General features: G+C 61.4%; 61 protein-coding genes, 1 tRNA gene and 1 riboswitch (2 of these 63 cut by a window edge). Of the genes, 46 read left to right on the top strand and 16 right to left on the bottom strand.

Annotation, left to right across the window (positions count from 1 at the left end):
- Positions 1-773 carry the 5' portion of an ABC transporter ATP-binding protein gene (locus ACTIGF_RS04035; RefSeq protein ID WP_439635646.1) on the bottom strand. Its footprint begins 1,024 nt before the window's first position, so only the first 773 of its 1,797 coding nucleotides appear in the window; the start codon lies at positions 771-773; the stop codon falls past the left edge of the window.
- Positions 774-1,160: 387 nt separating this feature from the next.
- Here ACTIGF_RS04035 and thiD point away from each other — a divergent pair, with 387 nt between their 5' ends.
- Entirely contained in the window at positions 1,161-2,039 is an 879-nt protein-coding gene (thiD, locus tag ACTIGF_RS04030; protein WP_439635645.1) for a bifunctional hydroxymethylpyrimidine kinase/phosphomethylpyrimidine kinase, read from the top strand.
- On the opposite strand, the gene ACTIGF_RS04025 is transcribed toward thiD, so the two are convergent.
- Both ACTIGF_RS04025 and ACTIGF_RS04020 read right to left on the bottom strand, forming a co-directional pair.
- On the bottom strand, positions 2,036-2,935 hold the full coding sequence (locus tag ACTIGF_RS04025; RefSeq protein ID WP_439635644.1) for a DMT family transporter: 900 nt from the start codon (positions 2,933-2,935) through the stop codon (positions 2,036-2,038). The genes thiD and ACTIGF_RS04025 overlap by 4 nt on opposite strands.
- Complete coding sequence (locus tag ACTIGF_RS04020; RefSeq protein WP_439635643.1) at positions 2,932-4,065, bottom strand: aminotransferase class V-fold PLP-dependent enzyme; 1,134 nt, start codon at positions 4,063-4,065, stop codon at positions 2,932-2,934. The genes ACTIGF_RS04025 and ACTIGF_RS04020 overlap by 4 nt, the downstream gene beginning before the upstream one ends.
- Before the next feature lie 130 nt (positions 4,066-4,195).
- On the opposite strand from ACTIGF_RS04020, the gene ACTIGF_RS04015 reads away from it, so the two are divergent.
- From ACTIGF_RS04015 to ACTIGF_RS03985, 7 genes are all read left to right on the top strand, one after another.
- Positions 4,196-5,362 (top strand): phosphoserine transaminase, encoded by a 1,167-nt coding sequence (locus ACTIGF_RS04015; protein WP_439635642.1) that lies wholly within the window; start codon positions 4,196-4,198, stop codon positions 5,360-5,362.
- A 94-nt stretch (positions 5,363-5,456) separates the two neighbouring features.
- Positions 5,457-6,746, top strand: coding sequence for an adenylosuccinate synthase (locus ACTIGF_RS04010; protein ID WP_439635641.1), 1,290 nt, complete (start codon positions 5,457-5,459; stop codon positions 6,744-6,746).
- 198 nt (positions 6,747-6,944) lie between these two features.
- Positions 6,945-7,436 (top strand): DUF892 family protein, encoded by a 492-nt coding sequence (locus tag ACTIGF_RS04005; RefSeq protein ID WP_439635640.1) that lies wholly within the window; start codon positions 6,945-6,947, stop codon positions 7,434-7,436.
- Positions 7,437-7,485: 49 nt separating this feature from the next.
- A complete protein-coding gene (locus ACTIGF_RS04000) occupies positions 7,486-7,917 on the top strand; it encodes a PA2169 family four-helix-bundle protein (RefSeq protein WP_439635639.1) in 432 nt (143 codons plus the stop codon).
- Between the two features lie 144 nt (positions 7,918-8,061).
- Positions 8,062-8,817 carry an AraC family transcriptional regulator gene (locus ACTIGF_RS03995; RefSeq protein ID WP_439635638.1) on the top strand — a complete coding sequence of 252 codons (756 nt, stop codon included), beginning with the start codon at positions 8,062-8,064 and terminating at the stop codon, positions 8,815-8,817.
- 94 nt (positions 8,818-8,911) lie between these two features.
- Positions 8,912-10,432, top strand: coding sequence for a serine hydrolase domain-containing protein (locus tag ACTIGF_RS03990; RefSeq protein WP_439635637.1), 1,521 nt, complete (start codon positions 8,912-8,914; stop codon positions 10,430-10,432).
- Between the two features lie 93 nt (positions 10,433-10,525).
- Positions 10,526-11,800, top strand: a complete 1,275-nt coding sequence (locus ACTIGF_RS03985; protein ID WP_439635636.1) for a dipeptidase — start codon at positions 10,526-10,528, stop codon at positions 11,798-11,800.
- Here the strand turns inward: ACTIGF_RS03985 and ACTIGF_RS03980 are convergent.
- Positions 11,797-12,504: an ArsR/SmtB family transcription factor gene (locus ACTIGF_RS03980; protein ID WP_439635635.1), complete on the bottom strand. Its 708-nt coding sequence runs from the start codon at positions 12,502-12,504 to the stop codon at positions 11,797-11,799. The genes ACTIGF_RS03985 and ACTIGF_RS03980 overlap by 4 nt on opposite strands.
- 106 nt (positions 12,505-12,610) lie before the next feature.
- Here ACTIGF_RS03980 and ACTIGF_RS03975 point away from each other — a divergent pair, with 106 nt between their 5' ends.
- The 3 genes from ACTIGF_RS03975 to ACTIGF_RS03965 all read left to right on the top strand — a co-directional run bounded on the left by ACTIGF_RS03975 (position 12,611) and on the right by ACTIGF_RS03965 (position 14,284).
- Entirely contained in the window at positions 12,611-12,919 is a 309-nt protein-coding gene (locus ACTIGF_RS03975) for an NIPSNAP family protein (protein WP_439635634.1), read from the top strand.
- Entirely contained in the window at positions 12,916-13,260 is a 345-nt protein-coding gene (locus ACTIGF_RS03970) for an antibiotic biosynthesis monooxygenase family protein (RefSeq protein WP_439635633.1), read from the top strand. The genes ACTIGF_RS03975 and ACTIGF_RS03970 overlap by 4 nt, the downstream gene beginning before the upstream one ends.
- 67 nt (positions 13,261-13,327) lie before the next feature.
- Positions 13,328-14,284: an endonuclease/exonuclease/phosphatase family protein gene (locus tag ACTIGF_RS03965; RefSeq protein ID WP_439635632.1), complete on the top strand. Its 957-nt coding sequence runs from the start codon at positions 13,328-13,330 to the stop codon at positions 14,282-14,284.
- Here ACTIGF_RS03965 and ACTIGF_RS03960 read toward each other — a convergent pair.
- Positions 14,281-14,676: a hypothetical protein gene (locus ACTIGF_RS03960; RefSeq protein WP_439635631.1), complete on the bottom strand. Its 396-nt coding sequence runs from the start codon at positions 14,674-14,676 to the stop codon at positions 14,281-14,283. The genes ACTIGF_RS03965 and ACTIGF_RS03960 overlap by 4 nt on opposite strands.
- A 277-nt stretch (positions 14,677-14,953) precedes the next feature.
- On the opposite strand from ACTIGF_RS03960, the gene ACTIGF_RS03955 reads away from it, so the two are divergent.
- The 9 genes from ACTIGF_RS03955 to thiC all read left to right on the top strand — a co-directional run bounded on the left by ACTIGF_RS03955 (position 14,954) and on the right by thiC (position 20,803).
- Positions 14,954-15,178: a RebB family R body protein gene (locus ACTIGF_RS03955; RefSeq protein WP_022700372.1), complete on the top strand. Its 225-nt coding sequence runs from the start codon at positions 14,954-14,956 to the stop codon at positions 15,176-15,178.
- Positions 15,179-15,195: 17 nt separating this feature from the next.
- Positions 15,196-15,711, top strand: coding sequence for a hypothetical protein (locus tag ACTIGF_RS03950; protein ID WP_439635630.1), 516 nt, complete (start codon positions 15,196-15,198; stop codon positions 15,709-15,711).
- Positions 15,708-16,652: a hypothetical protein gene (locus tag ACTIGF_RS03945; protein WP_439635629.1), complete on the top strand. Its 945-nt coding sequence runs from the start codon at positions 15,708-15,710 to the stop codon at positions 16,650-16,652. The genes ACTIGF_RS03950 and ACTIGF_RS03945 overlap by 4 nt, the downstream gene beginning before the upstream one ends.
- A 25-nt stretch (positions 16,653-16,677) precedes the next feature.
- Entirely contained in the window at positions 16,678-17,094 is a 417-nt protein-coding gene (locus tag ACTIGF_RS03940; RefSeq protein ID WP_439635628.1) for a hypothetical protein, read from the top strand.
- Positions 17,091-17,345 (top strand): hypothetical protein, encoded by a 255-nt coding sequence (locus ACTIGF_RS03935; RefSeq protein WP_430430655.1) that lies wholly within the window; start codon positions 17,091-17,093, stop codon positions 17,343-17,345. Before ACTIGF_RS03940 ends, ACTIGF_RS03935 begins: the two co-directional genes overlap by 4 nt.
- 101 nt (positions 17,346-17,446) lie before the next feature.
- Complete coding sequence (locus ACTIGF_RS03930; RefSeq protein WP_375548272.1) at positions 17,447-17,737, top strand: RebB family R body protein; 291 nt, start codon at positions 17,447-17,449, stop codon at positions 17,735-17,737.
- 179 nt (positions 17,738-17,916) lie between these two features.
- A riboswitch (TPP riboswitch) is annotated at positions 17,917-18,021 on the top strand.
- Positions 18,017-18,397, top strand: a complete 381-nt coding sequence (locus tag ACTIGF_RS03925) for an MmcQ/YjbR family DNA-binding protein (RefSeq protein WP_439635627.1) — start codon at positions 18,017-18,019, stop codon at positions 18,395-18,397. (Overlaps the previous riboswitch by 5 nt.)
- Positions 18,387-18,914 (top strand): hypothetical protein, encoded by a 528-nt coding sequence (locus tag ACTIGF_RS03920; RefSeq protein ID WP_439635626.1) that lies wholly within the window; start codon positions 18,387-18,389, stop codon positions 18,912-18,914. The genes ACTIGF_RS03925 and ACTIGF_RS03920 overlap by 11 nt, the downstream gene beginning before the upstream one ends.
- A complete protein-coding gene (gene thiC / locus ACTIGF_RS03915; protein ID WP_439635625.1) occupies positions 18,911-20,803 on the top strand; it encodes a phosphomethylpyrimidine synthase ThiC in 1,893 nt (630 codons plus the stop codon). The genes ACTIGF_RS03920 and thiC overlap by 4 nt, the downstream gene beginning before the upstream one ends.
- 102 nt (positions 20,804-20,905) lie before the next feature.
- Here the strand turns inward: thiC and ACTIGF_RS03910 are convergent, their stop codons facing one another.
- Together ACTIGF_RS03910 and ACTIGF_RS03905 are read right to left on the bottom strand one after the other, a co-directional pair.
- Entirely contained in the window at positions 20,906-21,955 is a 1,050-nt protein-coding gene (locus tag ACTIGF_RS03910) for a YaaC family protein (protein ID WP_439635624.1), read from the bottom strand.
- Position 21,956: 1 nt separating this feature from the next.
- Positions 21,957-22,556: a hypothetical protein gene (locus ACTIGF_RS03905; RefSeq protein ID WP_439635623.1), complete on the bottom strand. Its 600-nt coding sequence runs from the start codon at positions 22,554-22,556 to the stop codon at positions 21,957-21,959.
- 320 nt (positions 22,557-22,876) lie between these two features.
- Here ACTIGF_RS03905 and ACTIGF_RS03900 point away from each other — a divergent pair, with 320 nt between their 5' ends.
- The 5 genes from ACTIGF_RS03900 to ACTIGF_RS03880 all read left to right on the top strand — a co-directional run bounded on the left by ACTIGF_RS03900 (position 22,877) and on the right by ACTIGF_RS03880 (position 25,730).
- A complete protein-coding gene (locus ACTIGF_RS03900) occupies positions 22,877-23,290 on the top strand; it encodes a hypothetical protein (protein ID WP_439635622.1) in 414 nt (137 codons plus the stop codon).
- A gap of 118 nt (positions 23,291-23,408) precedes the next feature.
- Positions 23,409-23,780: a hypothetical protein gene (locus ACTIGF_RS03895; RefSeq protein ID WP_439635621.1), complete on the top strand. Its 372-nt coding sequence runs from the start codon at positions 23,409-23,411 to the stop codon at positions 23,778-23,780.
- Positions 23,777-24,202: a hypothetical protein gene (locus tag ACTIGF_RS03890; protein ID WP_439635620.1), complete on the top strand. Its 426-nt coding sequence runs from the start codon at positions 23,777-23,779 to the stop codon at positions 24,200-24,202. The genes ACTIGF_RS03895 and ACTIGF_RS03890 overlap by 4 nt, the downstream gene beginning before the upstream one ends.
- A 193-nt stretch (positions 24,203-24,395) precedes the next feature.
- Complete coding sequence (locus ACTIGF_RS03885; protein WP_439635619.1) at positions 24,396-24,797, top strand: hypothetical protein; 402 nt, start codon at positions 24,396-24,398, stop codon at positions 24,795-24,797.
- 63 nt (positions 24,798-24,860) lie between these two features.
- A complete protein-coding gene (locus ACTIGF_RS03880) occupies positions 24,861-25,730 on the top strand; it encodes a thioredoxin family protein (protein WP_439635618.1) in 870 nt (289 codons plus the stop codon).
- A gap of 62 nt (positions 25,731-25,792) precedes the next feature.
- Here ACTIGF_RS03880 and ACTIGF_RS03875 read toward each other — a convergent pair whose 3' ends face one another.
- Positions 25,793-25,915: a hypothetical protein gene (locus ACTIGF_RS03875; protein ID WP_439635617.1), complete on the bottom strand. Its 123-nt coding sequence runs from the start codon at positions 25,913-25,915 to the stop codon at positions 25,793-25,795.
- Between the two features lie 223 nt (positions 25,916-26,138).
- On the opposite strand from ACTIGF_RS03875, the gene ACTIGF_RS03870 reads away from it, so the two are divergent.
- The 8 genes from ACTIGF_RS03870 to ACTIGF_RS03835 all read left to right on the top strand — a co-directional run bounded on the left by ACTIGF_RS03870 (position 26,139) and on the right by ACTIGF_RS03835 (position 34,100).
- On the top strand, positions 26,139-26,609 hold the full coding sequence (locus ACTIGF_RS03870; RefSeq protein ID WP_439635616.1) for a nuclear transport factor 2 family protein: 471 nt from the start codon (positions 26,139-26,141) through the stop codon (positions 26,607-26,609).
- 126 nt (positions 26,610-26,735) lie between these two features.
- The gene (locus ACTIGF_RS03865) at positions 26,736-27,179 is read left to right on the top strand and encodes a hypothetical protein (protein WP_439635615.1); all 444 of its coding nucleotides are present in this window, start codon (positions 26,736-26,738) and stop codon (positions 27,177-27,179) included.
- 61 nt (positions 27,180-27,240) lie between these two features.
- Positions 27,241-27,669 carry a hypothetical protein gene (locus tag ACTIGF_RS03860; protein ID WP_439635614.1) on the top strand — a complete coding sequence of 143 codons (429 nt, stop codon included), beginning with the start codon at positions 27,241-27,243 and terminating at the stop codon, positions 27,667-27,669.
- 129 nt (positions 27,670-27,798) lie between these two features.
- A complete protein-coding gene (locus ACTIGF_RS03855; RefSeq protein WP_439635613.1) occupies positions 27,799-28,170 on the top strand; it encodes a hypothetical protein in 372 nt (123 codons plus the stop codon).
- Positions 28,171-28,181: 11 nt separating this feature from the next.
- Positions 28,182-29,234 carry a DUF481 domain-containing protein gene (locus ACTIGF_RS03850; protein ID WP_439635612.1) on the top strand — a complete coding sequence of 351 codons (1,053 nt, stop codon included), beginning with the start codon at positions 28,182-28,184 and terminating at the stop codon, positions 29,232-29,234.
- A gap of 64 nt (positions 29,235-29,298) precedes the next feature.
- Positions 29,299-31,281 carry a S9 family peptidase gene (locus ACTIGF_RS03845; RefSeq protein ID WP_439635611.1) on the top strand — a complete coding sequence of 661 codons (1,983 nt, stop codon included), beginning with the start codon at positions 29,299-29,301 and terminating at the stop codon, positions 31,279-31,281.
- A gap of 24 nt (positions 31,282-31,305) precedes the next feature.
- Positions 31,306-32,805 (top strand): M61 family metallopeptidase, encoded by a 1,500-nt coding sequence (locus ACTIGF_RS03840; RefSeq protein ID WP_439635610.1) that lies wholly within the window; start codon positions 31,306-31,308, stop codon positions 32,803-32,805.
- 53 nt (positions 32,806-32,858) lie between these two features.
- Positions 32,859-34,100, top strand: coding sequence for a TCR/Tet family MFS transporter (locus ACTIGF_RS03835; protein WP_439635609.1), 1,242 nt, complete (start codon positions 32,859-32,861; stop codon positions 34,098-34,100).
- Here ACTIGF_RS03835 and gluQRS read toward each other — a convergent pair.
- The gene (gene gluQRS / locus ACTIGF_RS03830; RefSeq protein WP_439635608.1) at positions 34,097-34,969 is read right to left on the bottom strand and encodes a tRNA glutamyl-Q(34) synthetase GluQRS; all 873 of its coding nucleotides are present in this window, start codon (positions 34,967-34,969) and stop codon (positions 34,097-34,099) included. The two genes, ACTIGF_RS03835 and gluQRS, sit on opposite strands and share 4 nt — an antisense overlap.
- 102 nt (positions 34,970-35,071) lie before the next feature.
- On the opposite strand from gluQRS, the gene ACTIGF_RS03825 reads away from it, so the two are divergent.
- Complete coding sequence (locus tag ACTIGF_RS03825; protein ID WP_273145182.1) at positions 35,072-35,734, top strand: alpha/beta hydrolase; 663 nt, start codon at positions 35,072-35,074, stop codon at positions 35,732-35,734.
- Between the two features lie 210 nt (positions 35,735-35,944).
- Entirely contained in the window at positions 35,945-36,511 is a 567-nt protein-coding gene (locus ACTIGF_RS03820) for an HNH endonuclease (protein ID WP_439635607.1), read from the top strand.
- Between the two features lie 41 nt (positions 36,512-36,552).
- Here ACTIGF_RS03820 and ACTIGF_RS03815 read toward each other — a convergent pair whose 3' ends face one another.
- On the bottom strand, positions 36,553-37,683 hold the full coding sequence (locus ACTIGF_RS03815; protein ID WP_439635606.1) for a serine hydrolase domain-containing protein: 1,131 nt from the start codon (positions 37,681-37,683) through the stop codon (positions 36,553-36,555).
- A gap of 156 nt (positions 37,684-37,839) precedes the next feature.
- On the opposite strand from ACTIGF_RS03815, the gene ACTIGF_RS03810 reads away from it, so the two are divergent.
- Positions 37,840-38,676 (top strand): HAD family hydrolase, encoded by an 837-nt coding sequence (locus tag ACTIGF_RS03810; RefSeq protein WP_439635605.1) that lies wholly within the window; start codon positions 37,840-37,842, stop codon positions 38,674-38,676.
- Here ACTIGF_RS03810 and ACTIGF_RS03805 read toward each other — a convergent pair.
- From ACTIGF_RS03805 to ACTIGF_RS03795, 3 genes are all read right to left on the bottom strand, one after another.
- Positions 38,673-39,248 carry a demethoxyubiquinone hydroxylase family protein gene (locus tag ACTIGF_RS03805; RefSeq protein ID WP_439635604.1) on the bottom strand — a complete coding sequence of 192 codons (576 nt, stop codon included), beginning with the start codon at positions 39,246-39,248 and terminating at the stop codon, positions 38,673-38,675. The two genes, ACTIGF_RS03810 and ACTIGF_RS03805, sit on opposite strands and share 4 nt — an antisense overlap.
- A complete protein-coding gene (locus tag ACTIGF_RS03800; protein ID WP_439635603.1) occupies positions 39,248-39,781 on the bottom strand; it encodes a disulfide bond formation protein B in 534 nt (177 codons plus the stop codon). The genes ACTIGF_RS03805 and ACTIGF_RS03800 overlap by 1 nt, the downstream gene beginning before the upstream one ends.
- Positions 39,782-39,848: 67 nt before the next feature.
- Positions 39,849-40,526: an exopolysaccharide biosynthesis protein gene (locus tag ACTIGF_RS03795; protein ID WP_439635602.1), complete on the bottom strand. Its 678-nt coding sequence runs from the start codon at positions 40,524-40,526 to the stop codon at positions 39,849-39,851.
- Between the two features lie 172 nt (positions 40,527-40,698).
- On the opposite strand from ACTIGF_RS03795, the gene ACTIGF_RS03790 reads away from it, so the two are divergent.
- The 3 genes from ACTIGF_RS03790 to ACTIGF_RS03780 all read left to right on the top strand — a co-directional run bounded on the left by ACTIGF_RS03790 (position 40,699) and on the right by ACTIGF_RS03780 (position 43,615).
- Positions 40,699-40,785 (top strand) — tRNA-Leu (locus ACTIGF_RS03790).
- 354 nt (positions 40,786-41,139) lie between these two features.
- Positions 41,140-43,146 (top strand): hypothetical protein, encoded by a 2,007-nt coding sequence (locus ACTIGF_RS03785; protein WP_439635601.1) that lies wholly within the window; start codon positions 41,140-41,142, stop codon positions 43,144-43,146.
- A gap of 1 nt (position 43,147) precedes the next feature.
- Complete coding sequence (locus ACTIGF_RS03780; RefSeq protein WP_439635600.1) at positions 43,148-43,615, top strand: hypothetical protein; 468 nt, start codon at positions 43,148-43,150, stop codon at positions 43,613-43,615.
- Here the strand turns inward: ACTIGF_RS03780 and cydC are convergent.
- Together cydC and cydD are read right to left on the bottom strand one after the other, a co-directional pair.
- Positions 43,612-45,339 (bottom strand): thiol reductant ABC exporter subunit CydC, encoded by a 1,728-nt coding sequence (gene cydC, locus ACTIGF_RS03775; RefSeq protein WP_439635599.1) that lies wholly within the window; start codon positions 45,337-45,339, stop codon positions 43,612-43,614. The genes ACTIGF_RS03780 and cydC overlap by 4 nt on opposite strands.
- Entirely contained in the window at positions 45,336-47,069 is a 1,734-nt protein-coding gene (gene cydD, locus ACTIGF_RS03770) for a thiol reductant ABC exporter subunit CydD (RefSeq protein ID WP_439635598.1), read from the bottom strand. Before cydD ends, cydC begins: the two co-directional genes overlap by 4 nt.
- 161 nt (positions 47,070-47,230) lie before the next feature.
- Here cydD and ACTIGF_RS03765 point away from each other — a divergent pair, with 161 nt between their 5' ends.
- From ACTIGF_RS03765 to cydX, 3 genes are read left to right on the top strand one after another with little or no spacing between them, the layout of a single operon-like run.
- Positions 47,231-48,808, top strand: coding sequence for a cytochrome ubiquinol oxidase subunit I (locus ACTIGF_RS03765; RefSeq protein WP_439635597.1), 1,578 nt, complete (start codon positions 47,231-47,233; stop codon positions 48,806-48,808).
- Between the two features lie 12 nt (positions 48,809-48,820).
- Positions 48,821-49,966 (top strand): cytochrome d ubiquinol oxidase subunit II, encoded by a 1,146-nt coding sequence (cydB, locus tag ACTIGF_RS03760; RefSeq protein WP_439635596.1) that lies wholly within the window; start codon positions 48,821-48,823, stop codon positions 49,964-49,966.
- 19 nt (positions 49,967-49,985) lie between these two features.
- A complete protein-coding gene (cydX, locus tag ACTIGF_RS03755; RefSeq protein ID WP_375548302.1) occupies positions 49,986-50,111 on the top strand; it encodes a cytochrome bd-I oxidase subunit CydX in 126 nt (41 codons plus the stop codon).
- 75 nt (positions 50,112-50,186) lie between these two features.
- Here cydX and ACTIGF_RS03750 read toward each other — a convergent pair whose 3' ends face one another.
- Positions 50,187-50,840 carry a helix-turn-helix domain-containing protein gene (locus ACTIGF_RS03750; protein WP_439635595.1) on the bottom strand — a complete coding sequence of 218 codons (654 nt, stop codon included), beginning with the start codon at positions 50,838-50,840 and terminating at the stop codon, positions 50,187-50,189.
- Between the two features lie 220 nt (positions 50,841-51,060).
- Between ACTIGF_RS03750 and ACTIGF_RS03745 the strand changes: the two genes are divergently transcribed.
- The 4 genes from ACTIGF_RS03745 to ACTIGF_RS03730 form a co-directional block, all read left to right on the top strand.
- Positions 51,061-52,875: a long-chain-acyl-CoA synthetase gene (locus ACTIGF_RS03745; RefSeq protein WP_439635594.1), complete on the top strand. Its 1,815-nt coding sequence runs from the start codon at positions 51,061-51,063 to the stop codon at positions 52,873-52,875.
- 2 nt (positions 52,876-52,877) lie between these two features.
- Positions 52,878-53,459 carry a DUF924 family protein gene (locus tag ACTIGF_RS03740; protein ID WP_439635593.1) on the top strand — a complete coding sequence of 194 codons (582 nt, stop codon included), beginning with the start codon at positions 52,878-52,880 and terminating at the stop codon, positions 53,457-53,459.
- A 127-nt stretch (positions 53,460-53,586) separates the two neighbouring features.
- On the top strand, positions 53,587-53,817 hold the full coding sequence (locus ACTIGF_RS03735; protein WP_439635592.1) for a hypothetical protein: 231 nt from the start codon (positions 53,587-53,589) through the stop codon (positions 53,815-53,817).
- A gap of 60 nt (positions 53,818-53,877) precedes the next feature.
- Positions 53,878-53,974: the beginning of an alpha/beta hydrolase gene (locus ACTIGF_RS03730; protein WP_439635591.1), read on the top strand. Its footprint extends 830 nt past the window's final position; 97 of the gene's 927 nt are visible here — the first part of the coding sequence; the start codon lies at positions 53,878-53,880; its stop codon lies beyond the right edge, outside the window.

Genomic DNA, 53,974 nt, shown 5'->3' with positions numbered 1-53,974 from the left:
TTTTTCGCGGCGGCTCGCCAGCCCCAGGCCAGGGTATGAAACCGGCTGTCTTCACGCGCTTCCGCGCCGAAGCTCTTGACCGTGGCGACGCCGGAGATGACGTCCGCGATCGCGCCGCCGAGCTCTGAATCCTTGGCGTTCGAGATGACGTTCTGCGGACGGATGTAATAGGTGGAGACGAGCACCGTCAGCACGATGAAGGTGAAGGTCACCGCCAGCGCGTAGAGCCCCACGATGGGCCAGTGCAGCAACATGTAAACGCCCAGCGCCACCATCACGCCGATCGACGGGATCATGGAAAACCACAGCGTGGCGGTGATGGTGTCATACGCCCACATGCCGCGGGTGATCTTGCGCACCACCGCGCCGGCGAAGGCGTTGGCGTGCCAGTCCGCGCTGAAGCGCTGGACCTTGGCGAAGGCTTCAGAGGTCATGTCGGCCATGTTGGCGCTGGAGAACGGGATCTCACACCGCACCATGATTTGCCGGGCGGCGTTCACCAGCACGGCGAGCCCCACAAACACGATCAGCGCGGTCCAGTGGCTGTCGCCTGACGGGTCAGCGTTGGCGCTGCTGATGGAATCAATGAGCTGGCCGGCGGCCACGGGAATAAAGACGTCCGCCAAAGTGGCGAGCGCAGAGAAGCCCACCACCAGGCTGAACAGCCAGGGGCGGCGCGCCCATTGCCGGGCGACAAAGCGGAGCACGTCAAAATTGGAGAGCACGCCCGCGCTGGACGTGTCCTCGTCTTCAAAATCGTTGAAATCGGTCATCTCGGTCCTGCATGCGTACGAGTCGTCATCAGCCGGAATCCAGCGATGGGCGATACGCACGATCTGTAAAGCTGCGGAAGAGGCGAGGGATTTAGCGCTCGGGCCAGACGCGATACGCGCCGAGGTCCACATTTGCTGCGACGCTCACCGCCCGGATTTCACCAGGCCGCCGCTTTGATCATGATCGTGGCACGGGTCCGAATACTCCTTCTGGACAGAGAAGCCTGTCAGGAAAGCGGGTCATAGATCAGCCTCTGGCCTGAGACCAGAGTGAAGTTGGGCGTCCGTTGCGAATAGACGTCAGTGTGTCTGTCTGGACACAGCCTCCCGACTTGCGTGGGCTGGCTGCACAGACTAGCTCACACCTGACATTGAGGGAGCACAGCCATGACCGACGAAACCGAGATCGCTGAGGGCGAATTTGAAGACCCCAAGGGCCGGGTCCTGATTATCGCCGGGTCTGACAGCTCGGGCGGCGCTGGCGTTCAGGCCGACATCAAGACGGTGACGGCGCTGGGCGGCTACGCCTCGACCGCGATCACGGCGGTGACGGTGCAGAACACCAAGGGCGTGTCCGGCGTGCACCCCATTCCTGATGACGTGATCGCGGCCCAGATTGACGCGGTGCTGTCTGATATCGGCGCGGACGCGATCAAGACCGGCATGCTGGCCTCGGTCAGCACGATTGAAGCGGTGGTCAAGGCGCTCGACGATAACGGGACGGTCGGCCTGCCGCTGATCGTCGACCCGGTCATGGTGGCGGGGTCGGGCGACTCCCTGGTCAGTGAAGACACCGCCGAAGCGATCCGCACGATTTTGCTGCCGCGCGCCAGCCTGATCACCCCCAATGCGCCTGAAGCCGCCGTTCTGGCGGGCGGAACCATCGAGGACATGGATGATCAGCGCGCCGCCGCCGATGAATTGCTGGAGATGGGCGCCAAGGCGGTGCTGATCAAAGGCGGTCATCTGGAAGGCTCTCAGATCATTGATCTGCTGGCGACGCGTAATGGCGTGCGCCTGTTCACGCGCCCGCGCATTCACACCCGTCACACCCATGGCACGGGCTGCACGCTGGCGAGCGCGATCGCCGCGCTGATGGCCCAGGGGCAGGGCCTGGACCGCGCTGTCGAGATGGCGGGTGATTATCTGCACGAGGCTATCCGACGCGCGCCCAAGTTTGGTGAGGGACACGGACCGATCCAGCATGGCTGGACGGTCAACGCTTCGGAGTTTGCTCACGCGCCGGTGCGCGGGGGTCTCGACTAGGGCGCGGCTTTGGGTTTGCGGCGGGCGACATAAACGCCGAGCAGGATGACGCCGAGCGCGATCATCGTGGTCAGGGTCATGGGTTCGCCGCGTAGGAGCCCGATCACCGCGGCGACCACCGGGACCATGTAATTGATCAGCGCCACGAACGACGCGCCCACCTTTCGCGCCACGCCCATATAGACGATGGTCGCGAGCGCGGTTGGCAACAGCCCGAGCGCCAGCACCGCCATCATGGATGGCAGGCTCGGCGTGATGGGGGCCCCGGCGAAGATGTCGTAAAGCGCCATCGGCAGGCTCAACACAGCCGCGCAGATCATCGACCCCGCCGCGATGACGCTGGGCGGGGTTTCGGGTGAGGCCTGATAGGTCACCGCATTGGCGGCATAGCTCAAGGTCGCGATGAAGATCAGAAGCTGGGCGAGAAAGTCCGCCTCCAGCATGCCCTTCAGCGCCGCAGGCCCCATCAGGATCACGATACCGGAAAACCCGATCAGGAATCCCGAGGCTTTCCGAAGACTCAGGCGTTCATTGGGCAGGATGAAATGCGCCGCCGCGATCACGGTCAGAGGCATCATGCCCATCAGAATGCCCGCGATCCCGGACGGCACCGTCTTCTGACCAATGGCGATCAGGGTGAAGGGCAGGGCGTTGCCGAGGAATCCAAGCGCCAGGAACCAGAACCAGCGCACGTCGCGCAGCGGCGGAAGGCGGCGACGGCGATAAAACGCCCAGCCCGTCAGGATGACGGCGGCGAGGCTCAATCGTCCCAGCACGATAATCGAAGGCGGCAGGGTGTCGACAGCAACCGCGATGAACGCGAACGCGCTGCCCCAGACGAGCGCCAGAAGGCCGAGCGCGCCCCAGCCTTTCGCTCCCGGACTGTCCGGCGTCATCCCAGTATGGCTTTCAAGGCGGAGGCGAGGCGGTCCACGTCTTCGTCGGTGTTATAAATATGGGCGCTGATCCGCAAACGCGGGCCGCGCTGGGAGGCGTGGATATCGTGTTCGCGCAGTCGCGCGGCGATGTCGGCGGGCGCGTTCTGCGGCAGGCTCAGCGACAGATAGTGCGCGGCCTGATCCGGAATGTCCGCCAGCAGGCCCAGCGGTTTTACACCCTCCTTGATCCGTGCACTGGTCGCCGCGCATTGGCGTGCGATGTCAGCGACCCCGATCTCGTTGATCAGCTTCAGGCTTTCAAGCGCGGCGGGCAGCAATTGATGATTGGCGCGCTCGCCCATATCAAACCGCCGCGCGCCGGTATCATAGGTGTCGCGATAATCGGTCAGGCGGCTGAAATCCTGCGCATCGCTGCGGTTGATCCAGTTCTCTTCCAGGGGAAGTCCAGACTGGTGACGGGGCGCGACATACAGATACCCCGTCGCATAGGGGCTGAGCAGCCATTTATAAGCGGCGGCGACCGCGAAATCGGGATCAACGGTTTTAACGTCGAACTCCATCACGCCCAGCGACTGGGTCAGGTCGAGCACCAACGCCGCACCGTTCGCCTTGGCGGCTTGTGACACCGCTTCGAGATCAATCCGACCGCCATCAATCCAGTGCAACGCCCCGCAAGCCACGAGCCTCGTGCGCGGCGTAATCATGGCGAGCAGCGCCTGGGTCCAGGTCCCTGACTCGGTGCGTTTGGCGGTCTTGATCACCGCGCCGCACTGTTTCGCCAGCGCGCGCCAGGTGTAGACATTGGAGGGAAATTGCCCGTCCAGAATGACGATCTCATCGCCTGACTTGAGGTCGAGATTGCGCGCCGCGGTCGCAAGACCATAAGAGGCGGCGGGGACCAGGGCGATATCCTCGGCGGTTGCATTGAACAGCCGGGCGGCTTCACCCCGGACGCGCTCGGGCATGTCGAAGAACAGCTGGTTCGTGGTGTGTCGCCAGGGGCGCAGCTTGTCGCGGAACGCAGCCTGCCCGGCTTCCGCCGCGCGGATCGGCAAGGGCCCGACCTGAGCGGCGTTGAAGTAAACGGTGTCAGCGGGCAAATCGAACAGGGCGCGATAATCGGTCATGGCATTTGCGCTACGGCGTGTACGGAACGTGGTCAAGTCAGGATTTTTCCTCGCTTTGCGCAATTGACCGCATGTGCAGCACGGCCTACCGGTGGAGCCCTGTCGATAACAAAGCTGAGGTCATCGTGTCATGACGGTTCTCAAACCTACCAGCCGCCCCAATGATGCTCGCTTCTCTTGCGGGCCCACCAAGAAGCGTCCGGGTTGGGAATTGTCTGCACTCGCCGCGGCTCCGCTGGGCCGAACCCATCGCGGCGGCACGCCGAAGGCGCGCCTGGCTGAAGCGATTGAACGCACTGGCGCGATCCTGGAAATCCCTGACGACTACAAGGTGGTCATCACCCCGGCGTCTGACACGGGCGCGATGGAAGGCGCCATGTGGTCCATGCTGGGCGCGCGCGGCGTGGACGTGCTGGCGTGCGACGAGTTTGGCGGCCGCTGGTTGATCGACGCGCGTGACGAGCTCAAGCCTGAGGGCCTGACCATTCATCACGCGCCCTATGGCCAGGCGCCCGATTATTCCAAGGTCGATTTCAACAATGACGTGGTCTTCACCTGGAACGCCACGGCGGCGGGTGTGCGCGTCATCGATGGCGACTGGATCAAGGACGACCGCGAGGGCCTGACCATCTGTGACGCCACCTCGGCCGCCTTCGCCATGGACCTGCCCTGGGACAAGCTGGATGTGACCACGTTCAGCTGGCAAAAATGCATGGGCGGCGAAGCCCAGCACGGCATCGCCATTTTCAGCCCCCGCGCGCGTCAGCGCCTGCGCGAGTTCCGCCCGAGCTGGCCGGTGCCGCGCCTTCTGCAATTGTTTGAAGCGGGCGAGGAAACGGCGGCGATCTATGAAGGCTCCACCATCAACACGCCCTCGCTTCTGTGCACCGAGGATTATCTTGATGCGCTGAAATGGGCGGCGAAAGAGGGCGGGGTCTCGGCGCTGATCGCTCGGACCCAGGCCAATTTCGATGCGCTGGCGGCCTGGGTGGAAAAGACCGACTGGATCGAGTTTCTGGCTCAGGCCCCCGCCACCCGCTCGCAAACCTCGGTGACGCTGAAATTCTCCGGCAAGGAGCTCGAAGGCAAGTCTGAGGCTGAGCGTTGGGCGGTGTCGCGCCGCATGGGCGTGTTGCTGGATCGCGAAGAAGCGGCGTTTGACGTCATTCCCCACCCCAAGGCGCCGGCCGGCCTGCGCATCTGGTGCGGCCCGACGGTGGACGCCGATGATCTGGTGGCGCTTGGCCCCTGGCTGGATTGGGCGTATCACGAAGCGCTCGCGAACCCGGCCGATTAAACTTGCCCGCAAGGCTTTGCCAGCGCGCTGCTTGCCCCTGGGCTGAGAAGCGCGTAAGCCACCCCCGGTTTTTCCGCGATACGGAGTATGCGCGATGTCCAATGTTGTGGTTGTCGGCGCCCAGTGGGGCGATGAGGGCAAAGGCAAGATTGTCGACTGGTTGTCTCATCGCGCCGACGTGGTCGTGCGCTTTCAGGGCGGTCACAATGCGGGTCACACGCTGGTCGTGGACGGGGTGGTCTACAAGCTGTCTCTGATGCCGTCGGGCGTGGTTCAGAAAAAGCTCTCCCTCATCGGCAATGGCGTGGTGGTGGACCCCTGGGCCTTCATCTCCGAGATCGAGAAAGTGCGCGAGCAGGGCGTGGACATCAGCCCCAAACTCGTGCGCGTGGCGGAAACCGCCACCTTGATCCTGCCGGTCCATCGCGAACTCGACGCCCTGCGCGAGAACCGCGATGACGGCATGAAGATCGGCACCACCCGTCGCGGCATCGGCCCGGCGTATGAAGACAAGGTGGGACGTCGCTCGGTCCGGGTCATTGATCTGGCCGATGAAACCCAGCTGCGCCGCCGCGTGTCCGAACTCTTGCATCATCACAACGCTCTGCGCCGCGGCATGGGCGTGGAAGAGACGGATGAAGACGCGCTGGTCGCCGAGCTTCTGGATATCGCGCCGAAAATCCTGCCCTACGCAGACCCAGTTTGGCGTACGCTCGACCGGGCTATCGCAGACGACAAGAAAATCCTGTTTGAAGGCGCCCAGGGCGCTTTCCTGGACGTCGATCACGGCACCTATCCCTATGTGACCAGCTCCAACACGGTCGCCGGTCAGGCGTCCGCCGGCTCAGGCGTGGGGCCGGGCAAGGTCGGCTATGTGCTGGGTATTGTGAAAGCCTACACCACGCGGGTCGGCGAAGGCCCGTTCCCAACCGAGCTGACCGACGAGATCGGCCAGAAGATCGGCGAGCGCGGGCGTGAGTTCGGCACCGTCACCTCCCGCCAGCGTCGTTGCGGCTGGTTTGACGCCGTGCTGGTGCGCCAGAGCTGCAAGATCAACGGCATTAATGGCGTGGCGCTGACCAAGCTTGATGTGCTGGACGGCTTTGACGAGCTGAAGGTCTGTGTCGGCTACAAGTTCAACGGCGAGATGTATGACCGTCTGCCGGCCGGCACGGGCGCCCAGGCGGGCGTCGAGCCGGTCTACGAGACCTTTGAAGGTTGGGACGGCTCCACCGCCGGCGCGCGCTCCTGGGCGGACCTGCCGGCTCAGGCCGTTAAATATGTGCGCCGTATCGAGGAGCTGATCGAGACGCCGGTGGCGCTCTTGTCCACCAGCCCCGAGCGTGACGACACCATCCTGATGCAGGATCCGTTCAAGTCCTGACGGGGCTGATCTGGTTCTGTGATGATCTGAAAAGGGCGGTCCGGACGGGCCGCCCTTTTGTCTGGCGGCTGCACTCAATTTGGAACGCGAGCCGCGACCAGGCGTTGAGTCAGGACGAACGCCCGAACACGCGCCCTGTGGCGCCGCCCCCCGGATGACGCGGGCCGTGTTCAGAACTCCAATGAAGGAGACTTGACCATGGACACCTTGAAAGATCTCTATATCGACCAGCTGCAAGACCTGTACAGCGCTGACAAGCAATCGCTGTCGGTGACGAAAGAGCTCTCTGAAGCAGCGACCAATCCCGATCTCAAGGCTGCGCTCAAGCGCGGCGCCGAGGGCGTCAAAGAGGGCATGGCGACGATCCAGGCCTTGATTGAAACCCATGACGCCAACCCCAATGGCGAGCATTGCAAGGGCATGGAAGGCCTGGTGGCCGAAGCCCGCGCTCATGCGCTGGAGGAAGATTTCAGCGATGATGATGTCCGCGACGCGTCCATCATCTCCCAATATCAACGCATGACCCATTACGCGCTCGCCGGTTATGGCGTCGTACGGGCTTTCGCTCAACGACAGGGCCTGAAATCAGACGTCGTGCGCATTCAGGAATGCCTGGATCAGACCTATGGCGGTGATCGCGAAATGACGCACATTGCCGAAACCCAGGTGAACGCGGCTGCGCTGGGCTGACCGATCAGGCGTCCGACCTGATCATCACTCAAACCAAGCGGAGATTCCCATGGGACACCAAACAGCGGCTGCCTTGAACAATATTCTGCCGATTCTGATCGACAGCCGACGTGGCTATGAAATGGCGTTGAACCTGGTTGAGGACGACTATGTCCACAAAGCCAAGTTCGCCAAGAAACTGGCCGAGCGTCAGGCCATGATCCTTGAATATCAGGCCCATGTGCGCCTGCAGGGCGAAGAGCCCAAGGATGAAGGCGGCCCGCTGGGCAGCCTTCACCGGATGCTCACCGGAATGAGCGCCAATTTCGGCAGCGAAGAGAAAACCGCGCTCAAGGCCATTGATGATGGCGAGGCTTTTCTGGTTCAGGCCTGCGAGACCGAGCTGGAAAAAGACGATGTCGACGCCATCGGCCGTGGCCTGCTCAAACAGGCCTTGAGCTCGGCGAAAAGCGGTGAAGCCTACGCTGACGAGAAAGCCTGACAGGGCTCTCACATGCTGATGCATCCAGTCTGTTGATTGGCGGCATCTATTCAGAAGCCGGCGGGACGTCCGCCGGCTTTTGTTGTTTTATGGGGTTGCGCCTCATGATCGCGCGCACGCTCCATTCCAGGACCAGGACACGTGATGCTCCAGCCTCTCCAACCCAAACGCCGGTCTCTGGCCCGGTTTGAAGGCGCTGAGGCGGTCCTGAGCTATTACCCGTCCGGCCATTTCATGGCTGAGCATGCGCATGAGTGTGATCAACGCTCCATGATCCTGTCAGGCGGGCTCTTTGAAGAAACGCCCTCTCGCACTGCGCGTCCCTCAGCGTCCCATATCGGGTTCAAGGCGGCCGGTCATAAACACGAGAACCGCTATGGTCCGAACGGCGCGCTCATACTGGCGGTGAACGCCGAGCCGTGCTCCAGACCGAAGACGCTCTGGAGTTGGGGGCCGGCCGCAGGCGCGGCGGATGCCGCGCATCTGGTGCGGCTGATGTTGGAGGATGGCGCAGTCGATGACCAGGTGTTGATCGACCTGATGGGCGTGCTGGGGGTGCATGCTGACCCCCCGTCTGGCTGTGCGCCGGCCTGGTTGTCGCGCGTGCGTGAGGCGGTGCGGGACGATCCTGCCCATATCAATGTGCAGAGGCTTGCGGATGAAGCGGGGGTGCACCGGGTGCATCTGTCGCGTAGCTATGCCCGGTTTTATGGCGCGCCGATCAGTCTGGACCGTCGCCGCGTCCGGCTGAGCCAGGCGATCCGCAGTCTGCTGGAAGAGGGTGTGAGCGCCGCAGAGGCCGCCCAGATCGGCGGCTTTTCAGACCAGCCCCATCTGGCGCGCACCTTGCGGTCCGAGACCGGACTGACCGCGACTGCGCTGAAGGCGGTGTTCGCCTGATCTCATGGGGCTCCGGGTTACATGCGTACAAGACCGAGCGTCTCCGCGGGGCTAGCTTGCCGCGAATAGTGTGCCGCCTGAAATGGAGATTCATATGCGTTTTTCAAACCTTGTCGCTGGCGCGGCGTTGGCCCTTCTGTCGCCGACCCTGCTCGCGCAGGCGCAGACCCCTGACGCCGCCGCGGCGCGGATGCAGGGCTTTCTGTCGGGGTTTGAGGAACTTGGCCCCGGTTACGCCGTGGTGGCCGTGACCGCGGATGACGTGTTGCTGCGCGAAGTCTGGGGTGAGCGCAGGGCGAGCACCGGCGCGCCGCTGACCGCGGATACGCCGATCTATATCGCGTCCCAGACCAAGGCCTATATGGGGCTGTTGGCCGCTCAGCTGGATGCGGAGGGCGTTCTGAGCCTTGAGTCAACGCTGGCTGACCACTGGCCGGATGTGCGCTTTCCAGACGGCGTGAATCCTGAAGACTGGACCTTGCGTGACCTGATCAGCCATCAGGTTCCTGTCAGCGCCGACCTGATCGTGATCCTTGAGGCTTATGTCACGCGCATTGATCCGGCGGATTACCCAAAGCTGATCGAGGCGGTGATGACCGCGCGAGAGCCCGGCTTTGATTACGATAATCTGGGCTACAATTTGTATGGCGCGATCCTGGAAACGGTGACGGGGCGGAGCTGGCAGGACTGGCTGGAAGAGCGGATCTTTGACCCTCTTGGCCAGACGCACACCAGCGCGCGCACCTCTGATTTCGATCTTGATGCGCAAAGCTGGAACCATATCTGGACCGGGCCTGAGACGGGCTGGTTCGAGGTGCGCCCCAAGACCGACGCCCAGATGCAGTCCGCGGGCGGGATCACCAGCTCGCCCAATGACATGATCACCTGGTTGCAGATGAATCTGCGCGGCGAGGGGCCGGCCGGATCCGGCCTGACCGAAGCTATCGTGACCGAAGCCCACACCATCGCGGCCGAAGTGAGCCGTGAGGCGCGCAACGCCTATGAGCTGCCGTGCTATGGCTATGCACTGGGCTGGAATGTGTGTGATTTCGAGGGCCATACCCTTTACGCCCATGGCGGCGGCTATACCGGCGCGCGCACCATGATGGCGTTTTCGCCGGATCTGGGCGTGGGGATCGGCGTGTTCTCCAACTCCGACAACATGACGGGCTGGCTGACCAGCCGCACCATGATCCAGTTCCTGCAGTTCGTGATCGACCATGAGGATGCGGATCGCTGGATGCAGATCCGTCAGGAACAATATCCCCAACGGATCGAGCGGTTGCTCGACATGCGTCGGGCCAGTCTGGATGAGGACCGTGATCATCAGGCATTTGGAGATTGGAGCTGGACGCCGTCTGCCTCTGACCTCGCCGTCTATGAAGGTGAGTACGTCAATGACGTGATGTACGCGCCGGTGACGATCTCTGTCGTCGAGGGGCGGCTGCAGGCCGCTTGGGGCGATTACCGGTTCACGGGCGCGCCAGCCCAAACGGATGTCTTCGGGCTGCAACAACATCCTCTGGACGAAATGCTGCCCTTGCAGTTCGAACGCGATGAAGCGGGTGAGATCGTGGCGCTGACCTATGAGGACGCGCGGTTCGATCGGCGCTGACCCTGAATGCTTTATTCGCCGCCGCGTTCCGGCCTTGCTCCTCCGCCCTGCTGGGGACTAGCCTTCCCTGTCTTGGAAAAAGGGGAGAGGGCGATGAAGGCTTGGATGGCAGGCGTTGCGGCGCTGGCGCTGACCGGTTGTGTGAGCGTGGAGTATTCCGAAGAGGCTGGCTACGCCCCTTCTGTTGAGACGGGGGCGCAGTCGCTGCGCGGCGCGGATGCGCTGGGCGAGACGGATCGTTCGCTCCATGACCGGGTGCTGACCATGGACACCCATGTGGACATTGGTCAGGGCTACGCCACCGCGGCGCTTGATCCGGGCGGCTTCACCCGCGCTCAGGTCGATCTGCCGAAAATGCGCGATGGCGGTCTCGATGCCGCGTTTTTCATCGTCTATGTGGGCCAGGGGCTGATCAGCCCGATCGGCTATGACGAAGCGGCGGCGCAGGCCGAAGACAAGTATCAGGCCATCATGCGGATGATCCGTGGTTATCGCGATCAGATCGCTCTCGCCACCACCGCTGATGAGGTGGAGGCCATCCATGAGTCGGGCCGGCTGGTCGCGCTGATCGGCATGGAGAATTCCTGGCCGCTGGGTGAGGACCTGTCCAATGTGGGCATGTGGGCGGAGCGCGGCGTGCGCTATGTCTCCATCACCCATTTCGGCAATAACCAGTTTGGCGGCAGCTCCAACCCCAATCTGGCGCAGGGCGATCCTTCAGAAGATCCGGGGCTGACCGAGCTGGGACGCGGCCTGGTGTCTGAACTCAATGATCATGGCGTGATGGTGGACGTGTCTCACGTGGGCAAACGCACCATGCTGGAAGCGATCGCCCTGAGCCGCGCGCCGGTCATGGCCAGCCATTCCGGCGCCCGCGCGGTTTACGACCATCCGCGCAATCTGGATGATGAACAGCTGCGCGCCATTCGCGATAATGGCGGCGTGGCCCAGATGGTGGCGTTCCGTCGCTATATTGGCGAGGTTGATCCTGAGCTTGCCGAGGCTGAGCGTGCTCTGGCGCAAGAGTTCGGATTCGCCAGCCGTCAGGATTTCGCGGCGGCCACCGACCGCCAGCGGGACGCCTATCAGGCGCGCCTGCGGGAGCTTCGGGCGTCGATGAATGACATCACCATCTCAACCCTGGCCGACCATATCGACCACGCTGTCCAGGTGGCCGGGATCGACCATGTGGGCATTGCGTCAGACTTTGACGGGGGCGGCGGCGTCGGCGGCTGGGATGACGCCAGCACCACGCCGGCTGTGACCGCCGAGCTGATCCGACGCGGCTATTCTGAAAGCGACATCTCAAAAATCTGGGGCGGCAATCTGCTTCGGGTGATGCGCGCGGTGGAGGCGGCGGCGCGCTAGAGCTGAAAGCGAGCTCCGTCGTGAAATGCCTTGAGTAAGCGGGGAAGTGCGCGCTCCCCGCTTACACTCACGCGCAGCGCTCGGCTGGAGGGCTCCGGTTTCATCCATCCAAGGGCCTTGAACCGTGTCAGCAAGGCGGCTCCCGCCGCGCCTGCCAGATGGGGTTTTCGCTCGCTCCAGTCCAGACATGTCCTGCAGACCGGCCGCCGGGTCGCCTGAAAACTCCCCGGTTCGATGCCTAACCCCTCCATCTGCGCCAGCCCGGACTCGCTCAAGCCCAGACCCTTGGGATCTGGCATGAAAGCGCCTCCGGCCTGAAGGGCCTGAAATACGGACACGCCCAGCTCCCCCGCCAAATGGTCGTAGCAGGTTCGCGCGCGACGAAGCGCAGGGTCTTTGGGGCCGGGTCTCAGCCTGGTATGGCCTGCGCTTTGCGCAAGTCCGAGCAAGGCTTCCAAGGCTTCCGCCACCTCTGGACCAGACAGCCGGACATAGCGATGCCGCCCCTGTTTTTCGGTGCTGATCAGACCAGCCTCCAGCATCAGCCGGATATGGCCTGAAGCGGTTGAGGGCATAATGGATGCAAGCTGCGCAAGCTCCCCAGCGGTCAATGCCTGTCCGCCCATCAGAGCCAGAAGCATGGCGGCCCTGGCGGGATCGCCGATCAATGCCGCTATGCGGGAGATGCCCGGGCCGTTCTGCATTGGATCAGCATAAACGATGTGAAACAGACATGCTTTGATGAGAACCGAAGCATCTACACAATTTGGATCCTAGACCATCGGATCACGTGAAACAGGAGACGTGATCATGAGTCTTTTATGCTGCATCGAATACCGGCTGGACCCGTTCAAGACCGATGCTTTTGAAGCGTATGCCCAAGCCTGGCTGGAGATCATTCCGGCTTGTGGAGGTCGGCTGATCGGGTATTTCATGCCTCATGAAGGCACGAATGACGTCGCGCTGGGCCTGATCGAGTTTGACACGCTTGCGGCCTATGAAGCCTACCGGATCAGATTGCGGGAGGATGAGCGGGGCGGTGAGAACTTCTCCCTTGCGAAGGAAGAGCGCTTCATTTTGCAAGAACGCAGGACATTTCTGCGCCGTGTGACCCGATGATCGTTGTGATTTTCGAGCTGGAAGCAAACCCGGGTGAGGAGGCGGCGTATTTCGCCTTGGCCGCCGACTTGAAGCGTGAACTTGAGACAGTGGATGGGTTTATTTCTGTAGAGCGGTTTCAAAGCCTTGCGCAGTCTGGCCGCTATTTGTCGCTCTCAACCTGGCGAGACGAAGACGCGGTGAAAGCCTGGCGAAACCTGCAGGCGCATCGCACCGCCCAGTCGCTAGGGCGCTCCAGCGTCTTGTCGCACTATAGATTGCGGGTGGCGGAGGTGATGCGCGATTACACCCTCACAGACCGCGTCGAAGCCCCGGCGGATAGTCGCGACATTCATGGATGATCTGGAATTTCGTAAATCGCAAGATGAGAAAAAATAGCGTATAAGGCGTGAAGCACGGAGGGTATCAATGCGCCATTCCAGTCTCGGTCCGCTTACGCCTGAGGGCGCGTTGCGTATCAAGCATATTCGCAAGATGATCGAGCGCGCGAACATTCCGCCCACCAAGGTGGACGAGAATCTGATCCTCGGGACCTGGAACATCCGCCATTTTGGCGCTCAACCGAGATCGGCGGACGCCAAGCGCCTGATTGCCGAGATCATCAATTGCTATGACGTGATCGCCCTCACCGAGGTGAAGGACGATTTGTCAGATCTTCGTGACGTGCTGGATGTGCTCGGGCCCTACTGGCATGCGGTTTATTCCGATTATGACGCGGACGGCGCCGGCAATCTCGAGCGCATCGCGTACGTGTATGACAAGCGCATGGTGGTCTTCACAGGCCTCGCCGCGGAAGCCAGCCCGCCCCGGATCAAGGACGGGGATGATTATGTGGCCCAAGCGCCCGACTGGTGGCGGTCGCCCTATATGGTCAGCTTTCGGGCCGGCAATTTCGATTTTGTGATGCTCGCCGTTCACATCCGCTATTCGGGCGGCGTGCGTGCACGGGCGGCCAAGATCGGCCAACTCGCGGACTGGGTTGAAAGGCGGCGCAACGCGCCGTCCCAGCAGGACAAGGATTTCGTGCTGGTGGGGGATTTCAACATTCCCAGCCGTCGCTCTTCGGCCTTCAAGGCCTTGACCAAGCACAGCCTTCAGGCGCCGCGCGGCATGATCGGGCAAGGCACCAATCTGCGTGAAGACAAATCCTATGATCAGATTGTCCATAGCCCGACGCGCGAGGGTCGCTTCACGGATAAAGGCGGGGTGATCCGGTTTTATGAAACCACCCATGAAGAGGTGTTTGAGGGCCTCAGCCTTCATGAGTTCACCCATCAGCTGTCAGATCATTTGCCGCTCTGGATTGAAGTGGACAGCTGGATTGAAGGCGAACAGCTGGACGCCGTGATACGCGGCGCCGACTAAGGCGTGCGCTCTTGCGCCTGCGCTTGCACGCCGCTGCGTTGAAGGCGCTGGACCGTGCGGACGCTGACCCCGCATAGATGCGCCACTTCCGCGGTGGACGCGCCCGCGTTGAGCGCCTCTACGGCGATGAAACGGCGAATGTTTTCGATAAAGCCGGATTTGGATTGAATTTCCACATAGCCGGTCTGGCCGGCATTGTTCATCACCACCGATGTGAACCGGGACGAGCCGGGAATATCGGCGAGGATTTTCTGGGTGCTGATACGCTTGGACGCGTGGCGATCCAGATACGCGAGCCCGCGCGCGACGCCGCATTGAAAAAACAACTCTACGGTGAACCAGTTCAGGTGCGGCGTCAGCGCGTCAAAGTGGACCTCTATGAACTTTATCAAGGAGGGGTCCTGGGTCGCACCCAGCCGCGGGGCGATTAATTTATATGGCGCATCAATAGCTTCAATAGATTTCAGCAACATGTCGGCGCCTTTCAGGGGAAGGGGGTGCGAGGTCAATTCTACTCTCCTCAACGTCAAGTCTGAGCGCCTGAGCGCGGTTCCTCCTTTGTTCGGCTTCAATTTAAGCGCGAAGTCAATCTGCAACGCAAGGGACATTGTCGCCATGGCGACTCTCGTCAGGGTTGTTTTTACTCACCGGGAATTCAGGAGGTGAGAGATGGCGAGTTCTGACGAGGTCAACGGGAAGATCACCGATGCGGTGGCGCAAACCGCCGTCGGGGTGTTGGCCGAAGCGCCATCCGTGGCGATCGGGGCGCTGTATCAGAGTCTGGCGAACGCCAACGGCCTGGCGCTGACCAATTCGGTCTCCAATCAGCAAAACCTCAACCAGCTCAATCCTTCGATCGTCGCCCAGGCGATCGCCAAGATTAACGGCTCATAGAGCAGGAGGATCCGGCGATGGCGAGACAACCCACCCCCAGAACCCCGCGCACGCGGTTGAGCAAGGCCAAGCCAAAGTCCGGCTCGTCGGCGGCGCAAGCTGCTGAAGACGCAGCCCTGGACGACGCCGTCACCGACGCCCAGGACCTGGCCGACGACGTCGTCTCCGATGAAGGCGACAAGCTTGCCAGCGCCAGCCTTCCGACGCCCACGACCGATGTTCAAAAAGCGGTGGCCTTTAATCAGGCTCAGCTGACTGCGCAGACAGGCGAGGTTCTCGCCGCGCTTGAAAACCCGGTCGCGGACCAGGCGGCGGTGATGATGCTCGAGGATCTGCGCGGCTACATGCAGGGCTCCGAGCAACTGGTGCTCGCCGCCTCCGGTCAGGCGATGGCGCTCCTGCTCGACCCCGCCACACAGGATACCGGCAAGAAGGCGCTTCAAGAGCTGGTGACCTGGCAAACCTCGCTGATCACCTTCTCGACCGGCGTCACCAGCACCGCCAGCAGCATCAAGGGAGACTTTGGATCATGAACCGCCAGGCCACAAAAAACGATCCATCAGACAGCTATGCGGCGCGGTTGAAGCCGGTCTTCACCCCCGGGATTCCGCCCATCGAAGCGCTGGAACCGCAAGTCTATCTGGACGGGCAGACTGAAAGCTATGACTCCGTCGGCGCGCCGCGCCTGCATCTGGGGGCGTCGTCGCCAGACACTGGAAATCCCCTGGTGCGCGTCATGCTTAACGGCAGCGCGCTGACGCCGACAATCCGCCGGGTCTTCATTCCCAGCAAGTCGGGCTGCACCAGCTTTTTGGTCGAATGGGCCGACGGTGAACCGGGCCTGGTGGTGCTGGCGCTGGAAGCGCTGAACCCCAACGAGATATCGGCTCAGGTCAGCTATCTGCCGATGACCGACATCACCGACATTTCCCAGGGCGATCATGACGGGCTGTTGCAGATCACCGTGCCGACATCGTGCGTCGCCCAGACCCTGATCAGCATCCAGAAGAACGGCGCCGGGGATCTGAAGTACCGGACCGAGAACACCACAATCTCTTTTGATGAACTGTCCTCTGACGAGGCGGCCAATCTCAAGCGCTTCATGGATATGGAGCTCGCCGCTGAAGTGGCTTCGGTCTGCGGCGCCTTCGGGTTCGAGCTGACCGACATGACCGCCACCTCGCAACAGGCCGCCCTGGGGGTCGGAATTTCCTCGACCACCAAGAAAGTCACGATCGGCGTCTTGCAGGTCGGCGGGTTGATCGCCACGGGGCTCAGCTTTGCGTTCGGTCCGATCGCAGCCGGCGTCGGCGGCGCCTTGCGCGGCGTGGCCGGGCTGACCGGTCTCGTGACGCCCAGAGATGACGGGCTTGAAGAGGTGCCGGGCCGGGGCGCGCCGATGGTGGTGGGACGACGCTATGTCGCTCATCCGGATCCTGATGATCCGAACATCCGCTATTTCACCGTGCGCTGAACCTATAGCCCGGGGAGGGGCGATCATGAACCAGGCGATGAAAGAGCAAGTCCGCGCGATCGTGATGGCGGAGATCGAGCCGTTGAGCGCGGTGCTCAACAAGATCTGGGCGGATATCCAGGCGATGAAGGCGGACAATGGCGAGGTCATTCCCGATCCGCCCATCCCCGACCCGTCAATCCCGGACCCGCCCATTCCCGAGACCTCGATACCGCAAACGCCGATCGATATTCCGCCCATTCCGGGGTTCGGGCCGGGGGAGAAAATGACCCAGGCGGAGGCTCAGGCGTCTGACGAAGCGGCGATGCGTCAGCGTCTCGAGCAGGCGGCGATCGTCCGCCAGAAGGAACAATCCGCCTCCATCGCACGCCGCACCAGTCTGATCGAAGCCCGGATCGCCCAGAAACTTGCGGGCATTCAACTCCAAAGGAGACCATCATGAGCGAAGACAAGCAGATCACCCTGACCATCGACGAGTTGTCGGTCGTCAGCAGCGAAAGCATCGCCACCAACGCCAGCGCCAGCTCTCTGGCCAAGCTGTTCGAAGGCAATGTTCAAAGCCAGCTTCTGAACAACCAGACCGCAGCCGCCACCACGGCGACTTGCGTCGCCTACATCCTGACCCTTGGGCGGAGCGCGGAGACCATCTGGAATCCCAATAACGGCCCATCGGTCAGCGTCAATCAGGACTGATCCCAAGTTTCTGAGGGCGTCAGCGCCACAGAAAAACCCGCAGATCCCGCTCACAGGGACCGGGTCTGCACTTCACCACGAAAACCCAATGAGGATACAACATGTCTACGGTAGCTAACGAGCAAGTGAATTCCCAGGTCACCGACGCCGTGACCCAGTCAAACGTCAAAGTGGTCGGTGAAGCGCCGGCCATGGCGATGGGCAATGTCTATCAGGCGCTGGCGCACTCGCATGGCCTGATGTTCGAGAACGCGGTGAACGCACAGTCGCACGCCTTCACCAATGCGCAGGCCGCCTCCACCCAGGGCGTCATGCAGATCTATTCCGTGGACACCATCTCCGACGCCATCGCCGTCGCCCGGATGATCTCGGCCAACTTCTCCTCGACCTAAACGCGACAGAGCCGACGAGATCGCTCTCGCCGGCTCCATTGGACTTGGACCTAGACCCGCTCCGGATCCCCCCGGGCGGGTCTTTTTTCTGTGCGCTTCTTATAGCCGGTCAGCGCGCATTTGCCCAGAGCGAATGAACGCAAACCCTTGCCAAGCGCGTCAGGCGTCTTCAGTGTGGCGACAGTTCCAAGGGGTGTCCCGCACGGTGGTCGTGCGGGGCTGAGACGTCACCCTCAGGACCGGATCCGGGTCATGCCGGCGGCGGGATGGAGCAGCGCGATGACGCTCGAAGAGTATAACGATTTCTGTTCTTCCCTGCCCCATGCGGCCCATGTGGTCCAGTGGGGCGGCGCCCATGTCTGGAAAGTGGGCGGGCTCGAAAAGGGTAAGGTCTTCGCCATTGGCATGTGGCCGGACTCCGACGGGCCGCTCGCCGTCACTTTCAAATGCTCCGAGATCGTTTACGAGGTGCTGCGCGACGCCGAGGGCTGCCGCCCCGCGCCCTATCTCGCCAGCCGCGGGATGACCTGGATACAGCGCACCTCCGACGCCGCCGTCTCCGATGAAGACCTCACCGAACATCTGCGCGCCTCTCACGCTCTTGCAGCTCTTGGGCTGACGAAGAAGCGCCAACGGGAGCTGGGGCTGGATGCACTTTAAGAACGCTTCATCCCTTGAAGAGGCCTTGGCGCCGGGTGAACGCATGTTGTGGGTTGACCGATCCAGCCCAACTCGTCCGCGCTATGTTCCGGTCAGCTGGATGGAGATGATCCCAGTTGAGTTTAAATTCTTCACGGTGAGTTTGGTGGGCGTTTTTATAGGCGCGTCGGTCATGTTCTTTGCTGAGGATTTCCTGCAGCATTTTATAGGATTCTGCTTGCTGGTCGTGAGCGGGACTGGATCGGGTTTTTTGCTCCGTTGGATCATCCATAAGAAGCGACGCGGCGAACCTGTGCTGCTCGATTATATGCTTACCCCATCTCGCTTAGTAGCGTTACAGCCTAAATCCAGCATCTACGAAGAGGTCGAGCTTGAGCGTATCGTCTCACTGATCCGTGACGGGCGCTCGCTCATTCTGCGAGCCGTAAACCCGAAAGATGAGTTCCATTTCTTCGACCTCGCGGATGCAGACGCCGCTGAGGCGATCATCGCCAAAACCCTAGGACCCCTCTCATGAACAAGCCCACCAACCAGGCCGAATTTCCGACCCCGACCGTGACCACGGGCCCGCTGGCCGGCTCGTCGCGCGTCTATTCCTCGCCCAAGGCGGCGCCGCATCTGAAAGTGCCCCATCGCGAGATCGAGCTGCATCCCACGGCGATGGAGCCGCCGGTGCGCGTTTATGACTGTTCGGGCCCGTATACCGATCCGAACCAGACGATCGACGTGGAAAAGGGCCTGCCGCGCACCCGCATCGACTGGGTCAAGGCCCGCGGCGGCGTGGAAGAGTATGAAGGCCGTGAGCCGAGCCCGCTCGATAATGGCGGCGCGACGGGCAAATATCTGGCGCGTGAATTCCCGGTGCGTCATCGCCCGCTGCGCGGTGTCGGATCGGCCCCGATCACCCAGTATGAGTTCGCCAAGGCTGGCGTCATCACCGACGAGATGATCTACGCCGCCGAGCGCGAAAATCTCGGCCGTGCCCAAGCGCTGCACGACGCCCATATCCGCCATGCGGATGGCGAGAGCTTCGGCGCCGCGGTGCCGGAATTCGTGACGCCAGAATTTGTCCGCGACGAGATCGCCCGCGGCCGCGCCATCATCCCCGCCAATATCAACCATGGCGAGCTTGAGCCCATGGTGATCGGGCGGAACTTCCTGGTGAAGATCAACGCCAATATCGGCAATTCCGCCGTCGCCTCATCGGTCGAGGAAGAGGTGGACAAGATGGTCTGGGCCATCCGCTGGGGCGGGGATACGGTGATGGACCTCTCCACCGGCAAGAACATCCACAACACCCGCGAATGGATATTGCGCAACTCGCCCGTGCCCATTGGCACCGTGCCGATCTATCAGGCGCTGGAGAAGGTGGGCGGCGTCGCCGAGGACCTGACCTTTGACATCTTCGCCGACACCCTGATCGAGCAGGCCGAGCAGGGGGTGGATTATTTCACCATCCATGCCGGGGTGCGCCTCGCCTATGTGCCGCTGACCGCGGACCGGGTGACGGGCATCGTCTCGCGCGGCGGCTCGATCATGGCGAAATGGTGCCTGGCGCACCATAAGGAGAGCTTCCTTTACGAACGCTTTGAGGAGATTTGCGACATCATGTGCGCTTATGACGTCTCCTTCAGCTTGGGCGACGGCCTGCGCCCCGGCTCCATCGCCGACGCCAATGACCGCGCCCAGTTCGCCGAGCTCGAAACCCTGGGTGAGCTGACGCAAGTGGCGTGGAAGAAGGGCTGTCAGGTGATGATCGAAGGGCCGGGCCATGTGCCCATGCACAAGATCAAGGCCAATATGGACAAGCAGCTCGAAACTTGTGGCGAGGCGCCGTTCTACACGCTCGGCCCGCTCACCACCGACATTGCGCCGGGCTATGACCACATCACCTCAGGAATCGGCGCGGCGATGATCGGCTGGTTCGGCTGCGCCATGCTCTGCTATGTCACGCCGAAAGAGCATCTGGGCCTGCCTGACCGCGATGATGTGAAGACCGGCGTCATCACCTACAAGATCGCCGCCCACGCCGCCGACCTCGCCAAGGGGCACCCGGCGGCCAAGCTGCGCGATGACGCGCTGTCACGAGCTAGATTTGAGTTCCGCTGGGAAGACCAGTTCAACCTATCGCTCGACCCCGACACCGCCCGCGATTTCCACGATCAGACCCTGCCCAAGGAAGCCCACAAGGTCGCCCATTTCTGCTCCATGTGCGGGCCGAAATTCTGCTCGATGAAGATCACCCAGGAAATCCGCGACGAATTCGGCACCGCCCGCAGCCCCAACACCATGCTCGGCCTTGACGAGGTCGATCAGGCGATGGCCGAGAAAGCCGAGGAGTTCAAGGCGAAGGGGTCCGAGATCTACCTCAACGATAAGGGCGAGAAGCGCGAGCCGATTGATTAGGGTGGTTGGCGCTTGCGGGAATAGGAAAGGCCGGGCAGATGCCCGGCCTTTTTTATTCCGTCGACGCTGTGGTGAAAGCTATGAGGTGAGATATGATGTAATCTAACGAGGTCTTATGCCCGGCACACCGAACTCCATACCAGTCATCTCACATGCGATTTCATCAATAAATTGCAATGGAGATAATTCAATAAATTCAGATATAAGCCAGTTTTCTTTATGGTCGAAGTACCAGCTCAATCCTTCTGGATCGTATCTTGCCAGCTCGCTAAGTCTATGCATGGCAAGGCAAATTAAAGTGAGTGGTTGCCGATCTATTCGGGTTGCGCCTGACACATTTCTTTTTAGGTACCAAAGGTCTGGACTGCTGGAAATATGAACTATTTGATGTCGTAATTTTTTATGTAGCTTGGAAAGTTTGGACAAGGCTGATTGTTGCTCAATTTCTGTGGCGCCCGTTTTGTTACACCAACTGACTCTTTTCTTGGTGCGAATGATGCATTCGCCTGTGAATCCGTCATCTCTTTCAAATGTATTTGGCAAAGTTGGATCGAGTGACCGCTTATCTGACAGGCGGCCTTCTACTTTCGCAGACAGCCAAACTTTATTCAATCTTGGGTGCCTTCTGTATATAACTTCTCTTAGTGGTATGAATTGTTCAGGGTGCGATGTATAAGTTAGCCGAAAGGCCCTGTGGATAAAGGGAAGATTTGACAATACATCTTTTATTGTGTGGGCTTTAGATTCTTCTGGTTCTTCAAGATATTTAATGAGCTCTGCCATTATTCCATTGTTTTTGATTTCTATGGTTTCATTGGCTAGCGATCGCTTGGAGGAGCTAAAGTCTCCTGACACCCCATGTATTTCTTTAAATGCGATACCTTTGACAGTCAATAATGACTTAACGGCATTTAAGTAACAATAGTACAATGTGAGGGGTGCAGCTGTTTTATCGAGGCCTAGACTTGCTTTATAGAATTGTTGTGATTGTCGCCAGTAAAATTGCGCAGACGGGTTTTCTCGTTTCAGCCATAGCAGTATGAATTCAAATGCATCCTTTACTATTACTCGTTCACTTCGAAAATCGGGAGATGTAATTGCTTTTCTAAAGTAAGCGGTTCTATTGTTTATTTTGAGATCGTTCGATGGCATTTTATTCTTCTAGTCTTCTGCAAATATCATCTGTTAGGTGGGAGAAATTCTTTGCGGCGCGATTTGGATTCCAGTGCTTTCCTATGAATTTTTTTGAGCCCAAATCCAGAATCCCAGGACTGTAGTTACCATATTCTGAGTCTGAATATTTTCGTTTCAAGAGGTGCAAGGCAGGCTCCGCTGAAGTTGGGGTGATTTTAAGTTTTTGAGAGTTAAAAATTTGAACAATCCATAAAATTCCTTCGTGTTCCATTGAAAATTCGGGCTCTATGCGAATTTCAAATTTCTTATGCGGGCTTTGATAAATCTTAACGGGAGGAGGTGCGTGCAAGGTAGGCTTTTTCTTTGCAATCCACTCTTTTAGGGAGTTTGCAGCAGCCAGATTGTGATCCCGCTCTGGCCCAGATTTCAATGACGCTATTTCTTGGACAGCATTTGCGAAGTCGATGCCATCTCCTGCGAATTTCTTAGAAGCCGAGCGAAGGGTTCGGTAGAAATCGTATCCTGAGCCTTTCTTGCTGTACTTCTCTAGCTCGGATGATAGTTCATGCGATGGCAGAAGTGCCATCTTAACGAAAGTAGAAAAAGCGAAACGAGGCATGCATTCTGCCTTATAGCAACCTTAGAGATAGTCACCCAGGGAAGTCGAAGGCGTCAAGTTAAACGTCGTCATGTTGTCATGTTCGATGGCTCCCATGTGGTGGTCAGAGGAGAACTATCTGCGTTGCCATTTCCTTTTATCAATCCCGCATGTCCCAGTCGTGGCATATTGGGAAGAGTTTGGTGAGAGCGCATGCTTCAAAGTCTCAATAATTCAATAGTCGTGTAAGACTTCTCATCAACGCACCTTCACTCCCCCCATTCACGCCCACTTCACCCCTCATCCCGCAGGCTTTGTGAAACGGGCAAAGGGGGACAGCCATGACCGTGTTTCTGACAACCGCTGCAGCCTGTCTGGCCGCCAGCCTTCTCACCCTCGGCGCAAGCGCCAGCGCACACGCGGCCGACCCGGAGGGTCGGTTTCGCATTTCGGCGGAGATGGATGGCTATCTGACCCTTCATGCCGATGGCTCGATGGATCTGGATGCGGTGCTCGCCAGCGAGATTTTCGGGATCAGTTGGCCGCCCTCGGGCGTGGGCTGGGGCCATTGGGTGCGCACGGGCGAGGGGGAGATAACCTTCACCTATACCGGCGATCAGGGCGAGCTGACGTATATTTGCGGCGACTGGCCGGGCTATGCCGTGGGCGAGTCGATGGATGCCGGCGAGTTGTGCTGGCTGGGCCATGGCGCGGGCGAGGGGCTGGAGCTCGGTTCCGCCACGCGGGTGGAGTAGGGCGCCAGACGCCGCCTCAGGGCCTCATTCACTCATACGATCAAAGCGATCGGCCTCTATTCATCCCCCCTTCATCCCGGATCGCGCAGGCTTTGCGAAACGGGAAGAGGGGACAGCCATGACATCATTACTGAAAATCGCTGCGGCGGGGCTGGCGCTGGGTGTGATGGCGCTGGGCGGCGCGTACGCCGATGAGCCGGGCGCTTCACCCGCCGGACAGTCTTATACGATCAATTTCGAGGAGGAGCGCTGCATGCTCGAGATCGATTACGAGCTGGCTTTCATGTTCAGCTGTGATGGTGGGGCGTTCCTGCGTGAAGGCGTGATCGAGATGAGCAGCGGCGCGCCGCACTTTACCGGTGATGTCGAGCAGTTCCTGTCCAATGACTGCACGCGCTGGCCGGAGATCGCCGAGGGCGAAACCACGCAAGATGTCTGCTGGATGGACGTCGATCTGCGCGAGCATGCTTTGGTGATGAGGATCCGATGAAACAGCTCCTTACGATCTTTGCGCTCATCGCGACCCCCGCCGCAGCCCTGGCGCAGGAGGGCGTCCGCACGCCCGACGGCGAAGTTGTGGAGGTCGTCTATCAGGGCGATGCCTGTCAGGTCACATTCACCGCCGAGGGCGAAGTCCTGTCAGAGGGCGACGATCCCCATACCTGCATGTTCTTCACTGGCAGCTGGGAAGCGACCGGAGAGACGATTATTCTTGAGTTCCCGCGTGGCCATTCGCTTTGCGATGCTTGGCCTGTGCTGGAGGCGGGCCAGGATTGGGATGGTCGACCCGACTATATCCGTGACGGTTCCGGGCCAGCCTGGCTCAATGAGGGTGCAGGCTGCTGGGCCGAGCTGCATCACCCTGAGCGCTATGGCGCGATGCGGGTGATCTCGGGACCGTTAGGTGAGTAGGCGCCGCAAAGGCTTTCGCCGGGTCTTTGTGGGGCTCATCCGCTGTTATGGCGCACCAGGCTGAGCTGTCAGCGAAGAGGGGGTGCATCTTGAAAACTCCATGGACCGCTCTGGCGGTTCCGGGCGGGATCGCCTTGGCCTCCGGGGCATCGGCCATCATGCTGGATATATTGAACGGACAGAGGGAACAGCCATGATACCAAGCCTGATTTTTCTTGCAGGCAGCCTGGCCTTGGCGAGCCTGGAGGTGTCTGAAGACGCCGCGCCGCAATACCCGTTCGGGCATCTCTATGACATTATAATTGAGCCCACACTCTCATGCTCGCTTCAGTTCGATGCTGAGACGACACAAGACGACATTCTGACGGGCAGTCTGATTTGCACCGGCGCTCAGGATTCTGCGAACAATATCTCGGGGTTCGTACTGTTAACGCTGTCGTCCTATGCGGTGCAATTTGATGTAGAGTCCGCAGTGCAACCGGTGTTTTTCCGGGACATCTACTGTAACGCCTGGCCAGACATGAGTGTGGGCGAGACTCGCACGGACGTTTGCTGGGTCAATGCGCATAATTATCGTGTCCGGCGCATACAATAACGTGAGCGCCGCTCATGCCCGACAGGGCCATTCCGTGATTGCAGGTCAGAATAAGGGTGTGTCGTGAAAATCGTACTGATCCTCACAGCGGTCCTCGCTGTCATGTTTGGCGCGATCGCGCTGGCGCAAGACGCTCACGATGCGGCGTTTTATCCTGAAAACGCGGACGCCGCCGCAATGGTCGACGCGGCGCTGGCGCAGGCGCGCGATGAGGACAAGCAGGCGCTGATCGTGTTCGGCGCGGACTGGTGCCATGACAGCCGGGGGCTGGCGTCAAAACTTGATGACGATGCGCGGCTTTCAGCGCTCATTGAAGACCATTACGTCCTCGTGCGTGTGGATGTGGGCCAGCGTCATCGCAATCAGGACCAGCTTGCACGCTTTGGCGTCAGCGAAAGCTTCGGCACGCCGACGCTGGTGATCAGCGATGGGGCGGGCATGTTGCAGAACGGCCTGACAGCCCATGACTGGCGCACGGCGGACAGCGCCGCCCTGTCGGATGTGGCGGTGTATCTGAGCCGCTATGCCGACGACGCCGAGCCAGCGGAGCGCGATGTTGCAGGCGCGGACCTGGACGCCGCGGCCCAGACCTGGCCGCCTTATGGACAGGCTTTGGATGAGATCGACACTCGTCTGGCGTCCGGGGAGATGAGCGAGGCCGAGGCTGCGCGCGCCCGCATCTATGCACGCGGCATGGCGCGTTCCATCGCCCGTCTGGGCATGGGGCGCGTGGCCGAAGCGCAAGAGGTTGAGATCGCCGATAGCGCTGACCTGCACGCGCTCGGTATGGCGCCGTCCGATGATCTGACAGCGGCGGTCAGCGCGCAAATCTCAGACATTGAATTTGATTTGCTCGCCCGGTTGTCGTCGCAAGACGCTGAAACCACTGACGCGATGGCTGAAGACGCAGCCTCGCCTCAACGGGTCGAATAGACAGGTCAGCCGCAGTCTAACGAGGCGAGGCCGCGCCGTGTCAGGGCGCGGCGACAGACCCGTTACTTGCGGGTGCGGTCCATGACGCCGCCGACCGAAGTCGGGGACAGCGTCGCGGCGGCGGCTTTCTTGTCCGCTTTGGGCTTCTTGATTTCCTTGTTGGATCGTTTCTGGCCTTTGGCCATGGTGTGCTCCTTCGCACGGGGGCATCCAGCGGATGCGCTCGCGTCATGATACGCCTTGCGCACAGCGATTGATATGATCATTCCAGCGCGGGCTGCGTCGGCGGCTTGGGGCGGTTTTGGGGAAAGCACCTGTCTAAAAAGACATCTTTCAGACCCAAGGTTTCGCTGTCACCCAAGGGCGGAATGGGTGAAGCTCAGGGTTCGTCACCTTGGAGTCTTGGTCATGTCCGTCTTGCTCGCCGCCGCCCTGATGTTCGCCCAGCCTGCGCCGGATGCGGGCGTGAAAACACCCTTGCTGGAGACGGTCACCGCGCTTGATGCGCAGGTGTTTGAGGCGTTCAACTCCTGTGACGGCGAGGGATTTGGCGCTTTCATCGCCGAGGAGATCGAGTTTTATCACGATGTGGACGGGCTGATCCTGGATCGTGCGGCGCTGATTGATTCCGTGAACACGTCGATCTGCGGCAATTTCCAGCGGCAGCTGACGCCAGGCTCCATCGAAGTCTGGCCGGTGCCGGGTTATGGCGCGATCCAGACCGGCTGGCACGCTTTCATCAATTACGGCGCGGACGAGCCGCATGGACAGGGGCGGTTCCTGCATGTCTGGCGTCAGGACGCGGACGGATGGAAGCTCACCCGCATCGTCAGCTATGACCATGGCCCGTTTGACGGCGCAGGGCGCGCCCCTGACTAAAGCGCGCAATCTCGCAACGCTCACCTGATCTTAAAGACCTGTCGCCTAGTCTGCGCCCATCAAATTTGCATGGGGGAAGACGGCATGCCTTTGAGATTGAAAATGATCTGTGGCGCAGCGATAGGCTTGGCCCTAACCGTAGCGGTCACGAGCGGGAGCGCGCTTGCCCGGCAGGATGAAAGCGCATCGCCATCCCCCCTCAATCAAATCTATCGGGTCGAGTTCGGCAGCGCCCCGCCTATCTATGGCGGCGCGATCTCTTTCTCGTTCGGTGACGGTCTGATCGACAGCTACACCGAAACGGGCATTGGCGGCGCTGATCAACCCGGCGGGACCGGCTCCTGGTATGCGGAAGGGGGCGGCCGGATCTCCATTTTGGGCGATGCCGCGGATCCGGGTTATGAGGGCGAAGAATTACCGCCGCGACCCGCCTTGCAGCTTCTTGCGGACGGTCAAAGCGAGGTCAATTGCGAGGCCTGGCCGCACATTGACGTGGGCTCCAGCGCGCAGCCTTCGGACCTGTGCTGGATCACCAATTCAAACGTGCTGTCGGTGACGCGGACGCAATAGCGCTCACCCTTTTCAGGCTGCCAACAAGGCCGCTTCCGAGCGGCGGAGACAGGATATCATTATGAACAAGACGATTATCGCCAGCCTCGCGCTAAGCCTTCTCGCGCCGTGCGCTTTCGCCAATGACGGCCCGGCGGGTCAGGTCTTTCAGGCCGTGGCGACCCGCAACACCGATTTCGCGCGAGTCGGCGACACCGCCACCATCCGCTTTGAAGAGGGCGGATCGGTCACCGTCTCCGGCATTTCTGACGCCATGGGCAGCGATCCTTGGTCGACGGAGTGGAGCGAAACCAATAATGGCCGGTTTTATGTCGACGCCGACATTTTCTGGATGGATCCGTGGGGCGAACGTCCCGAATGCCGCAGCTGGCCAGATTATCCGATCGGTGAAGACATCACCTCGGTCGGCGGCGACTGGGAAGCCACCGGCGTCTGCTGGCTTGGACCCGATGGCGGCGCGCTCGACTGGCGGATCACCCGTATCGAATAGGGCGATTGGGCGGCGACGCCTGGTCTCGTTCGCGTCCCCCCTGCTCATCTGTCGCCTGCTCGCTGGTAAGCGCGATCTTAACCCTGACTGTGCAAGCCTTTCTGGCGATTGAGCGACAGGGGGCGAGACATGACTTCATGGATGATCGGGCTGTTGGCGAGTTGGGCCCTCGTTGCTCCGGGCGAGGGGCCGGTCAGCCCGGCCGGTCAAAGCTATGAGCTCGGCGAGTTTGGCTCTGTCTTCTTTGGTGAAGGCCCCGGCTCTGGCGGCGCTGAGCTTCGTAAAGACATTCTGTTCTGCACGGCGGAAGCACATTTGGACTGGCGTGTTGACGGCGACCAGATTGTGCTGAGTACGGGTAAGAATACATGCTCAGAGGCGGACGCTATGATGAGTGACGCCTTTTCCGCGGACTGTCCCGACGGCTGGCCTGATCTGGAGGTCGGCGAGAGCCGGGATGTGTGCTGGTTCACCCTGGGTCCCGTAATGCGCACCGAGTAGCAGGCATAATCATGCGTTCAGTTTTCCAATATGGTCTCGCCTGTCTGGCGATGACCGTCTCCAGCGCGGCGGCCTTCGCCGAGATTCCGCCCGCTTATCGCAATCTGCTGGCTGAAGCGGACAGGCGAGACATCGACGACGCTCGGTTTTTAGAAACCGCGGATATGGTGGCTGTGCTGGTTCCGGGCGGCCGAGCGGCGGTGCATGCGGACGTCATCGCGCATTTGCCCAGCCGGGCCGGCGCGCTCAGCGACTGGCCGCTGCCAGAGCCTGAGCCTGAGCCCGAAGCAGAGAGCGCATCTGCGGCTGACGCCGAACCTGAACACGAGCACCGCTCAATCGGCGGCGCCCCGGTGGCGCTGTCGGGCGCGCCTGAAGGGTCTGGCGGCTGGCTGGCCGCTCCGATCCGGGCGCTTCACGGTGAGTTGTGGTCCGGGCAGATCCGCGCCGGCGTCCAGGTGGAGAACGGCAATTCAGAGCTGATTGATTTCTCCTTTGCGGTCGAGCTGGATCGCCAATTGCCGCATGGCTGGCGGGTGGATAACCAGTTTGAGTATTTCCTGACCGAGCATGGGGATCGGACGAGCCGCGACAACTGGCTGGCGGAAAGCCGCATCTCGCGCGCGCTGGATTCTGGATATGGCTATTATGCAGGCGGCTCGTATGAGCGCGATCTGGTCGGGGCCTATGAACAATCCGCCTTCGCGACAGCGGGCGGGGTCTGGCACGCCATTGACGGCGACCGGCTGGGTCTTGAGCTGCGGGCGGGTGTCGGCCATCGCTGGCGCGAGCGCGCTGGCAGCGGGGAGACGCTCGGCGATTGGGTGGCGGAAGCGGCGTCTGATCTGACGTTTCAGATCAGCGACACCAGCCGGTTTGAATCCAGGACCACCGTGTATGGCGGCGGCGGCTCCAAGGTGGATCAACGCTTCACCCTGACCAATCGCCTGTTTGGTCATTGGGCGGTGCAGACCGGGCTTCATATTGAGCACGAGTTTGAAACCGAGCCGGGTTTCGAGCCGACCGATACGCGCTTGGACGTGTCGCTACTTTACGGTTTCTAGGCTTCCACGGTCAAAATTTTGCCCTTAGTCTTGCTGCATCTGCAAAGACTCGGGGATTATGAAGATGTCGCGTTTGCTTGTTGGTGTGCTGGCGGGCGCGGCCGCCATCTCGGTCAGCTTGCCTGGATGGGCCCAGACTGCAGGTGGTCAGTCGGGCTATGATGAAAGCCTTGAAGCGATCTCGCCGACCGATGAAGCGGTCGGCATCGGCCTGGCGGGCGAAGATCCTGCGGACATCGCCCGCTATCTGCTGGCCGCCAATGGCGCAGCTGGCGGTGCGCAGCTCTCCCCGGATGGATCAAAAGCGGCTTTTCGCTGGTCGATCACCGGCGAACCCCAGCTTTGGATCATGCCGGCTGAAGGCGGTCAGCCCACGCGCCTGACCTATGGCAATGGCGTGACCTTCTTTCGCTGGTCGCCGGACGGCGAGAGCCTGATCTATGGCGCTGACAATGACGGCAATGAGCAAGAAGCCTATTACCGCATTTCCGCAGATGGCCTGAACGAAGCGCAGATCCTGCCGGCCGAAGCGGGGGCGTTCCGCGTGTTCGGCGATTTCGGGGCGGACGGAGAAACCATCGTCTTCGCTTCAACCGCGCGCAACAATCTCGATTTTGATATTTATGCGGCCAATCTCGCCACCGGCGATCGTGCGATGATCTATGAAGGTTCGTTCGCGAACTATCCCGGCGCCCTGTCGCCGGATGGCCGCTATGTGACAGTCAGCCAATCGCGCGGCGAGGATTCAAATGATCTCGCCTTGCTCAACCTGGCCACTGGAGAATTCACTCCAGTCTCGGCGCCTGAACGGCGGGCTGCGCATGGATCGATCGCCTGGCAGGACGATTCCTCCAGCTTCTACCTCGTCTCGAACCGAGAGCGCGAATACAGCGCCTTGATGAAGTTTGACGTCTGGACCAATTCGTTCAGCGTCATCGAGACGGCGGACCATGACATTGAAAGCGTGGATCTGTGCGGTGCGGACGACCGCTATCTGGTCTGGACCGTCAATGAAGGCGGCTATTCGCGTCTGCACGCCAAGGATCTGGCAAGCGGTGAGCGCCTTGAAACCCCGGCTCTGGCCGAGGGCGTTTATGGCGTCAGCTGTACTGATCAGTCCAGCCGCATCCTGATCAATGTGAACGGGTGGCGCACGCCGGGCGGGTTTCAACTTTGGGACATGCAAACCGGCGAGGTCTTCGACACCTTCTCGGCGTCCATGGCGGGACTGGACGCGGATCGACTGGTCCGTCCTGAGGATGTGCGCATCACCGCGCGCGACGGGGTGGAGCTGCAGGGCCTTCTGTATCTGCCCGATGACAGTTCACGGCCCAGCGACGGACTGCCGCCGGTGGTCTTTTTCGTCCATGGCGGCCCGACCGCGCAATCCCGTCCCACTTTTGATGCGGTGGTCCAGTATCATGTGGATCGGGGCATGGCGGTGTTTGAGCCCAATGTGCGCGGCTCCACGGGCTTTGGTCATACCTATGTGACGCTGGATGATCGCGAAAATCGTCTGGAATCCATCGCGGATCTGGTCGACATGCTCAACTGGCTGGCCGAGGACGGCCGTGTTGACGCGGACCGCGCCGCCGTCGTGGGCGGCTCATACGGCGGCTATGCCGTGAATGCGGTGCTGGCGAACTTCCCCGGTCATTTCGCGGCCGGCGCCGCGCTTTATGGCGTGGCGGACTGGGTGACGGCGCTCGATATCGCCTCGCCTGGGCTGAAGGCGTCTGACCGGATTGAATATGGCGACATCACCGAGCAGCGCTGGCGCGATTACTACACCGAGAACTCCCCCATCCGGCAGGCGGACCAGATCAATGTGCCCGTGCTTTATTCACACGGCGTCATGGATCCGCGTATCGATATCGCCGAGACCGAGGTGATGGTGCGCACCCTGCGAGAGAACGGCGTGCGGGCCGATTTCATCCGCATCCCTGATGAGGGGCATGGCTGGCGCAAGCTGTCCAACCAGCTGTTCTATTACCGCCGACAGGCCGAATTCCTTGAAGACGTGCTGGGCGTGACCCGCGAAGACTGACGATCAAAGAGCTGGGGGGAGCCGATGACTCGTATTCATGTGGCGGTGATGGCGCTCGCCATGCTGGCGGGCGCTTGCGCCCCGGCCGGGACTGATGCCGGGGCAGGGGCTGACGCGCCTGATCTCGCGCTGTCGCTGGATGTGTCCAGTCCGCAAGCCCTGGGCGTAGCGCTGGAATTTGAAGGCGCGGCGTCAGGTGAGAGCGTGCTCGATCTTGATCGCGATTTCGGCTTCACCTTCCCTGAGGCGGCCTGGTTCTCCGGTTTCGAGGCCCGGTGCGACCAGCCCTGCGAGGCGGTGTTTGACCCTGAAGCCCTGACCGTCACCGTCACCCATGCCCCGACTGATCGCATTACGCTGTCTTACGCGCTGATGCAGGGGGCGGGAGCTTTGTCGGACGTGGATAAATACCAGCCCGTCGTCGGCCCCGATGGCGTGGCGTTCTACACCGGCATCTCGGTCTTTTTGCCGACCCATATCGTGTATGACGAAGCGGAGGCGATCACGGTCTCCACGCGCTGGACCGGCGCCGAGGCGCAGAGCTGGCAAGCCTTTTCGCCCTTCGGGCCGGGCGAAGCGGAGCAAACCGGCGAGCTGGGCCAGATGCGGTTGCGTGAAAGCCTGTTTGCGGCGGGGCCGGGCGGGGTGATTCATACGCTGGGCGATGGCGCGCAGCTGGGCGCCTTGCCGATGCCGGGCACGCCGCAATCGCCAGAGGCGCTGCTGGACCTGATCGAACCGGCTCTTGTTGAAACCCGCACTTTGTTTGATGGCGCTGCAGACGCCGGGGACTGGTATTTCATCGCCTATGGGGCGGCCGGCGAGGCGGTGGAGAACGGCTTCGCGCTGGGCGGCACCGCGATCACCAACGCCTTTGCGCTCTATTTCAGCCCGGATCTATCCCTGGGGTCGGATGGCGCCTGGATCCATCCCAGCCTGCAGGACGTTGTCGCGCACGAATACTTCCACAACTGGAATGGCGTGCTGTTCTATCTCGGCGAAGGCGAGGACGTGCACCGCACGCGCTGGTTCGTGGAAGGCTTCACCAATTACTATGCCCGCGAAACGGCCTGGCGGTCCGGATTGTATGATGACGCCAAATACGCCGAGACCCTGAACAATGCGATCAACGCCTATCGCGAAGCGGAGCATCGCGACCTCACCAATGACGAGATGGCCGCGCTCTGGGCCGTCAATGATGAGCGCGCCATGATGAGCTATACGCGCGGCGAACTGATCGCGGTCATTCTGAACGAGGCGCTGGAAAGCCGGACGGACGGGGCGCTGGGTTTGGACGATCTGATGCGGGATCTGGCGCGCGAGGCGCGTGAGACCGGTGAGGAGCGTCCGGATGTGTCGCGGTTTTATGCCTGGATCGCCGAGCACGCAGACACCGCACTGGCCGATAAGGTGCGTGACTATGCCGAGAACGGCCGTCCGCTGGAGCTGCCCTCGCAGATCCGCTCGCCCGCTCTGGTTCACGATGACGCGACCGGGCTCTACCGCATGTCCGGGGCGGACTGAGTTTCGAAAAACCGTCGCTTGCTCCGGCGTTGGGCTGAGCGCAAAGATGCGCCATGACTTCTGACGCATCTTCGCCTGCAAAATCTGCTCCCCGCGCCGCCGCCACCGTTTTCATCACGGGGACCGTGGCGATTGATGCGCTGGGCTTTGCGCTGATCATTCCCGTCCTGCCGACGCTTCTGATGGAGCTGACGGGCGGCGGCGTGGGTGAGGCGGCGCGCTGGGGCGGGCTGGCGACCTTTGTGTTCGCGCTGATGCAGTTCGTGTTCTCGCCGATCATCGGCGGATTGTCAGACCGGTTCGGGCGACGTCCGGTGCTCTTGTTATCGCTCACCGCCCTGATGGTCGATTTCCTGCTGATGGGGTTGGCGCACGCCCTTGTGGTGTTCTTCATCGCGCGCTTGCTGTCGGGCGTTTTCGCCGCCACCCATTCCACCGCCAACGCCTATATCGCCGACATCTCCACGCCGGAACAGCGCGCGCGCCGTTTCGGGCTTCTGGGCGCGGCCATGGGGGCGGGCTTCGTATTGGGGCCGGGGCTCGGTGGTTTGCTGGGTGAACTGAGCCCCCGCGCGCCTTTCTTTGCGGCGGCGGCGCTGGCCGGGATCAACGCCCTCTATGGCTGGTTCGTGGTGCCAGAATCGCTCAAACCTGAAAGCCGTCGTTCTTTCTCTTGGAAACGGTCAAACCCCATCGCCACGCTGATGCGCTTGCGCCGCGCCGAGGGGCTCGGCGTGCTGGTGTGGGTCTATTTCCTGTCTCAGCTGGCAGGCTTTGTGTACCCGGCGGTCTGGGCCTATGTGGGCATCGCCAAGTTTGGCTGGACGGAAGGCGAGATCGGCGTCTCTCTGGTGGCCTATGGCGTGCTGTTCGTGGTCTGTCAGGCCGTGGTCACGCCCTTCCTGATGCCCCGGATCGGCGAGCGACGGGTCATCTGGATCGCCTTCGCCCTGGAGGCCGTCGCCCTGATCGGCCTCGCGACCGCGCCGACGCCTTGGGTGCTGTATCTGTGGCTTCTGCCCGCCCTGTTCACAGGGATGGAGGGGCCGGCGCTTCAGAAGGTGATGACCGAGCGCACGCCGCCGGACGCTCAAGGCGAGCTGCAGGGCGGATTGTCCGGCCTCGGCGCGATCGTTTTGATCCTCAGCCCGCTGATCTACACCCAGCTCTTTTTCGCCTTCCAGCAAGGGGTGGGCGGGGTGGTGTTCCCGGGCGCGCCGTTCGTGATGGCGGCGGTGTTCAACGTCATCGCGCTGACGCTGTTCGTGGTGCGAAAACGCCAGACGGGCGGTTAAAGCCCCACCCGTTTGCGCAGGCTGTCCGGCGTCTCCCCCGCCTCTCGCAAAGCGCGCAGGGTCAGGGACTGGTCACGCTTGGCGAAGCGCTTGCCGTTTTCATCGAGCATCAGCCGGTGATGGCGATAGACCGGGACCGGCCAGCCCATCAGCTCTTGCAGCAGGCGATGAAGGTGGGTGGCGAAATACAGATCCAGGCCGCGGATCACATGGGTCACGCCCTGCAGCGCATCATCATGGGTGCAGGCGAGATGATAGCTCGTCCCCACATCCTTGCGCCCCAATATCACATCGCCCAGCGTTTCAGGTCGGGCGCGCACTTCTCCGGTTTCGCCGTCCGGGCCTTCGCCGGTTTCGGTGAATGTCAGACGGTCAAAGTCCGCGCCAAGATGATCGCGGCAAGCGGTGATGGAGAGCCGCCAGGAGAAAGCGTCGCCCGCCTCCAGACGCTCGGCTTCTTCCTCCGTGCTCATCGGCTCAGACGGGCCGGGATAGATCACGCCTTCGGGGCCTTCGCCGGGATGGTGCGGGGCGCGGGCGATGTCCTCGGCGATTTCCCGCCGCGTCTTGAAGCAGCGATAGACAAGGCCTTTTGAGTGAAGCTGCTCAAGGGCGGACTGATATTCGGCGAAATGCTCGCTCTGCCGGCGCACGGGCTCGGGCCAGTCACAGCCCAGCCAGCGCAGGTCTTCCAGAACCGCCGCCTCGTATTCGGGCTTGCAGCGCGTGGTGTCGATATCCTCGATCCGCAACAGACACCTCCCGCCTGCCGCTTTCGCAGCATCGAACACCGTCAGCGCCGAGAAGGCGTGGCCCAGATGCAGGAAGCCGGTGGGCGAGGGGGCGAAACGGGTCAGGAAAGCGCTCATGAGCTTCTGATATCACTGCGCTGATCTGAGTGCGAGGCTTGGGGTTTTCCTGCCCGGTCAGCGCTCTATGATCGCGCAGTATACATCAGAGGGACGCATTCCATGATCTTGATCGACGGTCCGCGCATCGCGCCCAAATCCGGGCAGGCGAAGAAGCTGGTCATCCTGTTTCATGGCTATGGCTCCAATGGCGCAGATCTCGCAGGTCTCGCCCAGCACTGGGCGCCGCATTTTCCGGACGTGGCCTGGGCGTCGCCCGATGCGCCCGAACCCGTGCCCGGCGCGCCGGGCGGGTATCAATGGTTCCCGATCTCGCGTCTTGATCCGGCGCTCATGGAACAGGGCGTGCGCTCGGCCCACGCCACGGCGGAACAGTTTGTCCGTTCCGAGCTGAACCGCTGGGAGGTGGCGCCGGAAAACCTCGTCCTGATCGGGTTTTCCCAAGGCACGATGATGGCGCTTCACACCGCGCTCCGGCGCGAGGTCGCGCCCGCAGGGGTGATCGGGTATTCCGGCGCCCTGCCGGGGCCGGAGCGGCTGAAATCTGAAATGACCGTCAAGCCGCCGATCCTGCTGATTCATGGCGATAGCGATGATGTCCTGCCGGTGGGCATGACCTTGATGGCGGCCCAGGGACTTGCCGAGGCTGGGCATGGCGCCCAGTTTCATATCTCCAGAGGCATTCCCCACTCCATCGGCCCGGACGGGCTGGAGCTGGGGCGGCATTTCATGGAGGCGGCGTTTTCAGGGCGCCTGCGCGGCTAGGCGCCGTTGTCAAACAAGCGTCGAGTCAGCGTCATGGCGCCGTCACACGAACAGGGTTAGTCTCAGGCCGTCTCAAGGATCGGGTCGTTGATTCGCTTTATGCAGCGGCCCCAAGGCTTAGAGGGAGGCGCGTCTTCAAGACCGCGCTTGCATACCGGAGGGATCGCCTCCTGACACTGCGTCGCCCGGCGCTTGATTGCGGGGGCGGTTATGCGAGTCTTTAAGACTGCGCCCACCGATCTTCGATGCCTTGTCCTGAACGCGGACTTCCAGCCGCTATCCTATTATCCTCTGTCCACCTGGCCCTGGCAGGACGCCATCAAGGCGGCGTTCCTGGAGCGCGTGGACATCGTTTCCGAATACGCCACAGAGATCCGCAGCCCCTCGCGCTCTATCCGGGCGCCGTCAGTGGTGGCCTTGCGCGATTATGTCAGCCAGAACCGCCCGCCCGCTTTCACCCGGTTCAACGTGTTTCTGCGCGACGGCTTCCGCTGCCAGTATTGCGGCGCGGACAAGCTTGATCAGCTGACCTTTGATCATGTGACCCCGCGCGCCTATGGCGGCCGCACCACCTGGGAGAATATCGTCGCCGCCTGTGCGCCGTGTAATCTCAAAAAAGGCGGTCGTACGCCGCGCGAAGCCAAGATGCCGCTCTTGAAGGATGTGGACCGACCCAGCCAGCATCAGCTGCAATCACAGGGCCGGCGCTTCCCGCCGAAATACCTGCACGAAAGCTGGCTCGATTATCTCTACTGGGATGTGGAGCTGGAGGCCTGAGCGCCAGCCTGCCTTGTCGAGCCAGCGCCCGGACACCTGTCTTATTCCTCAGACGCGCGCATCTGCGACAGCGCGCCCTGGATTTGCGGCATGGACATCAGCGTGCTGATCAACTGGTTGTCGGGATCGAATGCGGAGATCAGGTGCAGGAAGCTGCCCAGACCGTTGCCGCCATTGACCATCACCACATAGCCGTCCCCGCTCTCGGCGTCATAGAGCGCGAGGGCGTTCTCCGCCCAGTCCGACCCGCCATGGAAGATGAAGTGCGCATCGTCAAAGCGCGACACGGACCAGCCCAGCGTATGGCCGTTTTCCGGGCACTGGCTCTGATCCTCCAGCATGCAGGGCGCTTCATTGGCGGTGGAGACCTGCTGGGTTCCCCGCGCGCCCGCCATCGGGCCGTTGGCTTCCGCCGCCATCATCCCCAGCAGCAGGGTGGTGTAGTCCTGCGCCGTCACGAACAGATTGTCCGCGGCGCTGGGCGCATAATCACCAGACTGGATCTCGCCATATTGGCCGTCATGCCCCATGGGCGTCGCCAGCTGCGATGGGGGCGCGTCCTCTGCGCCCAGATAGGCCTCAGCGTGAAGCGGGGTGAACACCCGGGCCTGCATGAGGTCTTCAAAGGGTGTGTCCATGCGCCGGGCCAGAAATTCTGCCAGCATTTCATAGGCTGCGCCCGAGTACGAATACCCGGTCCCCGGATCATAGGTGAAGGCGAGCCGGTCATCGTCATACTGATAGGCCCAGTTCTTCAGGCCCGTCTGGTGAGACAGGATGATCGCCGGGGTCAGACGCTCATGGCGCGGATCATCGGCCAGATCGGGATGGACGTACTCACTGGAGATCGGTTCATCGAGACTGATTTCACCTGCGGCCGCCAACCGCAAGGTCAGCTCCGCCGTCAGCGTCTTGGCGATCGAAGCCGTATTGAAGAGCGTGTCTTCGGTGACGGGAACGCCCGGTCCCTGTTCGCCGCCATAGGCCGCCCATGCGCGTTCACCATCTTCGATGCGAATGATGGCCAGCCCGGCGGACGGGTAGAGCGTCAACGCCTCTTCAATCAGGGCGTCAATGCTGGCGGGTCGTTCGACCGGCGGTTCCGATTGCGCCAGAGCGGTTGTAGAGAGCCCGCTCGCAAGCAGGCCGGCGAGAAGAAGGCGAGTGGTCATGAAGCGTCCCCGTGTGTCTATGAGTCTAAGTTGCGGGGAGAGATGCCGCTCAGCTCTCAATTGGATGCGCAAGCATGGCTTTAGGCGGTGAAGTCGAGGGCGAGCGGGGATAGGATCAGCCCGATTCTGACGCCCTCAGCACTGGACACAGTTGTTATGACCGCAACGCCCACCATCGCCATCGCCTATGATTTCGACGGCACGCTGAGCCCCGGATCGATGCAGGAGCATTCCTTCATCCCCGAAATTGGTGAGGACAAAGACGCGTTCTGGGCGCGTGTAAACGGACGCGCCGCCGATCTGGGCGCGGACAATATCCTCATCTACATGCACGAGATGGTCAAAGCGGCCCAGCGGGAGGAAGTGCGCTTCCGGCGCGAGGATATTGAACGGCATGGGCAGTCTGTCAGCTTCTTTCCCGGCGTGGCCGACGGCTGGTTCCAGCGCCTGCGGGATTATGGCGCCGAGCGTGGCGTGCGCGTCCAGCACTACATCATCTCATCGGGCCTCAAGGAGATGATCGCCGCGAGCGCCATAGGCGGCGAATTCGACGCGATCTTCGCCAGCGAGTTCAAATACGACAAGAATGATGTGCCCGAATGGGCGGCGTCGGCGGTCAATTACACCAACAAGACCCAGTTCCTCTTCCGCATCAACAAGGGCGCGCTGAACCTGTCCGATCATAAAGAGGTCAACGCCTACATCCCCGAGGATGATCGCCCCGTTCCCTTCCGCAACATGATCTATGTGGGTGATGGAGACACCGATGTGCCCTGTATGCGCACGGTGAAGGAACAGGGCGGCGTGTCGATCGCGGTCCATCCTGCAGACGATGCCGAGGGGGCGCTGAAGACCGCCAAACTCAAGGCGGAGCGCCGCGTTCATATCGCCGCGGATGCGGATTATTCAGACGGCGCAGCGCTGGATGTCTATGTGAAGGCGGCTATCGACAAGATGGCGGCGGTGGAGCGTCTGAAGGCCCTCGAACGCTAGATCCGCTTGCACAGGGCGATGGCGGTCAGGCAGCCCGTGGAGATCAGCGCCGACAAGGCGGGATAGCCGGCGGCGTCTTTCGCGCCTTCCTCCACGGCGAGATCCTTGTGCGCGGTTTCTTCATCGCGGAACTGGGCGAACTGGTCCGCCAGTTCATCCTGACCGGCGAGGCGCAGTTCCTGAACCTGTTCGTCGTAATGACCTTCAATGACCGCCTCGACCGCTTCGGTGCAGGCGTGGGCGGCTTTTTCGCCCAGAAGCGCGGTTCCGGCGCCGAGCGCGAAACCCGCCAGATTGGCGATGGGCGCCAGCAGGGTCGGGCGCGCCTTGCCGTCCCGGATATGATTGTCGAACGCCTGCAAATGATGCTGCTCGTCCGCTTCCATGTGCACCAGCTGGCTGGCGATGCGGGCCTTGTCCGGGCGGCCTTTGAAGACCGCGCGCTGGCCCTGATAGATCGCCACCGCGGCATACTCGCCCGCATGATCGACGCGCACCATGGATTCAATGCGGTCGGCGTCGGCCTTGCGGCCGGGGCGGCGGATGGTTTTTCGAGATTGCGGGCGAGACATCACACGCTCCGATACGGTTTGCGGAACACCACAAGGATCGAGATCAGCATCACCAGGGCGCTGATCAACACATTATAGCCTGCCATGGACACGCCCAGAAGGGTCCAGGCCGGCTCGTCACACAGGACGACATTGGTCGGCGTGTTCAGCGAGCTCAACAGGGCGTCCACGCTCAGCGAGGTCGTATCGCCCGCTTGGCATGACAGCGTCCAGAAGCCGTATTCGCCACCCGCATGATAGCCCGCCACCCAGGCGCTGAACCCGGCCAGGACCGCGATGAGCGCGCTGGCGGCGCGGGCGAACAGCGCATTGGCGGGTTTCAGAACGTGAAGTGCGGCGAACGTGATGAGCCCCGCCGCCAGAAGATAGGCATGCGCCCAGCGTTGCTCGATGCAGAGCGGACAGGGGGGATACCGGCCGATGACTTCAAAACCGAAGGCGCCAGCCAGCAAGGCGGCGGAGACCAGCGCGCCGATGAGCGGCCATTGATCCGGACGGGTCCATCGATCGGCGAGTGTTTGAAGCGCTGTCATGGATGCAAACCTAGAACACGGGGAGGGGCGGGGCGAGCGATCAGCTGAGCGACAGGGCGACGCAGTGTCAGCCGCCGGCGCCGAACATCCCGAGTATGAAGGTCTTCAGCATATCAAGAAACGCCGCTCCAAAAAATGTGAAGCCGATGATCAGAAGGCTGATCCAGACCACGCCCAGCACCAATCCCGCCAGGACCAGCAGCCCGTCGCGGGTGATCAGGCCGATGGAGGCGATGGCGATGGCGATGCCTGGCGTGGTGTTGGTGGCGGGAAGAGGGATGAGAATGGAGGCGCAGAAGATCACGAAGACCCCGCCCACAAACCGTTCAGCCATAGGGCCCGACAAAAAACTCAACCGGGGACGGGCCAGCGCTTCCAGCCATCCGAACCATTTGCGCGACCAGGTCGCGATGCGAGTCAGGCCGGGCTTGTCCAGCTGACGGTTGCGAAAGCTCTTCGGCATCCAGGGATGTGCACGCCCGCCCGCCATTTGCATGGCGATGGCCATCATGGGCAGGGCGACGATTTGCGGGACGCCGTAGAGAAAGGGCATGCAGACCGGAATGGCGAGCGCAAACAGCAAGGCGCCAAAAACCCGTTCGCCCAGGGCGTCGCTGAACGCGCCCAGCGTCAGCCCTTCATCGGGAGCGGCGTGTGCGATTCGCGCCAGCGCCGCCGTCAGGCTGAGCGGCTGCGATTGGCCGGTGTCCTGGGAGCCGGTTTCATCCTGCTGGAATTGCACCATGATGTGTCACCTTTGGGGAGGAGAAGCGTGTCTGTCTTAGTCGGCGGAAGGCTGATCGTCTATCCAGCTCAGCGGCGGATCGCGCCGAAACCGGCGACGCCAGAGGAACTGAAAACCGGGGTCGACCAGGCGGAAAATTCAAGGCATATACAGCGCTTGCGTCGACATGCGTGCGGGCGTGGCGGAATTGGTAGACGCAGGGGACTCAAAATCCCCCGGGCGCAAGCCCTTGTCGGTTCGAGTCCGACCGCCCGTACCACTCTCTCCCGGCACAGTCCTGGAACGACCAGAGTGGGCGCGATGTCGAATTTCCACCTTTCCACAGCAAAAGATGAAGTGTTTGCGAGGGCTTAAATGCCCTGACAGATGATTTTTCAATCCTCAGTCAAAGTCTTGAAAATGTTTCGGATAATTCAATTCGCTATATTAATTCAACACCTTGGCGTCGAGTGTGGATAATCTGGGGGCTGGCGCAAATTCCCCTGATAGGTGATAATGCTGGACAATACCTGACAGGCGTTGTGCAAGCACCTGTTAATCCTGCCGCTTATCAACTGACCAAGAGTCTATACAAATGGGCTTGAGGCCATTTCATTTTTCAGGACGTGGATCATTGAACGCCAGTAAGCAGCCCTTGGTGATCATCGCCGCCGCAAGCGCCGACGAAGCGTCCGCGCAGAGCTTGCGACAGGCCTTGCTCGACAGGGGTGTGCGCGTCGTCATGGCGGCAGAGGTCGGTGTCGCCGAGAAAAAGGCGCGCCTCATCGTTCTGTGCTCGCCGGCGTCGTTGAAATGCCAGCCGCTCAATAATTTTCTGGAAGATTTTGTCTGGTCCAACGGCATGCACCATGTCCATGTGGTCGGGCTGGAAAGCGAGCGGCCCGTGCTGCCCATGGCGCTCCGGGCGGAGCGACGCAGCAATGGCGCGTTCTGGACCTTGCCGCGACCGCCGGTCATCGGTGCGCTCTATAATGATACGATGAGCCTTGAGCATCTGGCCGACGATATTGCGCATGAATGCAGCACGGATCCGTCTGCTACGCTTGTGCGCAGCGCGGTCGGTTCTGTCGTGCGCCGGCCGCTCGCCACCGGGCTTGCGGCGGCCTGCACATTGATGCTGGGCGTCAGCGTCTGGCAAGCTGACCAGATCAGCGCCTATCAGGACGAGGCGGAGGCCGCCAAGGCGTTTTCAAGCCGCCTTCTGACGGACATCACGCAACATCTGCCCAATACGGCGCGGCGCGAGACCTTGATTCGTCTGGCGGACGACCTGACCGAGACCTATCTGACGGCGTCCGCGGCCGGCCTGTCTGATGATGAGCTGGGGCGTCGCGCGCGCCTGTTCAATCTGATTGGCGAGGCGCGTGACGTGCATGGGGATCCAGCGGGCGCCCGGGAAGCGTTCACGGCCGCCTATGGGCTGACCCAGGCGCTTCTGGACCGGGCGCCCGGCAACATGCAACGCGTCTATGACCATGCGCAGTCCGCGTACTGGGTCGGCAACCAGGCCTATCGCAGCGGCGATCTGATGACAGCCGAGCGCTATTTCGACATGTACGCACAGATGGCGGACCTGTTGATGGAGCGCGAACCGGACAATCCCAGTTATCAGGCTGAACGGGGGTATGCGGCGTTAAACCTTGGGGTCATCGAACTGGAGAGCGGCGACGCTCCATCCGCTGCGGACCTGTTTTCGCAGGCGGCTGAGCGGTTTGGAGACGGGCTGGTCCAAGAGGGCGTGGTGCAGGTGGCGGACCTCGGCAACGCTTTGGGGTGGCTTGCGGACGCACGGCGCGAAATGGGCGATATCGCCGAAGCTCGTAGCAGCCGGGAGCATCAACTGGCGCTGTATGAAGAACAGCTTGCCCAGTCGCCTGGCGATTCCCGGACGCTGTTCAGGATCGCCCATACGCAATCAGAGATCGCAAGTCTTGCGACGGACATGGGCGAAGACGATGATGGCGCTCAGTTGCTGGATCAGGCTCTGGACAGAGCCAGCGCGCTGTATGCTGCGTCGCCTGACAATGACCGGTACGCGCGTTTTTATGTGGGATTGATTTTCCAGCGGGCGCAGGTCGCCCTGATGCGCGATGACCTGATACGGGCGCAATTGCTGATCGGGGAGGCGCGTCGCCTGGCGGCGCGGACGAATGAAAACGGTGAAAATGACGGCCGTTACCTGAGCCGGTCCGCATCATTGACCCTGTCGGCGACGCTCGCCCTACAAGCGCGGTCATACGATTCAGCTGTGCTCGACGCGACCCAGGCCGTCAGTACGGGCGAGCAATCTGTGGCGGCTGGTTTTGAAACGGCGCGCCCTTATCTGGCGCAAGCCTATTATGTGCGAGCCGAAGCCCTGAACGCTTTGGGGCAGTTGGATGAGGCGAACATGATGTATCGTTCCGCCTTGAATCAGCTGGGCCTGATGAGCACGCCGCGTCCGATGTATTCAGATGAACTTGAAGCCCGTATCGCGTGGAGCCTGGGCGATGTCAGCCGGGCACTTGAGGTAAGACAGTCTTTACAGGAGAAGGGCTACGCTCGTCGCTCGTTCTTGGCGTTCTGGTCAGAGATTGATCAGGCGAACACCGCCGAGGCTGCGCTATCTCGAGGGGGCTGACATGAGCGGCGTGCAAAAACAGGTTGAGCGGGTCAAGGCGCTGGGATTCACAGGGCGCGACGTTCGCCACATCGCAGTTTACGTCGACCCGTCTATCAAGGACGTCGACGGAGAGCTCGTTCAGACCTACAGCGCTTATGTGGGTGAGCGAGACGGCAATTTCTTCATCGATTTTCCCACGGACATGATCTTTGTCGTCATGACTGACGGTTGGGAATTCGAGCGCTTTGAGCTGGACGGCGAGACCTGGGACGGCATCGCCGTGATGCCGGAAGGCACTGACTTTGAGGTCCGCTTCGGTGATGAAGGCCGGCAGAGTGTCGTTGTTTACGATAAATGCCAGTGCTTTTTCACGTACCGCTATCAGATCGTTCTGCGAAATCAGCAGACTGGCGAACGTGTCGTAGTTGACCCCGGCGTCGGCAATGGCGACCGTCCCGATCCGCCTCCTCTGCCGCCTCCACCCTAGGCGTTGGGGAAGAGCCGTCTGAACACCGGGCTCGACTGTCTCACGCTTTGAACGGGTCCCTCTGCGGCGATCTCGCCTTGATCCAGAACGGCGACCTGATAGGCCCGCTCCAGCAGCCGTGCGCGATGGGTGACGATTAGCGCGCTACGGCGCGCATCCTCATCCAGCCAGTCATCCAGCGCGTTCAGGAAGTCGGTTTCCGTGCCCGCGTCGAGCCCTTCTGTGGGTTCGTCGAGCAAGAGCACCGGTGCGTTCTTGACGAAGGCGCGCGCCAAAGCGATCCGGCGCGCCTGCCCGCCGGACACCAGACCGCCCAGCTCGCCCGTCCAGCTTGTCAGCCCGTCTGGAAGCTTGCGCACGAAATCCGCCGCGCGCGCCCGTTCAAGCGCATGCCAGAGTTCGTCTTCGCTCGCCTCTGGATTCGCCAGGCGCAAATTGGCGCGAATGGTGGTCGACAGCAGCTCTGCGCGTTGATCAACCAGCGCAAAGCGGCTGCGCGTGTCTGAAATGGCCAGTGCATCAAGCGCTGCGCCGCCCAAGCGGATCTCGCCTGATTGCGGCGCGTAAAAGCGCATCAGGAGTTTGATCAGGCTGGATTTGCCGGCGCCCGAGGCGCCAACGAGCGCCAGCCGACCGCCTTCGGGCAGGCTCAGACGGGCGTCGCGCAGCACGGGCGTGTCGGTATCAGGATAGCTGAAATTCACGCCCTCCAAGGCGATATCCCAGCGTTCGGGCAGGGGGGCGGGCGTGACAGGATCGGTGACGGCGGGGGAGATTTCCGTCAGCGCCTTCAGCCGCCGGGCGGAGGCCGTGGTCTTGCCGTAAAGCTCTGCGGCCTGAACCAAGGGCGCGGCGGCTTCAAAGAGCGCAAAGGCGACAAAGCCCGCCAATGCCGAGACAGGCGCTGCGGCGCCTGACGCCGCCGCCAGGCCGAAGCCGAGCACGAAGCTGGCGGGTGCGGACAGTGCAAGGAGCGCGCTGTTGAACATGGAAATCCGCGCGATGTCGCGCTGGGCGGCGACACATTTGGCGTTGGACTGTTCGAGATGGGCGATGATGCGCTGCTCGGCCCCATAGGCTTTCAGCTCCGCCAGCCCGGAGACCAAATCCCCGGCGTCGGCGCGCATCGTGCTGGCGTTGTGCGTCAGGGCTTCGCCGGCCTTGCCTGCAGTCTTCGCGACGCGCAGCGGCAAGACCACGCTCGCCAGAACGAACACGCCCAAGACCCCCGGCAGCGCCGCCGGCGCCAGAAACGCCAACAAGACACTCGTGAACAAGGCGCCCGCGAGCGCGGCCGTGACCGGCGTGACAAAGCGCAGATACAGCGCGTCCAGCGCGTCCACATCCTGGGTGACGCGAGAGAGCAAATCCCCGCCGCGAATACGGCCCAGACGGGCTGGAGCCAGCGGAGCAGCGGTTTCAAACACCCAAAGACGCAGGCGCGACAGAATCCTGAAGGTCGCCTCATGGGTGACCATGCGTTCGGCATAGCGTCCGACTGTGCGGCCCAATGCGAAGCCGCGGACACCGCCGGAGGCGAACAGGTAATTGAAAGCCCGACCGGCGCCCGCCAGTCCCGCGACCGCCGAAGCGGTGATGAACCAGCCTGATAACGAGAGCAGACCGATGCCGGCCAAGAGCGTCAGAGCGGACAGAGCGGCGCCCAGTCTGAGCCACCAACGGTCCGGGCGCGCCAGGGCGAGAAAGAAGCGGAGATCCTTCATGATGCGCCCTCGGTCTCCAGCATGATCACCTGATCTGCGGCATCGCGTACGGCGGGGCTGTGGGTGGCGATGATCACGGTGCGGCCTTCACTGATACGCTTGAGCGCGGCGAGGAAGCGCGCTTCCGCTTCGCCGTCCAGATGGGCTGTGGGTTCATCCAGCAGCACAATTTTCATATCCACCGCCCAGGCGCGCGCCAGCGCCAGCCTTTGCGCCTGGCCACCGGACAGGCCGTAACCCTGATCACCGACCTGGGTATGAAGTCCGTCAGGAAAGCTGGCGGCGAAATCCATGACCCCGGCGGTGTCTGCCGCGCTTTGGACGCGTTCGACAGGCAGTGAGCGATCAAACAGGCTGATATTGTCAATCAGGCTTCCGAAAAACACATGGGGGCGCTGCGCGATCCAGGCGGCCTGTCCGATCAGCGGCGCTTTGAGTTCATCGCCATCCACAAAAACCTGGCCATCTGTATGCGGCGCATAGCCCATCAGGAGTTTCAACGCCGTGGACTTTCCGACACCGGACGGTCCCCACAGGGCGGTGATTTTACCCGCTGGCGCTTCAAAGCTGAGCGGGGCGAGCCCCAAGCGACCATCGGGATAGACAGAGCCAGCCTGGACAAATCTGATTGCGGGCGGCGTGCCTTTAGGTTTTGCGGCGGCGGTCGCGGGGGGAAGGGTCTGCTGTGTGGGCTGGCTTTCGCTGTCCCCCTCAGCGTCAGTCATGAACGGAGCGAGTGCTTCCGCCCCGGCTTCCGCGTCAGCCCGGTCGTGATAGGCCGCCGACAAGCGCCGCAAGGGCATGTAAAATTCCGGCGCCAGGATCAGACAGAACAGTCCGGTCTGAAGCGTGATGGTTTCGCCCGTGCTGAACGGCATCTCGCCCAGCAGCGAAAACCCGATATAGATCGCGGACCCTGCAACTGAGAGCGCCGCAAAAAACTCCAGCACGCCAGACGACAGAAACGCCATCGCCAGCACTTTCATCGTGCGTCGGCGAAAATCTTCGGACGCCTGGGCCAGGCCGTCGCGCTCGCGTTCCACCGCGTTGAAGGCGTTCAGGGTTTCCAGGGCGCGCAGACGGTCGTTGAACCGTCCCGCCAGACGTTGCAGCGTCGTGAGCTGGTCCTTGGACGCCGCCGCTGCGCCCGCGCCCACCAGCGCCATGAAGACAATCAGCAAGGGCGCGGTGATCAGGAAAATCAGGCCGACGATATAGCTGGCGCTGAACGCCGCCGCCATGATGATCAAGGGACCGGCCATGACCACGCCCATCAAAGGGCGATAGCGGCCATAATAGCCATCAAGCTTGTCCACGGCGTCAATCAGCGCGGAGGTGGTCTCCCCCGAATCAAAGCGTTCCGTATAGCCCGGCCCAAGGGCTGCGAGCTTTCTGGCCGCCAGGGCGCGCACGGTCTGGCGCACTTTCAGGCTGGCTTCGACGCCGGTGCGGGTTTCAGCGGCCTGACAGGCCGCCCGTAGGCCTGCACATGCCAAAGCCAGGATCAGACCGGGCCAGATTGAGTCGTTATTGACCAGGGCGCTGACCGCCCAGGCAGCGCCCCAGGCGAAGCCGACAAAGACCGCGTACTGGGCCGCGCCGAAGACCATGCTTTGACGGGTCAAAGCGGTCGCGGACTCGCCCCATGCTTTCAGCAAGGCGCCGAGCTCGGCCTTGCGGGCTTTGCTGGCGGCTTTTTCGGCGTCGGCTGACAATTCAGAAGTGCTCATGGCCTGCGACATACACGCCCTTGCCCGGTTTTGACTGCGGCGCCTCGTCCCATGCGACACCTTGCAGACGATACAAACTAACGTTTCTGCCTGATAAAGGCGGCCAATGCGCTTTCGGGCGTACTCATTTAACGACTGCTTTTAAAGCATTGGAGAGTGAAATGGTCGACATGACCGTTGTGGAGCTATCGCGGTGGCAGTTTGCGCTGACCGCGATGTATCACTTCCTCTTTGTACCGCTCACGCTTGGGCTGTCCATCATACTCGCCATCATGGAGAGCGTTTATGTGATGACAGGCCGGCAGGTCTGGCGGGACATGACGAAGTTCTGGGGCACGCTGTTCGGCATCAACTTTGTGCTGGGCGTGTCCACCGGCATCACCATGGAATTCCAGTTCGGCATGAACTGGTCGTACTACTCGCACTATGTGGGCGATATTTTCGGGGCGCCGCTGGCGATCGAGGGCCTGATGGCCTTCTTCCTGGAAGCCACATTGGTGGGCTTGTTCTTCTTTGGCTGGGACAGGATGAGCAAGCGGGGGCACCTGGCCGCCACCTGGCTGATGGCGCTGGGCACCAATCTTTCGGCGCTGTGGATTCTGATCGCCAATGGCTGGATGCAGAACCCGGTGGGCTCTGAATTCAATCCCGAGACCATGCGTATGGAAGTCACCGACTTCATGGCGGTGCTGTTCAATCCGGTCGCGCAGGCGAAGTTCGTTCACACCGTGTCCGCCGGTTATGTCACGGGCGCCCTGTTCGTTCTGGCCATTTCAGCGTTCTTCTTGCTCAACCGCCGTTTTGTGGGCTTCGCCAAGCGCTCGATGACGGTCGCCGCCGCGTTTGGTCTGGCGAGCGCCTTGTCAGTTGTGGTGCTGGGTGATGAGAGCGGTTACGCGCTGACCGACAACCAGAAAATGAAGCTCGCGGCGCTTGAGGCCATGTGGCACACCGAACCCGCTCCGGCCCCCTTGACGCTGGTGGGTTTTCCCAATCGTGAAACTCATGAGACCGAGCACGCCATCAGCATCCCTTGGGTGCTGGGGCTGATCTCCACCCGCTCTCTGGATGGCCAGGTTGAAGGCATTCTGCCGCTGGTCGAGCATGCGGAAACCCGCATCGAGAACGGCGTCCTCGCTTACGACGCCATGATGCAATTGCGTGAGGACCCGGAGAATGCAGACGCCCAGGCGCAGTTTGACAGCGCTCGGGATGATCTGGGCTACGCGATGCTGTTGCGGCGCTATGTGGCTGACCCGCGCGATGCGGGGCCGGACCTGATCGCGCAAGCGGCGATGGACACGGTGCCGAATGTGGCGGTGATGTTCTGGAGCTTCCGCTTCATGGCGGGCTTGGGCTTTTACTTCATCGCCCTGTTCGGGACGGCCTTTGTGCTCAGCTCGTTGCGAAAGCATGAAACCCGCTGGTTCCTGAAATTGGCGCTGGTCTCTCTGCCGCTGCCTTGGGTGGCTGCGGAATTGGGCTGGTTGTTGGCGGAATATGGCCGTCAGCCCTGGATCATCGAAGGCGTTCTGCCGACCTTTGAAGGCGTTTCGAGCCTGAACCCCGCGCAAATGATAACGACGATCGTCGGTTTCACCGCGCTCTATGGCGCGCTGGCGGTCGTGGAAGTCACCTTGATGATAAAATATGTCCGCAAGGGTCCGTATCCCGACGGCCCGTCACGCGGCGCATCCCACAAGCCTGAAGGCGGGTTCGCCCCGCTGCCGGCCGAATAGGGAGGATGGATCATGGAAATTCCTCTGTCATATGAACTCTTGCGTGTGATCTGGTGGGCGCTTCTGGGCGTTCTGCTGATCGGTTTCGCGATCACGGACGGCTTTGATCTGGGTGTGGCGGGGCTCTTGCCCTTTGTCGCCCGCACAGACGCCGAGCGCCGGCTGGCGATCAATACCGTCGGGCCGACCTGGGAAGGCAATCAGGTCTGGCTGATCCTGGGGGGCGGCGCCATTTTCGCCGCCTGGCCGCTGGTCTACGCCGTCTCTTTCTCATCGTTCTATCTGGCGATGTTCGTCGTGCTGGCGTCGCTGATCCTGCGGCCTGTGGCGTTCAAATACCGCTCCAAGCGAGAGGATCCGCGCTGGCGCCGCTTCTGGGACTGGGCGCTGTTCACAGGCGGTTTCGTGCCGGCGCTGATCTTCGGCGTCGCGGTGGGCAATGTGCTGGTCGGCGCGCCGTTCCGGATGAATGACGACATGCGCATTTTCTGGGACGGATCGTTCTTCGGGCTGCTCAACCCCTTCGCCCTGTTGTGTGGTCTGTTGAGCGTGACCATGCTGTTCCTGCATGGGGCGGCCTGGTTGTCGATGAAGACGGAATACGGCGTCGTCCGGGATCGGGCGCGCGCTTATGCGCCGATTTTCGCGTTCGCCTCAATCGTTCTGTTTGCTCTGGCGGGCGCCTGGGTGGCGTTTGGGGATCTGGGCTATCAGGTCACCAATACGGTCGCCGCTGACGGGCCTTCGAACCCGAGATTCACTGATACGGTGCGTGAAAGCGGCGCCTGGTTGTCCAATTACGGCCGGTATCCGTGGATGGTGATCGCGCCCGTGCTCGGCTTTGGCGGGGCGGCTTTGGCGCTGTTCGGACTGCGCTCCAACTCCGAGGCGCTGACCTTTATCGGCTCCAAGCTGTCAGTGGTGGGCATCATCTCGACAGTGGGCTTGTCGATGTTCCCGTTCATCCTGCCGTCCAGCGTGGATCCCAACGCCTCGCTGACGGTCTGGAACGCATCGTCCAGCCATACGACCTTGTTCGTGATGCTGATTGTAACCGCCGTCTTGTTGCCGATCGTGCTGGCCTACACCGCCTGGGCGTTCAAGGTGATGTGGGGGCGGGTGACCACCGAGGCGGTCGCCAAAGGCGATTATTACTGAGTCCGAGGAGAGACAAGCAATGTGGTATTTTACCTGGGTCCTGGGTTTGGGGCTGGCCTGCACCTTCGCCATTCTCAACGCCATGTGGCACGAGCTTTCGCTGAGCGATACCGGAGACACCGGCAGCTCGGATGAAGCCTTCTAGCGCTTTGGGCGCTGCTGAATACAAAACAGCCCGGACCGCAAGGTCCGGGCTGTTTTGCATGCAGAGTGGGAGGGGTCAGGCCGCTGCGGTGTCGTTGGCGGCGCTAGGCGCATCGTCCGCCTCGTCATCGGCGAAGGTGCGCACCTTGATGGGACCGCCCCAGTCTTTCAGAAGCTGTTGTTTTTCTTCTGCGGTGATCTGCACGTGCGCGCCATGCAGATACCAGCGGCCGGCATCATCGCGCACGGGGATTTCGGTTGTGCGCCAGTGAGACACCGGTTCACCTTCGTAATCATACGTCCAGGTCACCTGCATGGAGGCGATACGACCGGAGAAGGCGCCGAGGTCCAAAAAGGCGTCAAGGATCTCGATCACGTCCGAGTTCTTGGATTCAAGAACTTCACCGGGGGTGAGGAGATGGAAAGGTGCTCCATGATCGCGCAGCGCTTCACTGACCGTGTCCACATGGACCTTGCCGTCGATCTCAGCGAGCATGCTGATCAGGTGCGGCGAATGGCTGATCGTGGTGCGAAAGTGTTCAAACAGCGGCCTGTGTTCAGGCTCCTGCAGCAGGCGCTCGAGTTTGGTTTCCAATTGTGTGGATGGCGACGCCGTAGAGTTTTCCAGTCTCGAGACATAGGCTTGGCTGACGCCGAGCAGATGAGCTGCAGCCTCCTGTTTCAGACCGGTGCGTTGGCGGAAAGCTCTGAGCTCTTTTCCCCAATTCATGATTTTAGACCCATTCAATTGTTCGGAGCACTATGGTGCGTTTATTGAATCTGACTCAGTGATTTATCCGGTCATATTCCCAATAGTGCTGCACTGCAACGCATTCGCGGTTGAAAAATGCGCCCCTCACCTGCCGAGCTGAACTTGACCGGACGTTTTGCAGCCGTACTGTCGCCCCAACAAAGCCGCCAAACGTGCGGCTACGAGGGAGGACAGTGCTATGGGCTTATGGTCGGCGATCCGTCGCGAGTGGTTTTATACGACGCAATTGGCGCGCATGTTGGGCGCCTTGAAGAAAATCACTCCGGATTCTGACTATCTGACCCCGGACCTGTTTGAAGACAGCGTCGACAAGCACCAGCAGCGCACGGCCTTCATCACTGAGAGCGGCGTCGAGATCAGTTACGCCCAGTTTGACCGCTATGCGAACCGGGTCGCCTATTGGGCGCTGGCCCAGGGCCTGAAGCCGGGTGATACGGTTGCGCTCTACATGGCCAATCGCTGGGAATATGTGGCGATCTGGTACGGCCTGTCCAAGGTCGGCATCATGGCCGCGCTTCTCAACAACCAGATCACAGGGCACTCGCTGGCCCATTGCATCAATGTGTCGGGCGCCAATCATGTGATCGTCGAAGGCGACATGGCCGAAGCGTATGAAAGCGCTTGCAAACTGATCGACTGCGCGATGACGCCCTGGGTCAGCGACGGCGCCCAGGCCAAGGCGCCCGGCGGCAAGGATTTCGATGCGGCCCTGTCCGGCCAGTCCGATGTGCGTCCGGATCGCTCCCATCGCGCCCAGTACACCGCCAAAGATCCGTGCATGAAAATGTATACGTCGGGGACGACCGGCCTGCCCAAGGCGGCGATCGTGGCGCATACGCGTGCGCTGTATTACCTGCAGGTCTTCGGCGTCTCCGGCCATGCCAGCAAGGACGACCGGATGATGATGGTGCTGCCCATGTATCACGCCACCGGTGGTCTGTGCGGGGTTGGCGCGGCGCTGTCTTTTGGCGGCGCGGTGATCGTGCGCAAGAAATTCTCCGCCACGCGCTTCTGGCAGGACGCCACCGAAACCGGCGCGACCATGCTGATGTATGTGGGCGAACTGTGCCGCTTCCTGGTCGCGACCGAACCCAATGAATGGGAAAAGAAACACAAAATTCGCATCGCCATCGGCAATGGTCTGCGTCCGGATGTCTGGCCGCGCTTTGTGGAGCGGTCCGGCATTCCGCGGATCATGGAGTTTTATGGTGCGACGGAAGGCAATGTGGGCCTGATCAATCTGGACTCAAAGCAAGGCGCGATCGGTCGTGTCCCGCCGCATCTGTCCAAGCGTTTCAATATCAAGCTTGTCCAGTTCGACATGGACGAGGAAGCCCCGGTCCGGGACGCCAACGGTCATTGCATCGAGTGCAAGCCTGGCGAAGTCGGCGAGGCGATTGGCGAGATTCGCGCCGATGACGCGCGCTATCGCTTTGACGGCTATGGGGATGAAGAAGCCACGAAGAAGAAGATCCTGCGCGACGTTTTTGATGACGGCGATGTCTATTTCCGCACCGGCGATCTGATGAAGCGCGACGCGCAGGGCTATTTCTACTTCGTCGACCGGGTGGGCGACACCTTCCGCTGGAAGTCGGAAAACGTCTCCACCAATGAAGTCGCGGAAGTGTTCGGCACGCACGAGAAAGTCGTTCAGGCCAATGTCTATGGCGTGGAAGTAGCTGATTATTCGGGTAAGGCCGGGATGGTCGCTCTGGTGGCTGAAGACGGGCTGGATCTCAAGTCTCTGCATGCGCATGTGACCAAGGAGCTGCCGCATTTTGCACGCCCGCTCTTTATTCGCCTCACCAAAGGCACTCAGGACGAAAACACCACCGGCACCTTCAAATTGAAGAAGACCGATCTGGTCAAGCAGGGCTGGGACCCGGATGTCATCCCGGAACCGGTGTACTTTGATGACCCCGATGCGGGGGAATATGTGCCGCTGACCGCGGAGATCCGCGCCCAGATCATCTCGGGCGAAAAACGGGTCTGATCATGGTGTTGCTGCCGGAGGACGTCCTCGACTTCTGGTTCGATCAGGCCGGTCCCAAAGCCTGGTTCTCGGTGGATGCGGCCTTTGACGCCCGTGTCCGCCGGATGCTGGGCCCGGCCTGTCACAGCTTTCTACAGACCCGGTCCGTGCTCGATCATCCCTGGATGGTCGAGCCCGACAGCGCACTCGCGCTGGTGATCGTGCTCGATCAGGCGCCGCGCAATGTCTGGCGCGGTTCGAACGCCGCGTTCAAGCTGGACCCGCTGGCGCGTGAAGCCGCCATGGCGATGCTGGAGGCGGGGTTTGACTGGGCCTTGCCAAAAGAGCGCCGGGCCTTTGTCTACTTGCCGTTCTCGCATTCTGAAGACATCGAGGATCAGGCCTTGGCGGTTGTGATGTGCGAGGAACGGTTGGGACCGGACAGCGAGAACACGCGCCATGCCCGCGCGCATATGGATGTGGTCGCGCGCTTCGGCCGGTTCCCACATCGCAACGCCGTTCTGGGGCGCACGCCGCGCGCCGAAGAGGTCCGGTTTCTGGAAGAGGGCGGATACGCCCCCGGCTCGAAACGCTCGGCAAAATAATCCCAAGGGCAGTCCTGACTCAGCGCTCGTCTTGCGATCTTGATCTAACCAATTGATTTATTGGAGGTTGGATTCGGCAGGCGCTTTGCAAGACGGGCGATAAGTCTTGTCTCAGGAGCCCTCGTCCATGTCCGCCCAACGCCAGTCCCGCATCACGCCGCTCGATATTCGCGCCATCGCCTTCACCTTGGTGGACCGCCATGGAGACCAGGCGCTGAACTATGCTGATCTTGCGGTGACCGAGCTTGAAGAAAAGGGCGAGGACGAAAGCGCCAACGCCTGGCGGGTTCTGCGTTGGGAAATCCAGGATGCGCTGGCCGGCGTCATCGGTCGTGAAAGCCCGATCCAGATGCAATAATCGGTGTCGGTCATGGGAGTTTGTCTTGCCATGCTGCACGCGCTCAGACAGCTTTAAGCCATGAGCGACCCTTCTCTCTTCGACACCTGGATCAGCCAGGCCGGACTGAACGATCTGTTCAATCCTCAGAAAACCGTCCCCGCCATGCGCGACGCCA

This window comes from Oceanicaulis sp. (assembly GCF_051859625.1).
Classification (GTDB): domain Bacteria; phylum Pseudomonadota; class Alphaproteobacteria; order Caulobacterales; family Maricaulaceae; genus Oceanicaulis.
The sequence above is the reverse complement of the archived record's forward strand: the minus strand, read 5'-3'. Positions and strand labels throughout refer to the sequence as shown.

Bases quoted from the DNA above. Each gene is read 5' to 3' on its own strand.
- ACTIGF_RS03860 (WP_439635614.1), top strand. From the start codon at position 27,241: ATGAACAAGACGATTATCGCCAGCCTCGCGCTAAGCCTTCTCGCGCCG.
- ACTIGF_RS03820 (WP_439635607.1), top strand. From the start codon at position 35,945: ATGCGAGTCTTTAAGACTGCGCCCACCGATCTTCGATGCCTTGTCCTG.
- ACTIGF_RS03930 (WP_375548272.1), top strand. From the start codon at position 17,447: ATGTCTACGGTAGCTAACGAGCAAGTGAATTCCCAGGTCACCGACGCC.
- ACTIGF_RS03740 (WP_439635593.1), top strand. From the start codon at position 52,878: ATGGTGTTGCTGCCGGAGGACGTCCTCGACTTCTGGTTCGATCAGGCC.
- ACTIGF_RS03800 (WP_439635603.1), bottom strand. From the start codon at position 39,781: ATGACAGCGCTTCAAACACTCGCCGATCGATGGACCCGTCCGGATCAA.
- ACTIGF_RS03965 (WP_439635632.1), top strand. From the start codon at position 13,328: ATGCGCCATTCCAGTCTCGGTCCGCTTACGCCTGAGGGCGCGTTGCGT.
- ACTIGF_RS03835 (WP_439635609.1), top strand. From the start codon at position 32,859: ATGACTTCTGACGCATCTTCGCCTGCAAAATCTGCTCCCCGCGCCGCC.
- ACTIGF_RS03745 (WP_439635594.1), top strand. From the start codon at position 51,061: ATGGGCTTATGGTCGGCGATCCGTCGCGAGTGGTTTTATACGACGCAA.
- ACTIGF_RS03980 (WP_439635635.1), bottom strand. From the start codon at position 12,504: ATGCAGAACGGCCCGGGCATCTCCCGCATAGCGGCATTGATCGGCGAT.
- ACTIGF_RS03890 (WP_439635620.1), top strand. From the start codon at position 23,777: ATGAAACAGCTCCTTACGATCTTTGCGCTCATCGCGACCCCCGCCGCA.
- cydC (WP_439635599.1), bottom strand. From the start codon at position 45,339: ATGAAGGATCTCCGCTTCTTTCTCGCCCTGGCGCGCCCGGACCGTTGG.
- ACTIGF_RS03985 (WP_439635636.1), top strand. From the start codon at position 10,526: ATGAAGGCTTGGATGGCAGGCGTTGCGGCGCTGGCGCTGACCGGTTGT.
- ACTIGF_RS03825 (WP_273145182.1), top strand. From the start codon at position 35,072: ATGATCTTGATCGACGGTCCGCGCATCGCGCCCAAATCCGGGCAGGCG.
- ACTIGF_RS03935 (WP_430430655.1), top strand. From the start codon at position 17,091: ATGAGCGAAGACAAGCAGATCACCCTGACCATCGACGAGTTGTCGGTC.
- gluQRS (WP_439635608.1), bottom strand. From the start codon at position 34,969: ATGAGCGCTTTCCTGACCCGTTTCGCCCCCTCGCCCACCGGCTTCCTG.
- ACTIGF_RS03805 (WP_439635604.1), bottom strand. From the start codon at position 39,248: ATGTCTCGCCCGCAATCTCGAAAAACCATCCGCCGCCCCGGCCGCAAG.
- cydD (WP_439635598.1), bottom strand. From the start codon at position 47,069: ATGAGCACTTCTGAATTGTCAGCCGACGCCGAAAAAGCCGCCAGCAAA.
- ACTIGF_RS03910 (WP_439635624.1), bottom strand. From the start codon at position 21,955: ATGCCATCGAACGATCTCAAAATAAACAATAGAACCGCTTACTTTAGA.
- ACTIGF_RS04020 (WP_439635643.1), bottom strand. From the start codon at position 4,065: ATGACCGATTATCGCGCCCTGTTCGATTTGCCCGCTGACACCGTTTAC.
- ACTIGF_RS03795 (WP_439635602.1), bottom strand. From the start codon at position 40,526: ATGGTGCAATTCCAGCAGGATGAAACCGGCTCCCAGGACACCGGCCAA.
- ACTIGF_RS03900 (WP_439635622.1), top strand. From the start codon at position 22,877: ATGACCGTGTTTCTGACAACCGCTGCAGCCTGTCTGGCCGCCAGCCTT.
- ACTIGF_RS03870 (WP_439635616.1), top strand. From the start codon at position 26,139: ATGTCCGTCTTGCTCGCCGCCGCCCTGATGTTCGCCCAGCCTGCGCCG.
- ACTIGF_RS03990 (WP_439635637.1), top strand. From the start codon at position 8,912: ATGCGTTTTTCAAACCTTGTCGCTGGCGCGGCGTTGGCCCTTCTGTCG.
- ACTIGF_RS04025 (WP_439635644.1), bottom strand. From the start codon at position 2,935: ATGACGCCGGACAGTCCGGGAGCGAAAGGCTGGGGCGCGCTCGGCCTT.
- ACTIGF_RS03885 (WP_439635619.1), top strand. From the start codon at position 24,396: ATGATACCAAGCCTGATTTTTCTTGCAGGCAGCCTGGCCTTGGCGAGC.
- ACTIGF_RS03855 (WP_439635613.1), top strand. From the start codon at position 27,799: ATGACTTCATGGATGATCGGGCTGTTGGCGAGTTGGGCCCTCGTTGCT.
- cydB (WP_439635596.1), top strand. From the start codon at position 48,821: ATGGAAATTCCTCTGTCATATGAACTCTTGCGTGTGATCTGGTGGGCG.
- ACTIGF_RS04005 (WP_439635640.1), top strand. From the start codon at position 6,945: ATGGACACCTTGAAAGATCTCTATATCGACCAGCTGCAAGACCTGTAC.
- ACTIGF_RS04000 (WP_439635639.1), top strand. From the start codon at position 7,486: ATGGGACACCAAACAGCGGCTGCCTTGAACAATATTCTGCCGATTCTG.
- ACTIGF_RS03875 (WP_439635617.1), bottom strand. From the start codon at position 25,915: ATGGCCAAAGGCCAGAAACGATCCAACAAGGAAATCAAGAAGCCCAAA.
- ACTIGF_RS03950 (WP_439635630.1), top strand. From the start codon at position 15,196: ATGGCGAGACAACCCACCCCCAGAACCCCGCGCACGCGGTTGAGCAAG.
- ACTIGF_RS03940 (WP_439635628.1), top strand. From the start codon at position 16,678: ATGAACCAGGCGATGAAAGAGCAAGTCCGCGCGATCGTGATGGCGGAG.
- cydX (WP_375548302.1), top strand. From the start codon at position 49,986: ATGTGGTATTTTACCTGGGTCCTGGGTTTGGGGCTGGCCTGCACCTTC.
- ACTIGF_RS03840 (WP_439635610.1), top strand. From the start codon at position 31,306: ATGACTCGTATTCATGTGGCGGTGATGGCGCTCGCCATGCTGGCGGGC.
- thiD (WP_439635645.1), top strand. From the start codon at position 1,161: ATGACCGACGAAACCGAGATCGCTGAGGGCGAATTTGAAGACCCCAAG.
- ACTIGF_RS03810 (WP_439635605.1), top strand. From the start codon at position 37,840: ATGACCGCAACGCCCACCATCGCCATCGCCTATGATTTCGACGGCACG.
- ACTIGF_RS03750 (WP_439635595.1), bottom strand. From the start codon at position 50,840: ATGAATTGGGGAAAAGAGCTCAGAGCTTTCCGCCAACGCACCGGTCTG.
- ACTIGF_RS03975 (WP_439635634.1), top strand. From the start codon at position 12,611: ATGAGTCTTTTATGCTGCATCGAATACCGGCTGGACCCGTTCAAGACC.
- ACTIGF_RS03815 (WP_439635606.1), bottom strand. From the start codon at position 37,683: ATGACCACTCGCCTTCTTCTCGCCGGCCTGCTTGCGAGCGGGCTCTCT.
- ACTIGF_RS03920 (WP_439635626.1), top strand. From the start codon at position 18,387: ATGCACTTTAAGAACGCTTCATCCCTTGAAGAGGCCTTGGCGCCGGGT.
- ACTIGF_RS03735 (WP_439635592.1), top strand. From the start codon at position 53,587: ATGTCCGCCCAACGCCAGTCCCGCATCACGCCGCTCGATATTCGCGCC.
- ACTIGF_RS03895 (WP_439635621.1), top strand. From the start codon at position 23,409: ATGACATCATTACTGAAAATCGCTGCGGCGGGGCTGGCGCTGGGTGTG.
- ACTIGF_RS03955 (WP_022700372.1), top strand. From the start codon at position 14,954: ATGGCGAGTTCTGACGAGGTCAACGGGAAGATCACCGATGCGGTGGCG.
- ACTIGF_RS03845 (WP_439635611.1), top strand. From the start codon at position 29,299: ATGTCGCGTTTGCTTGTTGGTGTGCTGGCGGGCGCGGCCGCCATCTCG.
- ACTIGF_RS03925 (WP_439635627.1), top strand. From the start codon at position 18,017: ATGACGCTCGAAGAGTATAACGATTTCTGTTCTTCCCTGCCCCATGCG.
- ACTIGF_RS04015 (WP_439635642.1), top strand. From the start codon at position 4,196: ATGACGGTTCTCAAACCTACCAGCCGCCCCAATGATGCTCGCTTCTCT.
- ACTIGF_RS03765 (WP_439635597.1), top strand. From the start codon at position 47,231: ATGGTCGACATGACCGTTGTGGAGCTATCGCGGTGGCAGTTTGCGCTG.
- ACTIGF_RS03850 (WP_439635612.1), top strand. From the start codon at position 28,182: ATGCGTTCAGTTTTCCAATATGGTCTCGCCTGTCTGGCGATGACCGTC.
- thiC (WP_439635625.1), top strand. From the start codon at position 18,911: ATGAACAAGCCCACCAACCAGGCCGAATTTCCGACCCCGACCGTGACC.
- ACTIGF_RS03945 (WP_439635629.1), top strand. From the start codon at position 15,708: ATGAACCGCCAGGCCACAAAAAACGATCCATCAGACAGCTATGCGGCG.
- ACTIGF_RS04010 (WP_439635641.1), top strand. From the start codon at position 5,457: ATGTCCAATGTTGTGGTTGTCGGCGCCCAGTGGGGCGATGAGGGCAAA.
- ACTIGF_RS03970 (WP_439635633.1), top strand. From the start codon at position 12,916: ATGATCGTTGTGATTTTCGAGCTGGAAGCAAACCCGGGTGAGGAGGCG.
- ACTIGF_RS03780 (WP_439635600.1), top strand. From the start codon at position 43,148: ATGAGCGGCGTGCAAAAACAGGTTGAGCGGGTCAAGGCGCTGGGATTC.
- ACTIGF_RS03905 (WP_439635623.1), bottom strand. From the start codon at position 22,556: ATGCCTCGTTTCGCTTTTTCTACTTTCGTTAAGATGGCACTTCTGCCA.
- ACTIGF_RS03995 (WP_439635638.1), top strand. From the start codon at position 8,062: ATGCTCCAGCCTCTCCAACCCAAACGCCGGTCTCTGGCCCGGTTTGAA.